This window comes from Roseibium sp. (assembly GCF_051016195.1).
Classification (GTDB): domain Bacteria; phylum Pseudomonadota; class Alphaproteobacteria; order Rhizobiales; family Stappiaceae; genus Roseibium.
This window is the reverse complement of record NZ_CP134616.1, coordinates 3,250,418-3,306,991: the sequence shown is the minus strand read 5'-3', so window position 1 is coordinate 3,306,991 and position 56,574 is coordinate 3,250,418. Positions and strand designations below refer to the sequence as shown.

The 56,574-nt window shown below is 59.4% G+C and carries 54 protein-coding genes; 34 read left to right on the top strand and 20 right to left on the bottom strand.

What is annotated here, in order from left to right:
- The first annotated feature begins 46 nt into the window (after nt 1-46).
- Complete coding sequence (locus tag RDA78_RS15065) at nt 47-988, top strand: DUF1402 family protein (protein ID WP_434056151.1); 942 nt, start codon at nt 47-49, stop codon at nt 986-988.
- 53 nt (nt 989-1,041) lie between these two features.
- Here the strand turns inward: RDA78_RS15065 and RDA78_RS15060 are convergent, their stop codons facing one another.
- A complete protein-coding gene (locus RDA78_RS15060; protein ID WP_434056150.1) occupies nt 1,042-1,689 on the bottom strand; it encodes an MBL fold metallo-hydrolase in 648 nt (215 codons plus the stop codon).
- Between the two features lie 194 nt (nt 1,690-1,883).
- On the opposite strand from RDA78_RS15060, the gene RDA78_RS15055 reads away from it, so the two are divergent.
- From RDA78_RS15055 to RDA78_RS15025, 7 genes are all read left to right on the top strand, one after another.
- Complete coding sequence (locus RDA78_RS15055) at nt 1,884-2,981, top strand: DUF1176 domain-containing protein (protein ID WP_434050643.1); 1,098 nt, start codon at nt 1,884-1,886, stop codon at nt 2,979-2,981.
- 213 nt (nt 2,982-3,194) lie between these two features.
- Entirely contained in the window at nt 3,195-4,049 is an 855-nt protein-coding gene (locus tag RDA78_RS15050) for a cold-shock protein (protein ID WP_434050642.1), read from the top strand.
- A 138-nt stretch (nt 4,050-4,187) separates the two neighbouring features.
- Nucleotides 4,188-4,697: a GNAT family N-acetyltransferase gene (locus RDA78_RS15045; protein WP_434050641.1), complete on the top strand. Its 510-nt coding sequence runs from the start codon at nt 4,188-4,190 to the stop codon at nt 4,695-4,697.
- Nucleotides 4,698-4,722: 25 nt separating this feature from the next.
- Complete coding sequence (locus RDA78_RS15040; protein WP_434050640.1) at nt 4,723-5,571, top strand: 23S rRNA (adenine(2030)-N(6))-methyltransferase RlmJ; 849 nt, start codon at nt 4,723-4,725, stop codon at nt 5,569-5,571.
- Between the two features lie 96 nt (nt 5,572-5,667).
- Nucleotides 5,668-6,114 carry a cytoplasmic protein gene (locus RDA78_RS15035; RefSeq protein WP_434050639.1) on the top strand — a complete coding sequence of 149 codons (447 nt, stop codon included), beginning with the start codon at nt 5,668-5,670 and terminating at the stop codon, nt 6,112-6,114.
- A gap of 13 nt (nt 6,115-6,127) precedes the next feature.
- Complete coding sequence (locus RDA78_RS15030; protein ID WP_434050638.1) at nt 6,128-6,778, top strand: ribonuclease T2 family protein; 651 nt, start codon at nt 6,128-6,130, stop codon at nt 6,776-6,778.
- Nucleotides 6,779-6,843: 65 nt separating this feature from the next.
- Nucleotides 6,844-7,494, top strand: a complete 651-nt coding sequence (locus tag RDA78_RS15025; RefSeq protein ID WP_434050637.1) for a glutathione S-transferase family protein — start codon at nt 6,844-6,846, stop codon at nt 7,492-7,494.
- Nucleotides 7,495-7,513: 19 nt separating this feature from the next.
- On the opposite strand, the gene RDA78_RS15020 is transcribed toward RDA78_RS15025, so the two are convergent.
- The 3 genes from RDA78_RS15020 to RDA78_RS15010 form a co-directional block, all read right to left on the bottom strand.
- Nucleotides 7,514-10,702 carry an efflux RND transporter permease subunit gene (locus RDA78_RS15020; protein ID WP_434050636.1) on the bottom strand — a complete coding sequence of 1,063 codons (3,189 nt, stop codon included), beginning with the start codon at nt 10,700-10,702 and terminating at the stop codon, nt 7,514-7,516.
- Nucleotides 10,703-10,901: 199 nt separating this feature from the next.
- Nucleotides 10,902-12,404 (bottom strand): efflux RND transporter periplasmic adaptor subunit, encoded by a 1,503-nt coding sequence (locus tag RDA78_RS15015; RefSeq protein ID WP_434050635.1) that lies wholly within the window; start codon nt 12,402-12,404, stop codon nt 10,902-10,904.
- A 184-nt stretch (nt 12,405-12,588) separates the two neighbouring features.
- Entirely contained in the window at nt 12,589-13,257 is a 669-nt protein-coding gene (locus tag RDA78_RS15010; RefSeq protein ID WP_434050634.1) for an outer membrane protein, read from the bottom strand.
- A gap of 345 nt (nt 13,258-13,602) precedes the next feature.
- Between RDA78_RS15010 and RDA78_RS15005 the strand changes: the two genes are divergently transcribed.
- The 4 genes from RDA78_RS15005 to RDA78_RS14990 all read left to right on the top strand — a co-directional run bounded on the left by RDA78_RS15005 (nt 13,603) and on the right by RDA78_RS14990 (nt 18,528).
- Nucleotides 13,603-14,616: a calcium/sodium antiporter gene (locus RDA78_RS15005; protein ID WP_434050633.1), complete on the top strand. Its 1,014-nt coding sequence runs from the start codon at nt 13,603-13,605 to the stop codon at nt 14,614-14,616.
- Between the two features lie 77 nt (nt 14,617-14,693).
- Complete coding sequence (uvrC, locus tag RDA78_RS15000; protein ID WP_434056149.1) at nt 14,694-16,670, top strand: excinuclease ABC subunit UvrC; 1,977 nt, start codon at nt 14,694-14,696, stop codon at nt 16,668-16,670.
- A 75-nt stretch (nt 16,671-16,745) separates the two neighbouring features.
- Nucleotides 16,746-17,849 (top strand): endonuclease/exonuclease/phosphatase family protein, encoded by a 1,104-nt coding sequence (locus RDA78_RS14995; RefSeq protein ID WP_434050632.1) that lies wholly within the window; start codon nt 16,746-16,748, stop codon nt 17,847-17,849.
- Nucleotides 17,850-17,949: 100 nt separating this feature from the next.
- A complete protein-coding gene (locus tag RDA78_RS14990) occupies nt 17,950-18,528 on the top strand; it encodes a thymidine kinase (protein ID WP_434050631.1) in 579 nt (192 codons plus the stop codon).
- Nucleotides 18,529-18,642: 114 nt separating this feature from the next.
- Here RDA78_RS14990 and RDA78_RS14985 read toward each other — a convergent pair whose 3' ends face one another.
- The 3 genes from RDA78_RS14985 to RDA78_RS14975 form a co-directional block, all read right to left on the bottom strand.
- Complete coding sequence (locus tag RDA78_RS14985) at nt 18,643-20,082, bottom strand: TRAP transporter large permease (RefSeq protein ID WP_434050630.1); 1,440 nt, start codon at nt 20,080-20,082, stop codon at nt 18,643-18,645.
- Nucleotides 20,083-20,184: 102 nt separating this feature from the next.
- On the bottom strand, nt 20,185-20,757 hold the full coding sequence (locus tag RDA78_RS14980) for a TRAP transporter small permease (protein ID WP_434050629.1): 573 nt from the start codon (nt 20,755-20,757) through the stop codon (nt 20,185-20,187).
- An 8-nt stretch (nt 20,758-20,765) separates the two neighbouring features.
- Nucleotides 20,766-21,743 (bottom strand): TRAP transporter substrate-binding protein, encoded by a 978-nt coding sequence (locus RDA78_RS14975; RefSeq protein ID WP_434050628.1) that lies wholly within the window; start codon nt 21,741-21,743, stop codon nt 20,766-20,768.
- Nucleotides 21,744-21,900: 157 nt separating this feature from the next.
- Between RDA78_RS14975 and RDA78_RS14970 the strand changes: the two genes are divergently transcribed.
- Nucleotides 21,901-22,857 (top strand): LysR substrate-binding domain-containing protein, encoded by a 957-nt coding sequence (locus RDA78_RS14970; protein ID WP_434050627.1) that lies wholly within the window; start codon nt 21,901-21,903, stop codon nt 22,855-22,857.
- Between the two features lie 35 nt (nt 22,858-22,892).
- Here the strand turns inward: RDA78_RS14970 and RDA78_RS14965 are convergent, their stop codons facing one another.
- From RDA78_RS14965 to RDA78_RS14950, 4 genes are read right to left on the bottom strand one after another with little or no spacing between them, the layout of a single operon-like run.
- Nucleotides 22,893-23,849 carry a D-2-hydroxyacid dehydrogenase gene (locus RDA78_RS14965; protein WP_434050626.1) on the bottom strand — a complete coding sequence of 319 codons (957 nt, stop codon included), beginning with the start codon at nt 23,847-23,849 and terminating at the stop codon, nt 22,893-22,895.
- A complete protein-coding gene (gene ltnD / locus RDA78_RS14960; RefSeq protein ID WP_434050625.1) occupies nt 23,846-24,820 on the bottom strand; it encodes an L-threonate dehydrogenase in 975 nt (324 codons plus the stop codon). The genes RDA78_RS14965 and ltnD overlap by 4 nt, the downstream gene beginning before the upstream one ends.
- Complete coding sequence (locus RDA78_RS14955) at nt 24,756-25,787, bottom strand: transketolase family protein (protein WP_434050624.1); 1,032 nt, start codon at nt 25,785-25,787, stop codon at nt 24,756-24,758. The genes ltnD and RDA78_RS14955 overlap by 65 nt, the downstream gene beginning before the upstream one ends.
- Complete coding sequence (locus RDA78_RS14950) at nt 25,784-26,629, bottom strand: transketolase (protein ID WP_434050623.1); 846 nt, start codon at nt 26,627-26,629, stop codon at nt 25,784-25,786. Before RDA78_RS14950 ends, RDA78_RS14955 begins: the two co-directional genes overlap by 4 nt.
- 458 nt (nt 26,630-27,087) lie before the next feature.
- On the opposite strand from RDA78_RS14950, the gene RDA78_RS14945 reads away from it, so the two are divergent.
- From RDA78_RS14945 to RDA78_RS14915, 7 genes are all read left to right on the top strand, one after another.
- Complete coding sequence (locus tag RDA78_RS14945; protein WP_434050622.1) at nt 27,088-28,044, top strand: TAXI family TRAP transporter solute-binding subunit; 957 nt, start codon at nt 27,088-27,090, stop codon at nt 28,042-28,044.
- 116 nt (nt 28,045-28,160) lie between these two features.
- Nucleotides 28,161-29,921: a TRAP transporter permease gene (locus tag RDA78_RS14940; RefSeq protein ID WP_434050621.1), complete on the top strand. Its 1,761-nt coding sequence runs from the start codon at nt 28,161-28,163 to the stop codon at nt 29,919-29,921.
- 155 nt (nt 29,922-30,076) lie between these two features.
- Nucleotides 30,077-30,370, top strand: coding sequence for an HlyU family transcriptional regulator (locus RDA78_RS14935; RefSeq protein ID WP_434050620.1), 294 nt, complete (start codon nt 30,077-30,079; stop codon nt 30,368-30,370).
- A gap of 126 nt (nt 30,371-30,496) precedes the next feature.
- Nucleotides 30,497-31,069, top strand: a complete 573-nt coding sequence (gene pgsA / locus RDA78_RS14930; RefSeq protein WP_434050619.1) for a CDP-diacylglycerol--glycerol-3-phosphate 3-phosphatidyltransferase — start codon at nt 30,497-30,499, stop codon at nt 31,067-31,069.
- Nucleotides 31,070-31,114: 45 nt separating this feature from the next.
- Nucleotides 31,115-31,366, top strand: a complete 252-nt coding sequence (moaD, locus tag RDA78_RS14925) for a molybdopterin converting factor subunit 1 (protein WP_434050618.1) — start codon at nt 31,115-31,117, stop codon at nt 31,364-31,366.
- Nucleotides 31,363-31,830 (top strand): molybdenum cofactor biosynthesis protein MoaE, encoded by a 468-nt coding sequence (locus RDA78_RS14920; RefSeq protein WP_434050617.1) that lies wholly within the window; start codon nt 31,363-31,365, stop codon nt 31,828-31,830. The genes moaD and RDA78_RS14920 overlap by 4 nt, the downstream gene beginning before the upstream one ends.
- 372 nt (nt 31,831-32,202) lie before the next feature.
- Nucleotides 32,203-33,498, top strand: coding sequence for a multidrug effflux MFS transporter (locus RDA78_RS14915; protein WP_434050616.1), 1,296 nt, complete (start codon nt 32,203-32,205; stop codon nt 33,496-33,498).
- Nucleotides 33,499-33,550: 52 nt separating this feature from the next.
- On the opposite strand, the gene RDA78_RS14910 is transcribed toward RDA78_RS14915, so the two are convergent.
- Together RDA78_RS14910 and RDA78_RS14905 are read right to left on the bottom strand one after the other, a co-directional pair.
- Nucleotides 33,551-34,453, bottom strand: a complete 903-nt coding sequence (locus RDA78_RS14910; RefSeq protein WP_434050615.1) for a branched-chain amino acid aminotransferase — start codon at nt 34,451-34,453, stop codon at nt 33,551-33,553.
- A complete protein-coding gene (locus tag RDA78_RS14905; RefSeq protein WP_434050614.1) occupies nt 34,434-34,649 on the bottom strand; it encodes a hypothetical protein in 216 nt (71 codons plus the stop codon). Before RDA78_RS14905 ends, RDA78_RS14910 begins: the two co-directional genes overlap by 20 nt.
- Before the next feature lie 48 nt (nt 34,650-34,697).
- Here RDA78_RS14905 and RDA78_RS14900 point away from each other — a divergent pair, with 48 nt between their 5' ends.
- The 3 genes from RDA78_RS14900 (at nt 34,698) to RDA78_RS14890 (ending at nt 37,393) form a co-directional block, all read left to right on the top strand.
- Entirely contained in the window at nt 34,698-35,255 is a 558-nt protein-coding gene (locus RDA78_RS14900; protein ID WP_434050613.1) for a MarR family winged helix-turn-helix transcriptional regulator, read from the top strand.
- Between the two features lie 34 nt (nt 35,256-35,289).
- Nucleotides 35,290-35,988 carry a response regulator gene (locus RDA78_RS14895; RefSeq protein WP_434050612.1) on the top strand — a complete coding sequence of 233 codons (699 nt, stop codon included), beginning with the start codon at nt 35,290-35,292 and terminating at the stop codon, nt 35,986-35,988.
- A gap of 112 nt (nt 35,989-36,100) precedes the next feature.
- Nucleotides 36,101-37,393 (top strand): ATP-binding protein, encoded by a 1,293-nt coding sequence (locus RDA78_RS14890; protein ID WP_434056148.1) that lies wholly within the window; start codon nt 36,101-36,103, stop codon nt 37,391-37,393.
- Between the two features lie 17 nt (nt 37,394-37,410).
- Here the strand turns inward: RDA78_RS14890 and RDA78_RS14885 are convergent, their stop codons facing one another.
- The 5 genes from RDA78_RS14885 to RDA78_RS14865 all read right to left on the bottom strand — a co-directional run bounded on the left by RDA78_RS14885 (nt 37,411) and on the right by RDA78_RS14865 (nt 40,607).
- Nucleotides 37,411-37,752, bottom strand: a complete 342-nt coding sequence (locus RDA78_RS14885; RefSeq protein WP_434050611.1) for a tRNA-binding protein — start codon at nt 37,750-37,752, stop codon at nt 37,411-37,413.
- A gap of 66 nt (nt 37,753-37,818) precedes the next feature.
- The gene (locus RDA78_RS14880; protein WP_434056076.1) at nt 37,819-38,520 is read right to left on the bottom strand and encodes a TetR/AcrR family transcriptional regulator; all 702 of its coding nucleotides are present in this window, start codon (nt 38,518-38,520) and stop codon (nt 37,819-37,821) included.
- 157 nt (nt 38,521-38,677) lie between these two features.
- Nucleotides 38,678-39,496 (bottom strand): pyrroline-5-carboxylate reductase, encoded by an 819-nt coding sequence (proC, locus tag RDA78_RS14875; RefSeq protein ID WP_434056075.1) that lies wholly within the window; start codon nt 39,494-39,496, stop codon nt 38,678-38,680.
- Nucleotides 39,493-39,993, bottom strand: a complete 501-nt coding sequence (locus tag RDA78_RS14870; protein WP_434056074.1) for a YbjN domain-containing protein — start codon at nt 39,991-39,993, stop codon at nt 39,493-39,495. Before RDA78_RS14870 ends, proC begins: the two co-directional genes overlap by 4 nt.
- Before the next feature lie 347 nt (nt 39,994-40,340).
- Complete coding sequence (locus RDA78_RS14865) at nt 40,341-40,607, bottom strand: accessory factor UbiK family protein (RefSeq protein ID WP_319383440.1); 267 nt, start codon at nt 40,605-40,607, stop codon at nt 40,341-40,343.
- Nucleotides 40,608-40,792: 185 nt separating this feature from the next.
- On the opposite strand from RDA78_RS14865, the gene lgt reads away from it, so the two are divergent.
- From lgt to RDA78_RS14810, 11 genes are all read left to right on the top strand, one after another.
- Complete coding sequence (gene lgt / locus RDA78_RS14860) at nt 40,793-41,626, top strand: prolipoprotein diacylglyceryl transferase (RefSeq protein ID WP_434056073.1); 834 nt, start codon at nt 40,793-40,795, stop codon at nt 41,624-41,626.
- A complete protein-coding gene (locus RDA78_RS14855) occupies nt 41,623-42,711 on the top strand; it encodes a class I SAM-dependent methyltransferase (RefSeq protein WP_434056072.1) in 1,089 nt (362 codons plus the stop codon). The genes lgt and RDA78_RS14855 overlap by 4 nt, the downstream gene beginning before the upstream one ends.
- A gap of 94 nt (nt 42,712-42,805) precedes the next feature.
- Complete coding sequence (pgeF, locus tag RDA78_RS14850) at nt 42,806-43,573, top strand: peptidoglycan editing factor PgeF (protein ID WP_434056071.1); 768 nt, start codon at nt 42,806-42,808, stop codon at nt 43,571-43,573.
- Nucleotides 43,574-43,602: 29 nt separating this feature from the next.
- Entirely contained in the window at nt 43,603-44,760 is a 1,158-nt protein-coding gene (locus RDA78_RS14845; RefSeq protein WP_434056070.1) for a M24 family metallopeptidase, read from the top strand.
- A 91-nt stretch (nt 44,761-44,851) separates the two neighbouring features.
- Nucleotides 44,852-45,373, top strand: a complete 522-nt coding sequence (locus tag RDA78_RS14840) for a hypothetical protein (RefSeq protein ID WP_434056069.1) — start codon at nt 44,852-44,854, stop codon at nt 45,371-45,373.
- Between the two features lie 238 nt (nt 45,374-45,611).
- Complete coding sequence (locus RDA78_RS14835) at nt 45,612-46,544, top strand: ribose-phosphate pyrophosphokinase (RefSeq protein ID WP_434056068.1); 933 nt, start codon at nt 45,612-45,614, stop codon at nt 46,542-46,544.
- 496 nt (nt 46,545-47,040) lie between these two features.
- A complete protein-coding gene (locus RDA78_RS14830; protein ID WP_434056067.1) occupies nt 47,041-48,048 on the top strand; it encodes a BMP family protein in 1,008 nt (335 codons plus the stop codon).
- An 83-nt stretch (nt 48,049-48,131) separates the two neighbouring features.
- On the top strand, nt 48,132-49,676 hold the full coding sequence (locus tag RDA78_RS14825; RefSeq protein ID WP_434056066.1) for an ABC transporter ATP-binding protein: 1,545 nt from the start codon (nt 48,132-48,134) through the stop codon (nt 49,674-49,676).
- Nucleotides 49,673-50,755 (top strand): ABC transporter permease, encoded by a 1,083-nt coding sequence (locus tag RDA78_RS14820; RefSeq protein ID WP_434056065.1) that lies wholly within the window; start codon nt 49,673-49,675, stop codon nt 50,753-50,755. The genes RDA78_RS14825 and RDA78_RS14820 overlap by 4 nt, the downstream gene beginning before the upstream one ends.
- Nucleotides 50,752-51,696, top strand: a complete 945-nt coding sequence (locus RDA78_RS14815) for an ABC transporter permease (protein ID WP_434056064.1) — start codon at nt 50,752-50,754, stop codon at nt 51,694-51,696. The genes RDA78_RS14820 and RDA78_RS14815 overlap by 4 nt, the downstream gene beginning before the upstream one ends.
- 11 nt (nt 51,697-51,707) lie before the next feature.
- Nucleotides 51,708-53,000 (top strand): amidohydrolase family protein, encoded by a 1,293-nt coding sequence (locus RDA78_RS14810; protein WP_434056063.1) that lies wholly within the window; start codon nt 51,708-51,710, stop codon nt 52,998-53,000.
- Between the two features lie 323 nt (nt 53,001-53,323).
- Here RDA78_RS14810 and RDA78_RS14805 read toward each other — a convergent pair whose 3' ends face one another.
- Complete coding sequence (locus RDA78_RS14805) at nt 53,324-55,450, bottom strand: methyl-accepting chemotaxis protein (RefSeq protein WP_434056062.1); 2,127 nt, start codon at nt 55,448-55,450, stop codon at nt 53,324-53,326.
- A 52-nt stretch (nt 55,451-55,502) separates the two neighbouring features.
- Nucleotides 55,503-56,075, bottom strand: coding sequence for a hypothetical protein (locus tag RDA78_RS14800; protein ID WP_434056061.1), 573 nt, complete (start codon nt 56,073-56,075; stop codon nt 55,503-55,505).
- Between the last annotated feature and the right edge of the window lie 499 nt (nt 56,076-56,574).

Genomic DNA, 56,574 nt, shown 5'->3' with positions numbered 1-56,574 from the left:
TGGCCCCTTGAGCGTTTTTCCGAATTTATTGACCGGCTTTCTCGCTCTGGGCCTGTTGCTCAGTCCGGTGCCGCCGACCTTGAGTTTGATACAGTCCGCCCAGGCCCAGTCCGTGCGCACGGTTCCCGAGGGTAACCGCTACAAGAACCAGCCGAAGATCCCTTATGCATCCGCGCGCCGCACTTCCTCTGCAAAATCCAGCTACGATGCCAAGTTCGACAAGGTACTGGCCGTTCTGAAACGCGACCGGCGTCTGATGGGATCGATCAAGCGCGTCGCACGCAAGTACAACATCGATCCGATACATATCATCGGCGCAATCGTCGGTGAGCACACGTACAATTACGACACGCTCGACAGCGCCCAATCCTACTATGTCAAGGCGCTCGCTTATGCCGGCATCAATTTCGACTTCGAGCTCAACGGCGAACACGTCGATACCTTCGTCGAGCGGCCCCAGTTCGAGCGTTGCAGCAAGGAACACATCCAGAAAAGCAGTGACCGTCGCTGGTCCTGTTACGAAAATGTCTGGAACAGCAAGTTCAGGGGCAAACGCGTTGACGGCGTGCGCTATCCGAAGAAGAACTTCAACGAGGCTTTTTTCCAGCCGCTCTATGCCGGCCAGAGCTTCGGGCTCGGCCAGCTCAGCCCGCTGACCGTTCTCAAGATGACCGACCGCGTGTCTCGCCAGAGCAATTTCCGCAAGCTCAAGGCATCCAATTCCGATGCCGTCTACAAGGCGACGATGGATCCGAACATCTCGCTGCACTACATGGCCGCGATCATCCAGGATTCGATCGCAGCCTACAAATCTGTCGGCAAGGTGGACATTTCCAAGAACCCGGGCCTGACAGCAACCCTCTACAATCTGGGTGACCCCTGGAGCCGCGCCGCCAAGTTCCGCCGCACCGGACGGTCCTGGCCGCGCGAGAACTACTACGGCTGGCTGGTCAACGACCGGATCGACGATCTGCGCGCACTTCTCTGAGCCCGTCAGTCTTCATCCGTCTCTGTCGAAAACAACCCGGTTAACGGACCGCTTCAGGTCAGAAACGGGTTCGTCTGCCGTTCATGGCCGAGTGTCGAGGCCTGACCGTGACCGGGCAGGAAGGAAACATCGTCGCCGAGCGGGAGCAGTTTCTCGTGGATTGACTTGATCAGGGTTGCGTGATCGGCAAGCGGCAGGTCCGTTCTGCCAATGGAGCCCGCGAACAGAACATCGCCCGAGATCGCGAAGCGCAATTCCTTGTCGAAGAAAACAAGATGACCCGGAGAATGTCCGGGACAGTGCAGCACTTCGAACATGCGGCCGGCGATCTCGACCTCCTCGCCATCTTCCATCCAGCGGTCCGGTGAGACGGGTTTGGCTTCAGGGACGCCAAAATGCGCGGCCTGATCCGCAACGCCTTCTATGAGCGGCTTGTCCGCCGCGTGCGGGCCTTCAACCGGAACACCCAGAGCCGCTGCCAGGTCGGCGGCGCCGCCGATATGATCGATATGGCCGTGTGTGAGGACGATCTTCTCCACATTCACGTCATGCTTGCGGATCGCTTCCTGGATATGTTCGACGTCACCGCCCGGATCGACAACTGTTCCGCGCATGCTCTGCGGATCCCAGATGATGGTACAGTTCTGCTGGAAGGGCGTTACCGGGACGACCATCACCTGGATCGGCGGCATGTCGTCCATGTCACTGTTATTGTTTTCTTCCGACACACCTGTCTCCTTTTGAAACAACCTTGCACGACACGGCAACAAATGCGGGACAATCGGAGCCCGTGCCGACTTAATCCACCTTATCGGCTTCACCTTGCGGCCTGCATTTCGTACAAGATGTAAAAGCCTCTGAGAAGATGGCAATCAAAATCGGGTAACCGGATAGAATGACGCGAAGATTGCAAACTTTCCTGACGATTGCGGCACTTGCCATTCTAAGTGCCGGTGCAAGCTCGGCGCAGCCCGGCCGGACCGCGCCCAGCTTCGAGGAATGGACGGTGGATTGCGGCAACACCGGAGCATGCTTTGCGTCAGCATTCACACGCAGCCAGTCCGTCTGGGTGGATGTCAGGATCGTACGGGACTGGCAGGCAGAGGCGCAGCCGCTGGTTCGGCTGACGACCAACACGGAGCTGCCGCAGGAAGGAACGCTTCTCTTCGACGTCGACGGAACGACAATCGAGGAATTGCCGATTGAGCAACTGCGCGAAATGCAGTCGGCGATCACGCCCCCGACCGGGTTTCGCCCGTTGGGCGGAGACGGCTTCTGGTATCCGGCCGGCCCTGCATCAATTACACTCCTGGACGCGATGCAGAAAGGAAAGGTCCTGACGGTGCGCATGCCGGCAGGCGACAACGCGGATCCGATATCCGTGCCGATACCGCTTCAGGGCCTGAAATCAAGCCTGCTTTGGCTCGACAACAGACAGGATCGCACCGGCACGGAAGCCGCTATTGTCTCGCCCGGCACCAATCCTGCCAAGGACGCACCGCACGCCCTGCCGATTTTGAGCGCCGATCAGCTGCCGCCCGAAGTGGCTGCGATCTGGTCGGCCAACCGGCTTTGCTCTGCCATCGATCCCGCGATTTTCGCCAGCCTGAATGCCGTTCGGGTACCGCTTGCAGAAAATGCGTCCCTTTACATTGTCCCGTGCGGCGCGCCCACGCCCTACAACAGCCCCTATGTCGCCGTCCTTTCCGGCAAGGATGGCGCGGCCCGTCAGATACATGTCGCCCGCATGTCGGAAAAAGGTCCGATCGCCTCCGACCTGATCTACAACGCACGGTGGATACCGGCCGATCAGCAGCTTGTCAGCTATTTCAAAGGGTCCGGCGTTGGAGAATGCGGTCTCTGGAACCGATGGTTCTGGAACGGCACCGGACTTGTTTTGATGGAAGAGGCGACGAGAAAGACATGTGACGGTACGGAACCTGACTTGTCCAACTGGTCAAGCACCTGGCCTCTAAAAAACGCCTCCGATTAGGCCGCCGACCAAGGAATTTCTTGCGATTTCATGCCTCACGCCCTTATGATGGTGCCGCAGCGGCTGGTGAGGGATGTGGCAAACTTGTTTCAGCCCGATCCCAGAATGTTGGAAAGACGCACTAGGTGCGTCCAGTGAAGTGACTCGACTGTGAAGGCGGGTGAAATAGGCTGGCATGTGCCGGAGGGGCACGGAAATTAAGGTGATTCAGTAATGCACGATGGCGATTCGGACCGGCGTTCGCGTGGTCGACGCGGCGGCAAGCGCGAGTTTGGCGGTCCGCAGGACTTCGGCAGCGATTTTGGCGGCGGCAACTACGGCGGCGGTTTTGGCGGTGGCCGGGATGGCGGCTACCGTGGCGGACGCGACAATGATCTTGGTGGCGGCTACGGCCGCGACGACAACAGGGACGGCGGCTATGGTGGCGGCCGGGACGGCGGCGGTGGCGGCCGCGGCGGTTATGGCGGACGTGACGGCGGTGGTTACGGCGGCGGCGGACGTGACGGCGGCGGCTACGGCGGCGGCGGACGCGACGGCGGGTACGGTGGCGGCGGCGGACGCGACGGCGGCTACGGTGGCGGCGGCGGACGTGACGGCGGCTATGGTGGCGGTGGCGGACGTGGTGGCTACGGCGGCGGCGGCGGACGTGATGGCGGCTACGGTGGCGGCGGCGGACGTGATGGCGGCTACGGTGGCGGTGGCGGCCGTGGCGGTTATGGCGGCGGAGATGGTGACGGGTTCCGTCAGGGACGCCCTCCTCGGCGCGACGGACCGCCCGTGGAACGCGGCCCACGCCAGCGCGGAACCGTGAAATTTTTCAAGACGGACAAGGGTTTCGGCTTCATCACCCCCGATGAAGGCGAAGCGGATGTATTCGTGCATATCTCGGCTGTAGAACGCTCGGGGCTTGCTTCACTGGACAGCGGTCAGCGCATCTCGTTCGAGACCGAACCGGATCGCCGCGGCAAAGGTCCGAAAGCGGTCAATCTGCAGGTGATCGAAGAAGGCGCAGAAGCAGGAGATGCCGAAGACGCTGCGCCCGAGGCAGGACCGCACGAAGAAGAATAGGCCCGCAGGTGGCAACGGTATAACCGACATGATCGAGCGCAGCTTGGCTGCGCTCGTTCTTTTTTCCGCACTAACACCTCTCCTTTCAGCGCCGAACCGCGATTCCAGCGGATCACCACCACCTTGGCTGCGTTTGCGATGACCCAATCTACCTCTCCCGCAAAGATCCGTTCATTCGAGCCTGGCGATCTCAGCACCTTGCTTTCGCTCAACAACGCGGCCGTTCCGGCAGTTAATGAACTTGGTGCCGAAGAGATGCTCGATCTGGTGGACCAGTCACTTCTGTGTCTCGTCGCACTCATGGACGACACGCCTGTCGGCATGCTTTTGTGTTTCGGTGAAGGGGCCGGTTACACCAGTCCGAACTACCGGTGGCTAAGCGACAGGTTTGAACAATTCGCCTATACCGACCGGATATTCGTTGACGATACCCAGCGCGGAAAGAAGATCGGCGAAGCGCTTTATGCTGCACTCTTTGAGCATCAGGCCGGAACCGGCCGCTGTTTCGCCTGCGAGGTCAACGAACGTCCACCGAACCCCGGCTCATTGCGGTTTCACAGCAGATTGGGGTTCCAGGAAATTGGCCGGGCGGATAACGGTGCGACATCCGTCATTTACATGCAGCGCGATCCGGAACCTGCGCGGTGACCGGTTTCACGCCCCGAAAGAAAACATGAACTACAGACACGCCTACCACGCGGGCAACATTGGCGACGTGCTCAAGCACGCCGTGCTGGCGCGCCTTATCGTGTATTTCCAGCGGAAGGAAAAGCCGTTCCGGATATTGGACACGCATGCCGGCATCGGCCAATACGATCTGACGTCGGAGGAAACCCGGAAAACAGGTGAATGGCAGCAGGGCATCGCCAAGGTGCTGGACGCTGACATACCGAATGCGGTCGCTGCGTTGCTTCAGCCCTGGCTGGAGGTTGTCCGGGATCTGAACCCCGATGGTGCGCTGGAAACCTACCCCGGGTCGCCCGTGTTGGCGCGTCGTCTGATGCGCAGGTCCGACAGGCTGACACTCACGGAACTTCACCCGGTAGACTTCAAATCCCTGTCGGATCTCTTTGCCGGGGATTTCCAGGTCAAGACCATTCATCTAGACGGATGGCTGGCCATGGGCAGTTTCCTTCCCCCCAAGGAAAAGCGAGGCTTTGTGCTGATCGACCCGGCTTTCGAAGTCGCCGACGAGTTCGACAGGATGACCGTTTCGGTTCTGAAGGCCTGGAAGAGGTGGGCCGGTGGAACCTATGCGATCTGGTACCCCTTGAAGGACACAAGATCGATCGGGCGCATGCACGACGCATTCGCCGCGGCGGGTATCAGGGACCTTCTGTCACTTGAACTGAAGGCCGGCAAGAGCGGGCCCGATACGAGAATGCTGGGATCCGGAATGACGCTCATCAATCCACCCTTTACGCTTGCCGACGAGATGCGGACACTCCTGCCCTGGTTCAACTCCATTTTGCACCAGGGTCCGGGCTCTGGCTGGGATGTGACCCAACTGATTGGCGAATAACTGCATATTCTGGCTGTTTTGGGACACCAAGTCCTTGACCTTCGGGCTTCCCTCCCCCATCGTCTGTCACATTATTTGCCTCTCGGAGACCATGCCGTGCACATCGCCCGTTTCGCCCGATTGATCCTCTCAACCCTTGCCGTTTGGGCTTTTCTTGTCATTCCGTCCGGAGCAGAAGAAAACCGAGCCTACCTTTCCTTGAGCGGCAAAAACCGTTTGCCGGAGTGCACGGCGAACACGGTTCAGAGAGCGGTCCGCAGATCTGTGGCGCGCGCCTATGCGGACTATTACGCGGGTAGGAAAATCGTCGGTATCGAGGAAATTACCGAAATCGCCTTCAAGGTGAACGAGGTCAGTCCGCTTGCACGGCGTCACTGCACCGGCACTGCGAACATGTCCGACGGCTCCCATCAGCATCTGCATTATCTGATTGAGGAACATGCCGGCTTCGTGGGTGTCAGTTGGAACGTTGAAACCTGCCTGTCTGAACTCGACAAGTGGCGCGTCTACGGCTCTCATTGCCGAACCACAAAGCCGCAGTGAACCAGGTCTTGCCATGGCCCCTCTGAGCCGTGCGTGCAGCCTGACAGCTTTTCTGGTTTGCGTTCTGATATCGGCGGCAAGTCTTGCAGACGAGCCCGGCGACTTCGATTTCTATGTGCTTTCCCTGTCGTGGTCGCCGAGCTACTGCAAACAGGAAGGCGCAGACGCAAACCCTCACCAATGCAACGTGCGTGACCCCTTTCGCTTCGTGGTACACGGTCTGTGGCCCCAATACGAACGCGGCTATCCGGAGTCATGCCGGGGCCCCAGGAGGATCGATCGGCAGATAGCGGTCGGCATGGAAGACATCATGCCCAGCCACGGGCTTGTCTTTCATCAGTGGCGCAAACACGGAACCTGCTCGGGATTGGATCCGGAGGAGTATTTCGACCTGACCCGTCGCGCCTTTGAGCAGATCTCCATCCCCGGTGCGTTCACGAAACTGCAGAAACGGGGCAAGGCATCACCGCAGACCGTGGAGAAAGCGTTTCGTCTGGCAAACCCGGGGCTTGACGAAAGCGCCATGGCGGTCACCTGTTCCCGCGGGGAGTTCGACGAAATACGGATTTGCCTGACCAAGGACCTGGAATTCAGATCCTGCCCCAATGTCGACCGCCGCGGCTGCCGGACCGATAGCCTGTCTGTTCCGCCGCCGGGCCGTTAGGAAGTACCTTCAAAGGGCGTCAGACCCATCCGGCGTCGGCCTGTCTCAGCTTCAGGAGAAACCTCATGATGAAACTTCGCTCATCGCCGCCGTCCCCGTTCGGGCGCAAGGTGAAGGTGGCCGCGGCGATGCTTGGCCTCAAGGACCGGATCGAGGTCGTGGACGCAAACACCGCTGATCCGGCTGACAATCTTCGCGGACAGAACCCGCTCGGGAAGATCCCGGCCCTTGTTCTCGAAAGCGGCGATGTTCTCTACGACAGCGCCGTCATCCTTGAGTATCTGGATTTTCTCGCGGGCGGCAACCGGCTGTTTCCCGTTGGAGAAGCCCGGTTTGCCGTCCTGCGCGATCAGGCCCTCGCCGACGGTATCATGGATGCAGCATTGCTGCGTGTTTACGAAAAGCGCTTCAAGCAGCCCAACTATCGTGACCCCGCCTGGGATGCCTACCAGGGTTCAAAGGTGGAACGCGGTCTTGCACATTTCGAAAAGAACACCCCGCCGGCACCGGCAACCGCCGAAGATGTCGACGCCGCCACTCTGACGCTTGCCTGCGCGCTCGGCTATCTTGACATGCGGTTCGGCGACGGTTGGCGGGAGGGCCATCCCGAACTGGTCGCCTGGCTGAACGCATTTGAAGCCGCCGTGCCGGCCTTTGCCGACACCCGCCAGCCGGCCGCGCCTGTTCCGGACAACGCGGCGGTCGAACTCAAGTAGCACCTGCCCAAGACACCTGTCAGGACGTCTTGGACGGATTGCCCTGCAGCGGGCGACGCCCTCTGGCTTTGAGCAGCCGGCGCCCGCTTGCGACGGACTGGCCGAAGTCTCTTTGCACCGCAAGCAGCGCCGGGACGAGCAGGATCACCAGGAACAGACCGACCCCCAACCCGTAGGAAAGCGTGATCACGGTCGGCTTCAGGAATTGTGCCTGGCGGCTGGTTTCGAAAAGCAATGGCGCCAGGCCGAAAACCGTCGTCGCGGTCGTCAGGACGACGGCGCGCAGCCGGTCGCAGACCCCGTTGATGAGCGCCTGCCGGAACGGATGATTGCGCGCGTATTCATCGATTGTGGTCACAAGCACGATGCTGTCGTTGATAATGATCCCGGACATCCCGATAAAACCGACGACCGAAAACATCGATAACGGCACACCGTGGATGTAATGCCCCCAGAGCATGCCGATCGATCCGAACGGAATGATGATCATGATCATCAGCGGCCGTGTCCAGGATTCAAAAATCCAGCACAGAACGAGGTAGATCCCGGCAAGACAAAGTGCGAAACCCACCATCGCATCCGACAGGAACGATCTTTCCTGCTCTGCAAGGCCCGCCATTTCACTTTCGACATCGAATTCGGCTGCCAGCTGCGGCAACAGTTCGTTTTCCAGGAGGGCGGTCACTCTGGCCGCCGCTTCCGGGTCGTCTTCTGAAACATCACCGCTGACCGTGAGTGTCCGCAGGCCATCGCTGCGCCTGATGGACGCAAATCCGTAGCTGCTGTCGGCCTGCACGATCTCACTCAAGGAAACATAGGTGCCTGCCTCGGTCCGAACGCGCGTGGAGTAGAGGAACGAGGCATCGGTCTCCTCGTCCGGCATCAGAACCTTCACCTTGGCGGTGCGGCGGCCGACCGGAAACTCGGCAACCTCGATCCCCTCGAGGCGGTTGCGCAGGATGCGCGCGACATCGTCCGTGCTGAATCCGAGAGCTTCACCCTTGGGCGTCAGGCTCAGGCTGAGTTCCGGCTTGTCATAGGCCAGCGTGTCTTCCAGTGCACTCACTCCCTGCAGCGGGGCGAGTGCCTGCTTCAGGCTTTCAGCCGCCGCCTTCAGGTTCTCTGTCGAGGTGCCGTAAAGCCGGACATCAATCGCATCGCCACCCGGACCCGAGCGTTCGCCGCGCAAGGCAAGGGTTTCAAGCAAGGGCGGCCGTTTGATTTCCTTGCGCCATTCGCCAATGAACTTGAATGCGGAATAGGGGCGCAGATCCGGATCGATCAGTTCTATCGAGATCCCTCCGAGTTGATCGACATCCTTGCTGTCTGCGCCGCTCAGGCCCCGTCCGGCGGTCCCGCCGACCGTCGACAGGGCAAACAGGACGGGCGCATCGCCGTATTCCTCGCCGTAGCGCTGATTGACGACATCAAGCGCCCGTTCCATTTCAGCGATCATCGCCTTGGTGTCGTCCCGGTCCGCGCCCGGCATCATGGCGATGCTTGCCGACACCACCGACCGTTCGGGCGCGTTGAAAAATCGCCAGCGAACACTGCCATCGACAAAAAGCGATACGGAGAGCAGCAGCACCATGACGGCGAATCCGAGTGCCGGGTAGCGGACCTTCAGGATCCAGTCGATAAACCGCCGGAAGACGCGTTCCCTGAACCAGACGAAACCGCGATTGAAAACCCTGTTCGGCATGTCGTACCAGCGCTGTTTCTTGCTGGCTGACAGGGCATGGTTCATGTGTGCCGGCAGGATCAGGAAACACTCCACGAGGCTTGCGATCAGCACAACGGCCACTGTGAACGGTATGTCTGCAATGAGCGTTCCGAAACGACCGCCGATCGCGATCAGGCCGACAAACGCGATCAGTGTCGTGATCGACGCCGTAAAGACTGGCGCCGTCATCCGCCTTGCCGCAAGGCTTGCGGCCTCCGCAGGTGGGTAGCCCTTGCGATGAAGCGAGTCTGCATGCTCGCCGACCACAATGGCATCATCGACGACAATGCCGAGGCAGATGATCAGCGCGAAAACCGAAACCATGTTGAGGGTCAGACCAAAGGCATACATCAGGCCAATGGTCGCAAACATCGCGACGGGAATGCCCGCTGCGACCCAGAAGGCGGTGCGCGCGGACAGGAACAGAAACAGGAAGGCCAGAACCAGCCCGAGCCCGAACAGGCCGTTTTCGATCAGGATGTTCATCCGGTCGATGATGTTCTGCGAACGCGTGCGCGTCAGCTGAACCACCACACCTTCCGGCAGCGTCTTCTGGAACTCGGCGGTAATGCGCTCCACGGCGCGCTGGATTGAAATCGTGTCGCCCTGGGCACTTCGGTCCACACGCAGCACAACGGCGGGCATGCCCTTGTGGTAATAGGCCCTGCCGCTCTCGACGCCTTCGGTCATGATGTCGGCAACAGAGCGCAGTTGCAGCTTTTCACCCTGACTTGGCGCCTTCAGAACGATTTCACCCAATTCCTGTTCGCTGCGGCGCGTCTGCCCGGTTCGCAGGCGCGCGCCGCTGCCACTGACATCTCCTGCGGGCGTTGTTTCCATCTCGGCGGCAACGACATCGGCAACTTCGCTCAGGGTCAGGTCATGCCGCACCAGCATCCCCTCGCCCACGTTGATCCGGATAATCGGATTTGCCAGCCCCTGAATGGAGACGCGGGTAACACCGTCCCGGAACAGCACCGTTTGCAGATCTTCGGCAAACCGCGCCAGTTGATCGATATCCACCGGTCCGTAGATCACGACGTCGGTGACTCGGTCCCTGTAGACACCCCGGCTGACCACCGGTTCTTCAATCCCTTCAGGCAGGCTTGAACGCGCCTGGTCAACGGCTGCCTTGACCTCGTCCGTCGCCTGGCCCATGTCCCAGCCGTCTTCGAATTCGAGATTGATCGAAGCCCGTCCCTCGCGCGAAACCGAAGTTGCCTCGTCTACACCATTGATCGCCAGAAGCTGCGCTCCAAGTATCTCGACCACGGACCGGTCGAGATCGTCGGGGCCGGCACCCGGCCAGGAAACGTCGACATCGACTTCCTCGCGCACGAAATCGGGAAAGAACTGCGTCCTGATCTGCGATCCGGCTGCAACGCCAGCCAGAAGCATCAAGGCCAGAAGCAGGTTCGCCGCCGTCCGATGGCGCACCATGTAGTCCAGAAATGATGCAAACCGGGGTCCGCCGGGAGAACGCATTCAATTACTCCAGTCTCGGCACAAAAGGGGAGCCCGCTGGGCCTGCCCTAGGTGATGGATCCTTTAATGAGGCTGTAACGGTTTGAGGCGGCATGCTTCTCGTCAAGAAGCGGAAGTGCAGGAAGCCCGCTCCGTACACCCGTCCTGACGGGATTTCGCCATTTCGCATGCCATTTCAGTCTCCTTTATGAGCCATCACCTATCCCTTGCGCCCTTGCCTCTGCTCCAGCCGGTCGACAAGATCCTTCGGCACCATGGGCTCGTTTAACAAGGCGAGCAGCCGCGCCTTGCGGTTTTCGGGCATGTTGGAATTTGTCAGCTGCGCGATCAGCGCCGCGCGTCTTTCCGGTTCCAGGGCGACGAGGTCGCCAGCAGGTTGCCCGGCCCCATCCGTCGCGCTCGCTGTCACGGGTGTGTCGGCTTGAGGCTCTTCTCCCGGCCCGCGGCGTGGCGACACCTTCAAGCCCTTGCCGAGCTGCGGAAGACGTTCACGCACGTAATCGGTGCCGAACGGAACGTCTGCAAGCAGCACTTCATTTCCCATGCGGCGCAGGACGCGGGCCCTTATCTCGTCGATGCGCTCGTCCTCCGTGACAACGAGAAGACGTCCGTCCTCCGTCACAGCGGCGGCCGGTACGGCAACGACATTGGCAAGCTCCGGCTCCTCGACTGCCACCTTGACGAAGTCTCCGGGACGCAAGACGGTTCCGGCCTCGATCTCCAGCGTGGCAAACAGTGTCCTGCCGGCCTCGCCTTCGGACACGATCGCAGCCGCCCTGTCGATGCGTCCGGGCACTTCAACAGATCTGCCGCCGAGTTGAAGCGTGACAATGATCGGAGCCTTGACCAGCCTTCCGCTTTGGTCGAGAAGGCGCGAGAATTCCGCTGTTGAAAGCGAAAATTTCACTTCCAGCGCAGTGGGATCGATCAGCATCGCCAGGGTTTCGGACGGACTGACACGGCGGCCAAGCGTGGCATCGACCTCCGCAAGATACCCGTAGAACGGGGCAGTCAGTGTTGTCTCTTCTAGGACCCGCTCCGCGTCCTCGAGGGCCAGCTGAGCCCGTTGAACCGTGAGATCCATGCGCTCCACGCGCCTGCGCGCAGCGATCACCGATTGCAGCCGGTTATTGAGGGACTGCTCCAGTGAAGCGACGGCCAGTTCCTCGGTTTCAACCTGTACGGCGGTCGAATAGCCCTTGTCCTTGAGTTGCGATTGACGTTCCAGCGCCTGTTTGCGAAGGTCAAGCTGACGGCGCGCCGCTTCCAGTTCCTGTTCCGCGACGACGATCGCTTCTTCCGCTTCGGACTTCTGGGCTTCCGCATCTGCAAGAGCAGCTTCCGCATCGAGGAACTGGAATTCCGCGTTCGCCGGATCGATCCTCAGGAGGAGTTCACCCTCGGCCACCGCGGCCCCATCGCGAAACTTGCTTGCAACATCCACAAGGCGCCCTTCGGAACTTGCTCTCAGTTGGAGGGTCCGCCAGCTTTCGATTTCGCCATAGGCAATCGTGACCGGGCTGATCGACTGCGGCGTAAGCTGCGCGACGTTGACGGTGTAGCTGCGCTCACGCGCTGGCCGCTCGCGCGCGGTCTCCTCGACCGTCATGGCGCCATACAACCTGTAGGCTCCGAAACCTGCGAAGCCGACCATAATCGCCATCAATGCCAGACCGACCAGTCCGCGCATCAAAAACCGCATGCACCTCTCCACTCAAACCGCCACGCTTCCCTGCCCGGAGCGTCGACCTGACATCCAATATGGCGCCGAGCCCGTGTTTTACCATGGACTTGGGGCAAATTTCGTAAAAGCTTGTATCCACTTGTAACAAAAAAACCGGCTCCTTCCGGAACCGGTCTTTTTTTGAAATCAGGTGCTGCGGAGATCAGAATTTGTATCCGACACCAAACCGCACGAGCTGATTGCTGAAGTCAGACGTGACACCAGTCCCGTTGAGGTTGAAATCCTGGTCGCCAAAATCCTGGTAGGCATACTCGAGACGCGCAGTGACGTTGTTGGTGACGGCCGCTTCACCGCCGACACCAAGGGTCCAGCCGACAGCGGTCTTGCTGTCCTTGTCTCCATTGCCGGACACTTCAAGATCCGCCAGGGCAAGACCACCTGCCCCGTAGACCAGATACCGGTCGAAGGCGTAACCGATACGGGCACGGATATTCGAGTTCCAGTCAGACTTGGACTTGAGCGACACACCACCTGCGGATTTCGTGTCTTCCAGATCGGACAGGGTGAAGTCCGCTTCCGCACCGACGACGACGTTGGGCGTTACCTGATAGTTATAGCCGGTGTAAAGACCACCCGCGACACCGTTTGCGTCGGTATCAAGATTGATGCCGCCAAACCGGTTGTCGAAACTGCCGAATGACCAGCCGAGATTGCCGCCAACATAAATGCCGGTCCAGTCGATGCTCTGCTGCTGAGCCGGAACCGCCTCATAGGCCGGAGCCGGTGCCTGGGGAAGGTCCGCAGCCAGAACCGGGGCGGTTCCCACTGTTGCGGCAGTCACTGCCAGGCCTGCAAGCGCAAGACGTTTCATGAATGATACTCCAGATCCAAACTATCCATACTGAGCTGGCCAAGTTCTTTGACCAGGCAAAAGGGACGGTTATGCCGCGCCCTCACTCCCCCGGTAACGACATATGGGGAGCGTTTGTGGCGGATCAGGATTTAGATTTGGGAGTTTTGATGACAAATCAGGGCAACATTCTGTCACGGTGAACGCAGCGTTAAGCGATTTGCAAATTGCGACGAAACCGGAACAAAGATGCTTGTCCCCGGGTTTCCCCGTACCAATCTATTGCGTATAAGGCGCCCAACTGATTTGCGCGCTCCTTCCGAAACTGTGCGCGCAGACCGCAAAAACCCGAACCGGAATTCGTAGATGCTGTTTGACTATATTAGCCTCGCAGGCGGATTGGTTGTGCTGATTATTGCCGGCGATGTCTTGGTCAGGGGCTCTGTGGGTATCGCTCAGCGGCTCGGAATCCCAAATCTGGTCATCGGGTTGACCATCGTGGCCTTCGGAACGTCCGCACCGGAACTCGTCATTTCCCTCAAAGCGGCCATGGAAGACGCCGGCGGCATCGCGATCGGCAACGTGGTCGGCTCCAACATTGCCAATGTTCTGCTCGTTCTCGGGATGCCCGCGCTCATTGCCGCGACACCTTGCGGGGAAGACGGCGCAACACGGAATGCCATGTTCATGGTTGCCGTCACCGTCGTGTTCATCGGTCTCTGCTTCTTCACACCGATAGGGCTGCTTGCCGGGATCGTGCTTCTGGTTCTGCTCGCGATGTTCCTGACCGCGTCCACGATCACCGCCCGCCGCCACCGGAAGAAACAGAAATCGATCTCCGCTGCGTCGGCAGGAGCCGCCGTCGCAGATGCGGAGGTCCTCGAAGACGATACGCTGGACGACGTCGAGGACGTGCCGGACTCAGTCTGGATTGCACTGGTCTACATCGTTCTCGGTCTTGTTGGGCTGCCTCTGGGCGCGCATTTCACCATTACCGGCGCCACCGATATCGCGTCCCAATGGGGTGTCAGCGAAGCTGTGATCGGCCTCACGGTCATCGCGCTCGGAACATCGCTTCCGGAACTCGCAACAACCGTCATGGCCGCGATCCGGCAACACGGCGCCGTCGCGATCGGCAACGTCATCGGCTCGAACATCTTCAATCTGCTTGCGATCATCGGCATTACGGCTGTCGTCGTTCCGATCGACGTCCCGCCCGAAGTTCTCAAGCTCGATGTCTGGGTCATGCTCGCCTGTGCGGTGCTGCTGGCGGTTCTCGCCGCCTTTCGCATTTGTCTGGGCAAGATTTCCGGCCTTGCCATGACGGCAGCCTACGGGCTCTACATCACCACGGTGTACATGTTCGGCCATGCCAGCTGACAAATCAGGCAGCAACCGCTAGGGACCCGATGGGAATACCTCTTTCCCAATGAGCCGATGGCGCTTAAATGTCTGGTATGCAGGACAGATCCGATTCTTCAGAAACTGACGGCGACGGTGCCACGGATGAACCCGCCCCGGCGAAAAAGGGCGTGGAGGTCATCGCGGGCGAAGTGAAGCGTTTGCCGAACGGTCCCGGCGTCTATCGGATGCTGGACGAAAACGGCGAAGTTCTCTACGTCGGAAAGGCCAGAAGCCTGAAGAAACGGGTGACCAGCTACACCCGCCTGCAGGGACAGTCCAACCGGATCATGCGCATGATCCTGTCGACGGCGGCAATGGAGTTCGTCGTCACGAAGACCGAACCCGAAGCGCTGCTGCTGGAAGCCAACCTGATCAAGCGGCTCCGGCCGAGGTTCAATGTCCTCCTCAGGGACGACAAGTCGTTTCCCTATATTCTGGTGACCGGTGACCACGAGGCCGCCGCGATCGTCAAGCACCGGGGCGCGCGCAAGCGCAAGGGCGACTATTTCGGTCCGTTTGCATCCGCCGGGGCGGTGGACAGGACGATCAACGCGCTTCAGAAGGCCTTCCTCATCCGCACCTGCTCAGACAGCTATTACGAAAACCGGTCCCGTCCCTGCCTGCAGTATCAGATCAAGCGCTGTGCCGGACCCTGCACCGGGGAGATCGATCCCGAGGACTATGCGGGCCTCGTCTCCGAAGCAAAGGCCTTCCTCTCCGGACGCAGCCAGCTGATCAAGAAACAGCTTGCCGAGCAGATGGAAGCCGCCTCCGCCGGTCTGGAGTTCGAGCGCGCGGCGATTTACCGGGACCGGCTGTCCGCCTTGTCCCATGTCCAGGCACACCAGGGCATCAACCCGCAGTCTGTTCAGGAAGCCGACGTTTTTGCCATTCACCACGAAGGCGGACAGTCCTGCGTGCAGGTCTTCTTCTTCAGGACCGGTCAGAACTGGGGCAACCGGGCCTATTTCCCGAAGGCTGACAAGACCCTCGGCGAAGCGGAAGTGCTTGAGAGTTTTCTCGCCCAATTCTATGACGACAAACCCGCGCCGAAACAGATCCTCCTGTCACACGAGCTTGCCGAGCAGGAGCTTTTGGCCGAAGCGCTGAGCGAGCGGACAGCCCGAAAGGTGGATGTCGCCGTCCCGAAACGCGGTGAAAAGAAAGAACTCGTCGATCATGCGCTCACGAACGCGCGCGAGGCACTTGGACGGCGTCTTGCGGAAACGTCCAGCCAGGCCCGCCTGCTGAAAGGCGTCTCGGAAGCCTTCGGGCTGAGCCACCCTCCGCGCCGCATCGAGGTCTACGACAACTCCCACATCATGGGCACCAACGCGGTTGGCGGCATGATCGTCGCGGGCGCGGAAGGGTTCGCAAAGGGTCAGTACCGCAAGTTCAACATCAAGTCTGAGGACCTCGTCCCCGGGGACGACTACGGCATGATGCGCGAGGTGCTGACGCGCCGTTTCTCGCGCCTGTTGAAAGAAAGCGCCCGAACGGAGCCCCAACGCTCCGAAGAAGATCACGCAACTGACGGAACCGGGGCGGAGGCGAGCGCTCAGGAAAGCATGACCGACATGCCGGACTGGCCCGATCTGGTTTTGATCGACGGCGGACTGGGTCAGTTGAACGCCGCCCGGGAGACGCTTGAGGAACTCGGTATCACCGACGTTCCTCTTGTCGGCATCGCAAAGGGCCCGGACCGCGATGCCGGGCGTGAGAAGTTTTTCATTCCCGGCAAACAGTCCTTCATGCTGCCGGAACGCGATCCCGTCCTCTACTTCGTGCAGCGCCTGCGCGACGAAGCCCACCGGTTTGCCATCGGCAGCCACCGCGCCCGGAGGAAAAAGGACATTGCCAAGAACCCGCTCGATGAGATTGCCGGGATCGGGCCCACCCGCAAGAAGGCCCTTCTCCAGCATTTCGGCACGGCCAAGGCCGTTTCAAAGGCAGGTGTCGACGATCTTGCGGCCGTCCCTGGAATCTCGGAAGCGATCGCCAAACTCGTCTACGATCATTTTCATGAGTGAATACAGGTTTCCGGTCCTGACCAAGGGGCCGGGCTTCGATTTGCAGGCCGCGCGCGCCAAGGACCCGACCGCATAATGTCTTCCACCAAATCCAAACGACCGTGGCGCATTCTTCCTTCGCTGGCGTCTTTCATATGCTGGTGCGGATCATTTGGGGCACTGGTCTTCTGTACACTCGGCATCTCTGCCTTTGTTGCCCCGGATTTCTGGTTCGCGGACAACATGAGCTTCTTTTTGAGACAGTTTCTTGCCGCCGGGCTACTGGGATGCGCTGCAGGAGCACTCGGTCTCTTGTTGCCGCACCGCTTATCCCGTTTGTACAAGGCAACATTCGCACTGGCCCTGGCCGCGTTCTTGGGCTTGGCCGCTGCATCCGTAGCCCGGACACTGGAAAACACGGCAGAGACCCGGGCGGCGGCTCCAAACGGACACAGCCTGAAAATCATTTCCATCAACGTTGAACGTCTGTTTCTGGGTGACCGGAGGCTGACACGATTTCTGGAGCGGGAAAAGCCTGACATCGTCGTGCTTCAGGAGGTGATGTGGTGGCTCCAGGAGCGGCGCTGGGAGCGGCTTGAGCTGCCGGTCGGGAGCAAGGGGGAAAATGGTTTCCCGGAATTCCTTTCCGTCGGGTCGGGCGAAAGCCTGGTCATCTATTCCAGTTTTCCAATTCTTCAGACCAGGTCGGAAATCGTTCTGGGTGATCTGCATGAGGGTGCAAGCGTCACCCACGAGGCCGATCGCGAAATTCTCAAGGCAACCTTGGACACGGGAGACCGGCGGCTGAACCTGATTTTGGTCCACCCCGACAGTCCCCGCAATCACGTCAGATGGCAGAATAAGAGACGGTATTTTGAAGAGACCGACAAGACAATTCACGGTCTTCAGGAAGGGGATGCGGGTCCTCTGCTGGTGGTTGGCGACTGGAACAGTGCGCCCTGGTCCGCGCGCTTCCAGAAAACGCTCACCGAAAACAACCTCAAGACCGCATATCCCGGAGGATGGCCACGAACCACTCGGTTCTTTTTCGACCATCGTCTTCACTGGATCCTTGGAGCCCCCGTGGACCAGTTTGCCGTATCGCAAGACATCAATGTTCTGAGCGTATCGACCGGACCGCATATCGGCTCCGATCACCTGCCCCTCATTGTTGAAATCGAACTGCCTGCAAAAAACTGATCCAGCTCATTCCCTGTGACTTCAGGGCAAAAGTGTTTGAGCCGGCCACACGGATTGGGAACACTGCGAAGATCTTCAAACCGATTCTCAGACGATCTGAATGGCCAAGCTTTATTTCAACTACTCTTCCATGAATGCCGGCAAATCCACCGTGTTGCTGCAGGCTGCCTACAACTACCGGGAACGCGGCATGAATGCGCTGCTCATGATCGCCTCGTTTGATGACCGGGGCGGCAAGGGACGGATCGCATCCCGGATCGGTCTGGCCGCGGATGCTGACATCTTCACCGCGGATGAGAATGTCTTCAGGCACGTGGAACAAACGCGTGAAAAGACCCCGGTCGACGCCGTGCTCGTCGATGAGGCACAGTTCCTGACCGAAGAGCAGGTCTGGCAGCTTGCAAATGTTGCCGACCAGTTGCGCATACCGGTGATGTGTTTCGGACTTCGCACCGACTTTCAGGGAAAACTTTTTCCGGGCAGCGCCACATTGCTGGCCGTCGCGGACAATCTCAAGGAAATCAAGACGATCTGCTGGTGCGGACGCAAGGCAACCATGGTGGCCCGTCTGGACGGCAATGGCCGTATTGTCGAGGAAGGCGAACAGGTCGTGATCGGCGGCAACGAGACCTATGTCTCCCTCTGCCGCAAGCATTGGAGCCGCCGGGAACTGGCATAGGGCGTCCTGTATTCAACACGTTGCCAAATGCTCCGGACCGTTCCTGCAAGCCGCTGTCTGCATCCAGCGGACAGATGGTGTAGCCTGCCATGACAAGCCTTTGAAGAACCTTGCCTACAGGAAAATGGTCGTCAGTTCCGGCACGAAACTGACCAGAGCAAGCACTGTCAGGGCAACGAGGTAGAACGGCAGAAGCTGCAGAACGACCTTGCCCATTGGCACGCGTTCAATTGCCACAGATACGAAGAGAGTCGTGCCAACTGGCGGCGTATAAAGGCCGATCGCAAGATTCACCACCATCATCACGCCGAGCTGAACCGGTTCCAGACCAATCTGCGCCGCCACTCCGATAAAGGTAGGCGCCAGGAGCAGTATGGCCGCAGGAAGATCTAGAAACGTACCGATCACGATCATGAGCAGGTTCATACCGAGAATGACAGCCCATGGCGACTTCAGGGTTTCAAGCATCAAGTTTGCCAGATTCTCCGGAACGCTTTCAAATGACAATATCCATTGCAGCACGCTCGATCCCATGATCACCAGCATGATCACACCCGTCATCATGCCGGTCGTCAGGACGCAGCGCAGGATTGTGGCCGTGCTCAGGTCGCGGTAGATGAACACGCCGACGATCAGCGCATAGACAACGGCAAAGACGCTGATTTCCGTCGGCGTGACGACACCGCCCCGCGCCAGGACGACAACCATCACCGGCATCAGCAGGGCGGGAATAGCCTTGACCAGATCGGCCGGCATCTTGCGCCAGGAAAAGCGCCGCGACAGGAAGCTGGTATGCAACAAGGCGATGGCCGCACCCGTGACGAACGCAGCCCAGACCGGCACGATGCCGGTAACCGCGAGTGCAATCAACGCACCGGAGGCGCCGACAATCATGAGAGCGTCGCGCAGATCGAACAATGCCCGCAAAGATAGACGATTGCGGGCTTCCACGGGTGAACGCGGCAGGTTCCGGATCTGTGCGATACCGTAACAGACGACGAAGATCATCACCGTCAGCATGACACCCGGCACGATACCGGCAAGGAACAGTTTCGGTATGGACGTCTCCGTGACCAGACCGTAGAGGATCATCGGAATGGAAGGCGGAATCAGCACAGAGATGGTTGAGGACGACGCGTTTACGGCAGCGGAAAAGCCTTCCGGATAGCCTTGTTTTTTCTGGACCGGGATCAGGGTCGTGCCCATGGCCGTCGCATCGGCCACCGCCGAACCCGAGACACCGCCGAAGAAAAGCGATCCGACCACGCTGACCTGGGCAAGGCCGCCCTTCAGGTGGCCGACTAGAATTTTCGAGAATGTGATCAGATATTCCCCGAACCGGCCGGACATCATCAGATCTCCCGCCAAAATGAAGAACGGGATCGCGAGCATCGGGAAGCTGGATGTCGGCTGGTAGAGATTGAGGATCGCCTCAAACAGGAAGATCGGGTCTTCTGACACCATTGCCAGGCCACTTGCCAAGAGAAGTGAATGGGCTACCGGCATGGCAAGCAGCAACAGGGCCACAAAGACGATCGCCGCGATTGAAGACATCACTTCCTCCCTGGTCAGTCTCAGGAAAAATGGGCCCCGGTTTTCCGTTTGAGATTGCGATGGAACCGGGCTGGTTATCGGCCAGTGTTTGCGCGAACGCGTTCAACTTATGGACCGCGTTCCGATGTGCGTGAGACCCGGATCGCCGGTAACTTGCCGATAGATGCGTGTCAGGGCGGTCACTCCCAGCAGCGCATAGCCAGCGAAAATGGCCAGGTAGCTCCACAACTGCGGTATGCCCAGCGATGTAAAGCTGACATCGCCTGCCGCGAAATTCATTCCTCCCTCGAACATTCCCAGGCCCAGATAGACGTAAAGCACGGCACCGCAGGTCACGACAATCAGGATCTGGACCGGGATCGTGATCAAAAGTCTCCACCTGTCGGGCAGCATGTTCAGGAACAATTCCACGCTGATGTGACGACAGTGTTGGGCAGCCAGGACCGCACCGGCCATGATGAACCACGGGAACGTCAGCTGAACGACTTCAACGGACCAGACCAGGCTCTCGTTGGTCGCGTAGCGCAGCACGGCATTCGCAAAAGTTGGAAGCAGCATGGCCAGAAAGCAAAGCCACAAGGTCGCGGCACAAATCCACCGAACGCTCGTGTCCAGTAGGGCGACGAGGGGGCCGAGAGGCCCCTTCACCGGCGATGCTGTGAGCAGCTGTCGCATGACTGATCTCACTGTGCTGCGTTGGAGGCGGCTTCCTGAATGCGGGGCACGATATCTCCCAGCTCTTCTTCCCATTTCGCGTAGACGCCAGCAGTGGCATCCTTGAAGGCCTGCGTGTCAACCTCGCTAAACTGGGCGCCTTCGTCTTTGAGCTTTTGTTCAAGCTCGGCATCGGAGATCAGGAAGACGCCGCGATTGTACCAGGTCGCAGCGTCCATGGCCTGCTGGATCAAGTCCTGGTCTTCCTTGCTGAGCTTGTCCCACCAGCGTTTGGAAGCAAGGATCGGCGCCATTTCGTACTTGTGGTTGGACTTGGCGATATATGGTGTCAGCTCGTGAAGCTTCGACGAGTAGATGTTGGCCAGCGGATTTTCCTGTCCTTCGAACACACCGGACTGCAAAGCGGCCGGAAGTTCGGAGAACGCAAGCGGTGCCGGGTTCGCGCCAAGTGCCTGAAAGGCATCGATGGTCACCTGGCTCTGCGGCGTGCGGATTTTCATTCCCTCGATATCCGCAGGCGACGTGATCGGCTTGGAGACGTGGGTAATCTTGCGCAGGCCATTGTCCCACCAGGCAAGCAATACATAACCCTTGCCGTCCAGCTGTGCGGCGATGCTCTTCCCGATTTCACCGTCCAGCACCTGCCAGGCCTGCGGCAGGCTGGTGAAAAGATAAGGCAGACCGAACGCATTGAGATCGGCAACGATTTCGGCGACCGGACCGTCCGAGTTGACCGTCATTTCCATTGTCCCTAGGCGAACCGACTTCAACATCTGGCGGTCATCACCCAGGGTCGCCGAGTGCGCAACCTTGACCGTGTATTTGCCACCTGACCATTGCTCGACGAGCGATCCGAAAAGCTGTGCCGCGGTCACACGCGGATTGCCGGGTTTGCCATTGGTGCCGATCACCAGTTCCTCGGCCATGGCCGATGCTGCGAACGCTACTGTGGCGGCCAGCGCAAGGCAAAGCGGTAGTCGTTTCATGAGATTTCCTCCCTGTTCACATCATGAAGCATGAGTGAATTAGAACCGCTTGAACGCTCCCTTTCAAACGCGAAAACAAGACAGAAAGTGAAGCTGAACTTAACAACTTAGGGAAATCGTGCCAAATTCATTCCAGCCTGAATCAGGAGAAACTGCTATGGCAAGACTTCCGAACCTGAACGCCATTTTGTACTTCGAGACTGCGGCCCGGTTGTCACGGGTGAACCTGGCGGCGGAAGAATTGACGGTTTCCCCTTCTGCGGTCAGCCAGCAGATCAAAAGCTTGGAAGAGTCCGTCGGCATCGCATTGTTTCGACGCGTCAAGCGTCGTCTGGTTCTGACGGAGGAAGGGGAACGGTTTTATGCTGCGGCAACCGAGGCATTGGGGCTGTTGCGAAATGCCCAGTCACGTGTGTCGCGAAAACGTGAGTACTATTCGCTCGTGATCAGGGTTGCACCCAGTTTCGGGGTACGCTGGCTATCGCCGCGAATTGGCAGTTTCGTCGAAGCCCATCCGGATCTGGACCTGCGGATAGATGCGACGACCGAATTGACCGATTTTGACAAGGAAAATGTCGACCTGGAACTGCGCTACGGCCTGGAGCCACCGCCTGGACTGGCCGCCAAACCGCTGATAACCGACCGGGTTTTGCCGATTTGCCATCCACGCATGGCTCAGGAAGCCAACCAGATCGGTTTGAAGGACGCCCTGCGCGACATGCGATTGCTTCACACCGTGAAGGCCCAGATTACGTGGCGCGAATGGCTTTTGCGGAATGGTGTCGATGCCTTGGACGATGGGCACGGCCTGAAGTTTGACCGTTCCTCCATGTCCATCCGGGCAGCCCAGGACAAGCTTGGAGTTCTTCTGGAGACGGCGACCCTGACAATGAAGGAACTGCAGTCGGGCGATCTTGTACCGCTTGCCCCGGATCTCGGGACACTCTGTTTTCCGACTTACTGGCTATGCTGCCCGCCGCGCCATTTGAACAGGCGCGCGGTCAAGAATTTCGCCGATTGGATCGAGGACCAGGCCGCCGCTCACGAGAAGGAGAAACTTCGGCTGCTCGCATCGCTCGGCTGCGTGCAGCACAACGCTTATGCCACGGATTGAGGTTCCGGCTGATACCGGACACCGCCGGAAGTGGATCAGGTCAGTGTGTTGGTGGGAACACCGGCAAGGAAATTATCCACGTGGCCAACACACTGATCCCATAGGGTCTGCTGTGTCTCTTCGGACGCCCACGCGACATGGGGTGTCACGATCACATTGGGCCGGTCCAAGACCGACAACAACGGATTACACACCTTCGGCGGTTCACTAGTCAGAACGTCAAATCCGGCGCCGGCGATCTGACCGCGCTCGAGCGCTGTCACCAGCGCCGCTTCATCGACGAGACCGCCGCGCGATGTGTTCACCAGGATCGGGCGTTTCTTCATCAGTTCGAATTCTCGTGTCGAGATCATGTTGCGAGTGGACGGGAACAGCGGGGCATGAAGGGACAGGACGTCACTGGTCTCGATGACTTCATCGAAGGGCGTGTAGAGCGGGCCCAATCCTTGGACGCCCTTGTGAGCTGCAAAGACGACCTCCATGCTGAGCGCCCGCCCGATGCTTGCAACCGCCTGGCCGATGATACCTTCACCGATGATCCCGAGCCGTGATCCAGCAAGATCCCGGATCTCATGTGTGAAGAAGCAGAATTGGCCGCTATCGTGCCACTTGCCGTCAATCACGTCCTGGCGGTAGCCGACGATGTTCCGGCGGAGTGCAAAAATCAGGGCAAACGCATGTTCTGGAACGGTATTGATTGCGTAACCGCGTACGTTTGAAACTGCGATCTCGATCTCCCGGCATGCGGCAATGTCGATAACATCGTATCCGGTCGCCGCGACCGATATCATCTTGAGATCAGGCAACCGGTCCAGCATGTCGCTGCGCAACGGAACCTTGTTTGTGATTACAACGTTGGCACTCTGACAACGCTGGACAACCTCATGTTCGTCCGTCTGTTCAAATTCCACCCATTCGTGCTTGGCTTTCGGCCGCGTGATGGAAACGGCAGGCCCAATCGTGCCCCGATCCAGAAAGACGATCCTGGTCAAGACGCATCTCCCGGAACCACCGGCTCGCCGGTCAGGGCTTCATAGGCCTTCACGACGGCTGAATCGTCCAGCTTGCCGTAGCCCATTCCCGACGCAGCCAGAAACATCTGATGTGCGACCGCCGAAAGCGGCAGTGGCACGCCGTTTTCGGTGCCGGTCTGCAGGACAAGGCCCAGATCCTTGATGAAGATGTCCACCATCGAACGCGGTGTGTAGTCATTGTTCAGGATATGCGGTACCCGGTCCGACATCATCCAGCTTGAACCGGCCGATTGGGTGACGATCTCGTAGAGCTTGTGCGCGTCGCACCCGGCCCTGGCCCCCAAAGCCATCAGTTCTGCTGCCACCACCAGATGAACACCGGCGGCCAGTTGGTGCACGACCTTGTAGGTCGCACCAAGACCCGGTTCCTTTCCAAGCCGATGCACGACTTTTGAAATCGCCTTCAAGACAGCTTCCGCTGTTTCGAACGCGGTGTCGGAGCCTGAACACATCAGCGTCAGGGATCCGGCATCAGCGCCGGTCTTGCCGCCGGAGACAGGCGCATCGAGATATTCGAAACCCGCAGCAATTACCCGCTCGCCCAACGCCTTGGACTCGGACGGTGCGACTGTGGAACACAGCATGACAACTGCACCCGGCTTCAAACTGGCGATCGCATTGCCGGCGCCGAAAATCACATCCTCGGCCTGTGCTGCAGTCACGACCATCAGCATGAAAACGTCAACGCCTTCGGCGGTCGCACCGACGCTCTCCGCAACATTCCCACCCGACTGGGCAAGCGCAGCACGGGAACCTTCGAAAATGTCATAGCCCTTCAGCGAAATCCCGGCACCGAGGATGTTCCTGGCCATCCCCAATCCCATAGACCCGAGGCCGACTATACCAACCGCATGCTGACCCATCTCATTCCCCCAGCCAGTCTTTGACCTGGCGCAGCACCGCTTTGACCGATAGGCCGTAGCGGTCATGCAGCGTCGGCAATGCGCCGGCATCAAGAAACGCGTCCGGAAGCGCTATCTGGCGGAAGCGCGGGAAGATCCCGTTGCGCATGAGTTCCCCGGCCACCGCCTCACCAAGGCCGCCGACTGTGGTGTGGTTTTCGGCGACGACGACAAGGCGCCCTTCCCGCGCGGCTTCGCGGCGGATGGTTTCAACATCAAGAGGCTTGATGGTCGGCACGTGCAAAACACCGCAATCGATCCTGTCCGAAGCAAGTTTCTTCGAAGCTTCAAGCACGCGCATCGTCATCAGACCGGTCGAGATAAAGAGGACATCCGCTCCGTCTCGCACGATCTTGGCCTTGCCAAGCTCGAACTCGTAACCGTATTCGCCGAGCACATCCGGCACGTTGCCGCGCAGGAGCCGCATGTAAACCGGCCCTTTATAGTCAGCGATGGCGCGGGTCGCCTGCATGATATCCGTTGCGCAACACGGATCCACGATGGTCATGTTCGGCAAACCGCGGAAAATTGCGATGTCCTCGGTCGCCTGGTGGCTCGGGCCATAGCCGGTTGTCAGCCCGGGCAGCGCACAAACGATCTTCACGTCGAGCGATTCCTCGGCGATCGCCATGCAGATGAAATCATAGGCACGGCGGGAGGCAAAAACTGCGTAAGTGGTGGCGAATGGCGTAAACCCTTCCCGTGCCAGTCCGGCAGCGGCGGATATCATCACCTGTTCGGCCATGCCCATCTGGTAGAACCGGTCCGGATACTTGTCCCGGAAGACGTGAATGTCGGTGTATTTCGCAAGGTCTGCCGTAATCCCGACGATCTTGTCGTTGGATTCAGCCAGTTTGTTCAGCGCCTGCCCGAACGGGGCAGCGAGGGTTCTCATTCCTTCATCCGCAAGGGACGCGATCATCGCGGATGTTTTGAGACTTTGGCCTTTCGGGACCGGCGGACGGGGGTCGTATTTGGAAAGTCTTGCGGTCATTTTGCTTGCGCCCCGTCAAGGATTTCGATGGCTTTCTCCCACTCATCGGCTTCGACTCTCAGGAAGTGATTGCGGTCGCGTTGTTCCAGAAAAGGTACGCCCTTTGCCATTTTGGTGTCGCAGATAATCACGCGGGGCTTGTCGTCTTCACAGTTGCGCGCCCTGTCGAAAGCCTCGGCGAGCGCGGCGATGCTGTTACCGTCGACGCGCTGGGTGTGCCAGCCGAAGGCCTCCCATTTGCTGGTGAGCGGCTCGGAGCAGAGCATTTCCTGGCTCGGCCCGTCCGCCTGCTGATTGTTGAAATCAACAACGGCTATCAGGTTCGACAACTTGTGATGGGCTGCGGACATGGCCGCTTCCCATGTTGAACCCTCTCCAAGTTCACCGTCGGACAGGAGATTGTAAACAAACTGCTGCGAGTCCTTGCGGCGCAGGCCCAGCGCAGTCCCGACCGCAATTCCGAGGCCTTGCCCCAGCGACCCGCCGGTGATTTCCATTCCGGGCGTATAGGCAGCCATGCCGGACATGGGCATCCGGCTGCCGTCGCCACCATATGTTTCCAGCTCGTTTTCCGGCAGGATACCGGCTTCAATCATTGCGGCATAAAGTGCGATCGCATAGTGGCCGATCGACAGATAGATACGGTCCCGGCCTTCCCATTCGGGATCCTCGGGCTTGTAGGTCGCCGCATGAAAATAGAGTACGGCAAGCACGTCGGCGAAACCAAGGGCCTGGGCGATATAGCCCTGTCCCTGGACCTCTCCCATGCGAAGCGCGTACCGGCGGATACGGTATGCGCGTTCCTCCAGGCTGACATTGGATAACTGCTGATGACCCGGCATGTTGCCTCCTGTTCCTGTAATCCGCCCAGGACTGCACAGAGCCCAGAAATTTAGACAGACTTACGATCTTTGACCAACCACAGTTGTAGGTCGCACGACATCGACGATTCAAACAGCAAACGCTGAACACTTGTTAAGTTGAACTAAACTGAATGTTTCAATACCTCCCATGCCGCCTTGACCTGGAACAGATGAGTGGGGTTTCAGCGCAAAGCGGCACACAGGATTTTGGAGCTTGAAAACGTGCGGCGGCAACAGCCGGATACGAGCGTGCGCGCGACCGGCATCGGACAGCGGCAGAAGTTTTGACCCTCTCACACCCACTCAGCCTCTTGATGCGACCTAAGGGGAGGCATAAAACGATCGGGACGCGATTCAATCACGCGATCCTTATTTTCAATAGAGCGGCCGCCTGCCGGCCGGCAACATAAAAGACAATCTTTTAAGGGAGGGAACCCATGAAAAAGACCTTATTGTCACTCGCGCTCACAGCCTCGATGGGACTGGCATCCGGCTTGGCGTCAGCCGAGACGCGCATCACTTACAAATCCGCCAAGTCGACGTCTTCCTACTATCAGATGGCCGTGCAGATCGCCGAGGCGATGAAGGCCGGAACCGATGGCGACATCATCGTCACGGTGGAGGAAAGCCAGGGATCCGTTCAGAACGTGATGGAAGTGAGAGCCCGCGGCGGCGATTACGTGTTCACGACACCGCCCGTGCTCGTGAAGCTGGCCCAGGGTGGCAAGGCCATGTTCGAGGGCAAGTCGGATCCCAAGTTTGATGAGATCCGGGCGTTGTTCCCGATACCCTCGCTTACCATGCATTTCGTTATGTCCGAGGGCAGCGGCGTGAGCGATTTCGCCGGCATGGAAGGCAAGACCATCCTTCTCGGCAAGGGCTCGTTCGGCGCACGCGAAGGAGAGAAATATCTCAAGCTCTTCGGCCTTGAAGGCAAGGTAGAGCTTGCCGAAGTTGAACTTTCCAATGCCGTTGCCGCGCTGAAAAACGGCCAGATCGACGGGTTCGTTACCGCCGGGTCTTTCCCTGCGCCGAACGTGATCGAGGCAGCGGCATCGACAGGCGTGAAGGTAATGTCGCTGAACGACGACCAGATTGCGCAAACCAAGCGCACGCGGCTTGTCATTCCAGCCGGCACCTATGCCGGTCAGACGGAGGACATCGTCACAACGTCGCTTCCGGTCGTGGCCTACACCACCACCGCGATGGATGACGACGCGGCCTACGAACTGACCAAGACCTTCTGGGAACAGAAAGGCGACATGGGCAATGCCGCCCCGTGGTGGAACGGCGTCGACCAGGGCCTGATGGGCAACATCACCGGCAAAATTCACCCGGGTGCCCTGCGTTACTATCAGGAAGCGGGCTTTGAACTGACGCCCGACCAGCAGTAACCGGCCTCATACGCTCATGGCTTCTGCGCGCCCGCGCGCAGAAGTCTTTTCTTTCCAGCCTTCCGAACCGCGCCCGATCACTGCGCGTACGCGTTGCCTCTACCGGGAACACTGTCTTGAGACCATTGATCATCGCAGCAGCGCTCGGTCTTGTTGCGTTTCACCTTGCCTTGATCTTTTCAGGCCTTGTTCCCAACCTCGTAAGCCGCCCGCTCCACCTTGCCTTTGCGCTTCCCTGGATCCTGATCGCAGCCAGTCAAGGCATGTTTTCAAGGGTCAGCGGCATCGTCCTGAGCGTGCTGGGGGTCGGCGCGTGTCTCTGGGTAGCGGTGTCTCATGACAGGCTCTCCGATCAATACGGGTTCCTGGAAGGAGACTTCCAGTTCGCAATTGCCGCTCTCCTGCTTGTTGTCGTTCTTGAGGCCGCACGGCGGGCGATCGGGTGGCCGCTGCCGCTCGTGGCGCTGCTCGCCCTGCTCTACGGCCTGTTTGGACAGCATATACCCGGAGAGTTCGGCCATTCCGGCACCCCGATTGCAAGTTTTCTTGGAACGCTCACCATCGCTGAAGGTGGCATCTGGGGCAGTCTGACCGGTGTTTCGGTCAATGTAGTCGCGATCTTCGTGATCTTCGGCGCGGTGCTGAACGCGGGCGAAGCCGGTCAGGGTTTCATGAACATTGCCTCCGCAGCTGCGGGAAGACTGAAAGGCGGGGCCGCCAAGGTCTCGGTCCTGTCTTCAGCGCTGTTCGGTTCGATATCCGGATCGGCCTCCGCGAATGTCGCCTCCACAGGCGCGATCACCCTGCCGGCAATGACGCGGCTGGGCTATCCCAAGCGCCTTGCCGCCGCCGTTGAGGCCGTCGCCTCTTCCGGCGGCCAGATCATGCCGCCCTTGATGGGGGCCGGTGCCTTTGTGATGGTCGAGCTGACGGGCGTGCCCTATACGTCCATCATGGCCGCGGCGCTCCTGCCCGCCATCTTGTACTTTCTCGCAGTTTGGATCGGCGTCAACGCCTACGCAAATCATCACGATCTCGCCGGGCTGGACGAAAAGGATCGGCCGTCGGGCCGCGATGTGGTCATCACCTCCTGCTTCTTCCTGATCCCGTTCACGGTCCTGCTCGTGGGCATGTTCTGGATCCGGTTCACGCCTCAATACTCCGCATCGATGGCGATCCTTGCGAGCTTCCTGCTCCTGTTCTTCAACGCGCGAGGTCTCGGAACCCTCAAGGAAGGCCTGGCCAGGGTTGAACGCGCCCTCGTTAACTCGGCGCGCCAGGTGTCGATGATCGCCGCCATCATCGTCTGTGCATCAATCATCATCGGCGTTCTTTCGATCACCGGCCTCGGCGTGAAGATAACGTCACTGATCCTGTCGGGTTCCGGCGGGCTGCTTTGGCCGTCCCTGTTCCTGACAGCGCTTGCCTGCATGGTTCTCGGCATGGAAGTGCCGACCACCGCCGCCTACGTGATCTGCGTATCCGTCGCCGGCCCTGCCCTCATTCAACTGGGTCTGGAACCCCTGCAGGCGCACCTGTTCGTTTTCTGGTTCGCCCTGCTTTCGACAATCACGCCACCCGTTTGCGGCGCGGTCTTCATCGCCGCAGGCATGATCAACGAAAACTGGCTGAAAGTTGCGCTCACCGCGATGGCGCTCGGAATCGGCCTCTACATCATTCCACTTGCCATGATTGCCAACCCGGCCCTTATCCGGCTTGAAGGCAATCCTCTTGGCGCACTTCTGGCTGCATGCCAGATCGGTTTCGGACTGGCGCTGATTTCTTACGCGATCATCGGGCTCCGGAATCCCGTTTATCGATTACTCTCGGGCGGAACCGGTCTGGCAATAATCTTCGGATCTTTGCACCTGTCGTGAACCGTCTGCCGCTGAACACGCACCACGGCTCGATCTCTGTCCTTGACGAATAGCGGACCTCCCACGATCTGCGCATGACGAAATCGTAAAGCAGTCCCCCTTGATGCCCTTTGCCGCTCCCCCTAAAAGGGAACAAACAGTAAGGAGTGGGCGTCATGCTCGGCAAAATGTTCAAATCCCTTTTCGGGTCATCCGGAGAAGGGCAGGCCAAGAGCTCTACAAAGGCAACGGTGGTTGATCACGAAGGCTTTCAGATCATCGCTGAGCCACAGTCCTCGGGCGGCCAATGGCAGGTCTCCGGCCGGATCGAAAAGCAGATCGGCGAAGAGACGAAGTCGCACCGGTTCATACGCGCCGACGTATTGCCGGGCGAAGCAGACGCGGCCAACGAGATGATCCGCAAGGCGAAAATGATGATCGATCAGCAAGGTGACCGAATATTCGATTGAGGCGCACCGCCCACAAATGCTAATCGAAGGTAATGTGCGATCCGGTTCTGACTAAAGTGGCCGACCGGCACCTCAACAGACATGTGCCTCCCGGTGGACCGGACTGTCCCCGAATTGAAAGCCGACATGAAACGTAACGTAGCCCTAAGTTTGCCCAACCTTTTGACCTATGGGCGCATTCTGGCTGTGCCGGCGGTCGCGTTCTGTTTCTATTTCGAAGGAACGACCCCACGCTGGATCGCGCTCGGGATATTCATCGTGGCGGCAATCACGGATTTCTTCGACGGCTATCTCGCCCGCGCATGGCAACAGCAATCCGCTCTCGGGCGCATGCTCGATCCGATCGCCGACAAGCTGCTCGTATCCGTCTCGCTTCTGATGCTGGCCGCGGACGGCACGATCGGCGGCTGGTCTCTTGTCGCGGCGATCATCATCTTGTGCCGCGAAATCCTGGTCTCGGGCCTGAGAGAATTCCTGGCCGAGCTGCAGGTCAGCGTTCCGGTCACAAAACTCGCGAAGTGGAAGACGACGGTCCAGCTCATTGCCATTGCGGTTCTTCTCGCCGGACCTGCCGGCGACACCATTTTTCAGTATACGACGCTGACGGGACTGACCGCACTTTGGATCGCCGCCATTCTTACGCTATATACCGGATACGACTATTTCCGTGCCGGCATCGGTCATCTCATCACGGAATAGGCCGGTGATTTCGTTTGCCGTGGTGGCAATGCATCAAGAGGTCTCATGAACATTCGCTATTTTGCCTGGGTGCGGGAACGTGTCGGCAAGGAAGAAGAAAACCTGGAACTTCCCGCTGACGTGAAAACGGTTGCCGACCTGATTTCGCATCTCAAGGGGATCGATGAGTACCACGCGGCCGCCTTCGAAGAGGAAGACGCGATCCGCGTCGCGCTCGACCAGGAACATGTAGAGACGGATGCCGATCTCGGAAATGCCCGCGAAGTCGCGTTCTTCCCTCCGATGACAGGTGGATGAGCATGCAGGTCAAGCCCAGGATTGTGGTACAGGCGGAAGATTTCAGCGCCCAGGACGAAGCCCGGCGTCTCACGGAAGGCCGCAAGGACGTCGGAGCCCTTGTAACCTTCACCGGGCTTTGCCGCGACGAGGCCGGAACCCTGAGCGCCCTGGAGCTTGAGCACTATCCCGGCATGGCGGAAGCCGAACTTACGCGCATTGCGGAACAGGCCGTTGAACGCTGGCCCCTGACCGGCCTGACGGTCATTCACCGCTTCGGCAAGATACCGCCCGGCGAAAACATCGTCCTCGTGATTGCCGCCTCGTCGCATCGCCGCGCGGCCTTCGAGGCGGCCGACTTCCTCATGGATTACCTCAAGACTCGTGCCCCATTCTGGAAAAAGGAACACCTCGTCACCGGCAGTTCGAGCAACTGGGTTGAAGCCAGGGATTGTGACGACCAGGACGCTGCACGCTGGACCTGAGCCTTCCGACGGCTTAAACTAGGGTACGGATTCAGAACTGAAGTCAATTTGGTTTGGACCGTATTGACCAACTGCGAGAAGCGAAAGCGCAGGAAATGTGGTTCATTTTCAAGCCTTTCGCGACGTGGCAGGTGGCCAAAACGGCCAAATCCGAAGGACGGCAAAATGGCTGTACCTCGCAGCGTCACAGCGCTTGACCGGGCAAAAAGCCCGCTCTGCACACGCTTCCTCCCGAGATCTTGCCATTTCTGCCGCCAAATCGGCTTCATTTATGTGTCCGTACCCTAAGTGCCTCTCAGCCCGACAGCCGCTCCGTTTCGATTTTCCGCGGCGGCCTGTCAGCGGCCAATTCTTTGAACTGGTTCCGACAAAGTGAAACACCACATCGAGCATTCCGATGCTGCCGTTGCCGACTCGTCCGCTGGCATTGCGCGGACATCCAGTGAGGTCTTGCGGGAACCCGGCATTCCCTTTGCCGAATTCGTCGCGATCATCGCCATGATCATGGCGCTGAACGCCATGGCGATTGATGTCATGCTGCCGGCGCTTCCGGCAATCGGAGACGCACTCGACATCATCGAGGAAAACAATCGCCAGCTGATACTGACCACCTACCTGGCCGGTTTTGGCGGCGCGCAGCTCTTCTTCGGACCGCTGACCGACGCGTTTGGCCGCCGCAAAGTCCTCATTGGCGGTCTCACCCTCTACAGCCTTGCAAGCGTCGCGGCCATTTTCGCATCAAGCCTTGATACTCTGCTGATCGCCCGAGTGCTCCAGGGAGTCGGTTGTGCGGGGGCCCGCGTGGCTGCGCTTTCCGTGGTTCGGGACTGCTACACCGGCCGCAGCATGGGCAAGGTCATGTCACTGGTCATGATGGTCTTCATGGCCGTTCCGGTGATTGCGCCCTCCGTTGGCCAGGTGGTCCTCCTTCTGGCAGGCTGGCACTGGATTTTCGCGTTTCTGTTGTTTTCCGGCCTCGCGGTTCTGGTCTGGTCGATGCTGCGGATGCCCGAGACGCTGGCACCCGATCGCCGCCGCCCCATCGAGATGTCTGAAATCGGCAATGCATATGGGACGGCGATCACGACACGCGTCTGTGTCGGGTACGCAGCGGCAACTGCGTTCGTCTTCGCCGGTCTCTTCGCATTCCTTGCCATGTCACAGCAGATCTTTGTGGACATATTCGGGCTTGGAAACTTGTTTCCCGTCGTCTTCGCATCGATCGCAATCGCGATGGCCATCTCCTCGTTCACCAATGCGCAGTTGGTGGAGGCCATGGGAATGCGGCGCCTCTCGCACGCGGCCCTTATTGTCTACACGCTGTTCGGTTTCTCGATCTTCGCCGTGTCGGCACTCGGCCTTGAAAGCCTTGCCTCGTTTTTCATCCTGACGACAATCGTCATGATGTGCTTCGGTTTTGTCGGCGCCAATTTCAATGCAATGGCGATGGAGCCGCTCGGCAAGATTGCCGGCACCGCCGCATCCGTGATCGGTTTCATCACGACGCTCGGCGGCGCGCTCCTGGGACATGTCATGGGGCAATTGTTCGACGGAACGACCGAGCCTCTCGGGCTGGCGTTCGCTGTCTATGGGCTGGCGGCCATCGCCTGTGTGCTGTTTGCGGAAAAGGGCCGCATGTTCCACGCCCTTCACGACAGCAGAAAATGAACAAGGCGGGCTGAACAACCCGCCTCGCTGTTTGCTGCAATGTCTGTTTCGCTTAGCCGGTCGCGGCCTGGAGCGCCGGAGCATCGGGTCTCACGGCCGCATCGTAGTCCTTCATCAGCGTCTCGATGATTTCGCCAACTTCGAACGTTGTGCCGGCAATTTCGGAAACCGGTGTGACTTCCGCAGCTGTTCCGGTCACAAAACACTGTTCAAACCCTGGAATTTCCTCCGGCATGATCACGCGTTCGATCACTTCGATGCCGCGGTCCCGTGCCAGATCGATAACGGTGCGGCGCGTGATCCCGTCCAAGAAACAGTCAGGGATCGGCGTATGGATCTTGCTGTCCTTTATGAAGAACACGTTCGCACCGGTGCACTCCGCAACCTGTCCGCGCCAGTCCAGCATCAGGGCGTCGGTATAGCCCTTTGCCTCGGCAGCATGTTTTGAAACCGTGCAGATCATGTAAAGCCCCGCGGCCTTCGCCTTGAACGGTGCCGTTGCCGGATCGGGGCGCCGGTATTGAGCCATATCGAGCCGGATACCCTTGAGCCGCTCTTCAGGTTTGAAATAGCTGGGCCATTCCCAGGCCGCGATTGCAAGATGGATCGTGTTGTTCTGCGCGGAGATGCCCATCATTTCGCTGCCGCGCCAGGCAACCGGACGGATATAGGCGTCGGTCAGCTTCATGCGCGCCAGCGTCTCTTCCTTGGCAGCGTTGATCTGGTCGGCTGTCCACGGGATTTCGAAACCCAGCGTACGGGCGGACTCAAGCAGGCGTTCGGTGTGCTCTTCGGATTTGAAGATCCGCCCGCCATAGGCTCTCTCGCCTTCGAAGACGCTGCTGCCGTAGTGCAGGCCGTGACTGAGAATATGGAGTTTCGCATCCGACCAGGGTACGAACTCTCCATCATACCAGATGTCACCACTGAGCTGATCAAAAGGCGCTCCCGCCATGTTTCTTCTCCCGGCCGCTCAAAGAGCGATTATTGATTTCTTTCAACAGACGCGAATAACGCCAAAGACTTGCGCCCGTTTTGCTGCTGTATCTTTTGCACAGCACGCGAACTATCGGTATCCTGATGACCGCAGCGGCGTTGAATGGATTCGTTTGTCGACGGATGCCCAAAAATGCATCTTTGAGACCGATCATTTCGCGCGCGGCTGCTGACAAGTAACAATCGACCAGAATTATGTCAATATGACTGACGTAAATTTCAAATCTGCCGTTTCCCCTGCGCAGCGCGACACGGGTGGAGCCATGTCGGATCCGGACCGCAGACCGGAAGAAGGCACGTTGCCCTACGACCTGATTGAACTGCTGTTCTTTGCGTATAAGGATTTCACGGGCGATCCGGACGACGTGCTGGCGAAGTTCGAATTTGGCCGTGCCCATCACCGCGTGCTTCACTTCGTCGAACGCAATCCCGGCATCATGGTCACCGATCTGCTGGGGATCCTGCGCATCACGAAGCAAAGTCTCGGCCGCGTTCTGAAGCAGCTTGTCGATGCGGGGATCATCGAACAGCGCGAAGGCTTGAACGATCGCCGTCAGCGCCTGCTTTATACGACCGAGCGTGGCCATGTTCTTGCGGAAAAACTCGCCCGGTTGCAGCAGGAGCGCCTTGAACGCGCCCTAATTGGATTGCCTGATGGCAGTGAGGAAGTCGTGCGGCGGTTTCTGTTGCAGATGATCGATCCCGACGCCCATGCAGACATTTTGAAACTCGTCAGAAGCCCTTTTCATCTCAAGGACTGAAAGCCGCCGATAGCAGAAGGAACCAGCTGCCGACATGAAAGTCCAGGTGCCCGATGACAACGCCAACCACATCCTGCTTGTAGACGATGACAAGCGCATCCGGGATCTGCTTTCCAGGCTGCTGAAAGAGAACGGCTATCGCGTCTCCACGGCCGCCAATTCCGCCGATGCCAGAAGGTGCCTGTCCGGACTGGAGTTCGACCTGATCATTCTTGATGTGATGATGCCAGGGGAAACCGGGCTTGAGCTTGCAGCATCTCTTCGCGAAGAGTCGGAGGTGCCGATCCTGATGCTGACCGCCAGGTCCGAGGCAACAGACCGCATCGCAGGGCTGGAAGCGGGCGTTGACGACTATCTCCCGAAACCCTTCGAACCACGTGAACTCATGCTGCGCATGGCCGCAATCCTGCGGCGCGGCAACAGCCAGCCTGTTGTCGTGAGCGAGGAGATCCGCTTCGGGCCGTTCTGTTTCAACAGTTCACGCGGCGAACTCAAGAATGGCGATGCAATCGTCCGGCTGACGGACCGCGAAAAGCAGATCCTCTCGATCTTTGCCGAACAGCCGGGAGCCACCGTTCCGCGCCACAAGATCGTCGGCGGGGAGAGCGGCCTCGGCGAGCGCACGGTGGACGTTCAGATAAACAGGCTGCGGCGCAAGATAGAGGCGGACCCCGGCAACCCGATCTACCTGCAGACCGTTCGCGGCATCGGCTACCGTCTGGCCTGCGATTGAACAGGTCCCAATGGCCAACACAGAAATCCTGTTCCGCAAACTTTCCAAATCGTCACTTTTCAAGCCGTTTCTGCATGCCTACAGGTCGGTGTCCCGTCTCCTTTACCGGCTTATGCCGAAGGGTCTTTACACACGTACCTTTCTGATCATCGTCGCGCCCATCGTCATTTTGCAGTCGGTGCTGGTCTTCGTCTTCATGGAACGGCATTACCAGCTCGTTTCCAGACGCATGTCGGAAGCCGTCGTCCGGGAAATCGCGGCAATCGTCTATGTCCTGGAGAACTATCCGCAGGACCCCGATCACGCCAAGATCGAACAGCTCGCTTCGAGTGCGCTTGGCATGTCAACGACGATCCTGCCGCTCGAACCGTTGCCGCCCCCCGCGCCCAAACCGTTCTTCGACGTCATCGACAAGGAACTCAGTCTCGCGATCAGCCAGAAAATAAGAAAACCGTTCTGGATCGACACGGTCGGCCGGTCGCGTTTCGTTGAAATTCGCATCCAGTTGAAGGATTCGATCCTGCGTGTCTTTACACGGCGCAGCCAGACCTTTGCGTCGAACTCGCACATCTTTCTGGTCTGGATGTTTTCAACCTCGCTCGTTCTTCTGATCATCGCGCTGCTGTTCCTCCGGAACCAGATCAGGCCGATCATCCGGCTGGCCGACGCGTCTGAAGCCTTCGGCAAAGGCCGCCCGGTAGAGAATTTCCGGGCGAGCGGTGCGCGCGAGGTTCGCCGCGCAAGCGTCGCCTTCATCGACATGCGCAGACGCATCGAGCGACAGATAGAACAGCGCACGACCATGCTGGCCGGTGTCAGTCACGACCTGAGAACCATCCTCACGCGCCTGAGGCTGCAACTCGCCTTCCTATCGGAATCGCCGGAAAGCGAAGCGATGCGCAAGGACGTCGACGAGATGAGCCACATGCTCGAAGACTATCTCGCTTTCGCGAGTGGCGACGCAGACGAAGAAGCACAGACGACGGATATCAGCCTCCTGCTCGAGGAGCTTGAGGAAGAAGCTGAAATCTCCGGGCTTCTGGTCGCCACCCGTTTCGAAGGACCGACAGATGCACAGGTCAAACGGCTTTCCCTCAAACGCTGTCTGTCGAATCTGGTGACCAATGGCTGCAAATACGGAAACCGGGTCGAAGTGTCAGGCTCGATCGAAAGGGATTGGCTCACGATCACGGTCGATGACGACGGACCGGGCATACCGGAGGGAGACCGGGAACTCGCGTTTCGTGCGTTCCACCGTCTCGACCTTGCAAGAAACCAGGATGAATCAGGGAGCGGTCTTGGTCTTGCCATCGCCAGGGACGTCGCCCGGTCGCACGGGGGAGACCTTTATCTTGAAGACAGCCCGCTCGGCGGCCTGAGAGCAAGGCTCAGGGTTCCGGCCTGAGGCCTGCTGCCCTTCCCTCAGTAAAGCCGTCCGCCGATCGGAACATCCTTGTCCGGCGCCAGAAGAACGACCTCGCCATCGGCGTCCGGAACGCCGAGCGTCAGCACTTCCGACATGACCGGCCCGATCTGGCGTGGTGGAAAATTGACCACCGCCATGACAAGCTTTCCGACCAGCGTTTCCGGTGAGTAGTGCTTGGTGATCTGGGCCGACGTTTTCTTGATGCCGATGTCCGGTCCGAAGTCGATCCGCATCTTGTAGGCAGGCTTGCGGGCCTCCGGAAACTCTTCGGCTTCGACGACCCGGCCAACCCGGACATCCACCTTCAGAAAGTCGTCGAAACTGATCTCATCACTCATGGTCTACCCCTTGATTCCACGGGCGACCATGACCGCTGTCAGGCGGAGCCGCAAGCACAAAACGCTTTAGGCGCCCGCCGCTTCCTCTCCGGAGTAGTCCGGCTCGTGATCGGTCTCGTCCTGCTTGTGTCTGTGCCGCCCGCGCCGTCCGGCGGATGCTTTCCTGAGGAATGAACGCATGCCCTTGGCAATGCCCTCGATCCCGTTCAGACGCTTCATGAACGATGAGCCGCTGTCGAGTTCCTTGTCCAGCCGCGCCATGGTCCGCGGTATGCCCTCATCGTCTTCATCCAGCCAGACCCTGACGACCCGCGCGAAAGCGACCGAGAGCCCCTGCGCAACGATACCGGCCTTCAATCCGGAGACGTCGATCCCCGCAGCGATCAGCATCCATTTCTGGGACCGGACCTCCAGACGATTGAAATCCAGCGCAAGCGCCGGATCCTTGCGCGCTGCCCTGTGAAGGGCTCTCACCGCGTCCTTGTGTCCGTCCAGCGCGTCGATGCGCGACATGAGAATGTCGAACAGCCGGTCCCGGGGAGGCTGGTCATGCATATCCTCATCACGTTCATCCAGAACCGTTTTGTCGACACTCTCGGCAAAGGCTGCAACGAGATCCAGTTTCGATCCGTACGCGCCCCGCATGTCGGAAAGCTTGACCTTCGCCTTTTCCGCAACCAGCGGCAGGGAGACGTCCTCGTAAGGATGATCTGAGAGAAGATCCAGAAATGTCTGGAGGATCTTTTGCTTGGTCTTGGCGGTCGTCATGGAGCAAACTCCCTTGGTTCCTGGTTCAGAACATAGGAGATCGAACTTGCGCCGAAAAGGGTGGCGCACTGCCGCAGTTCAGGAATTTGCGTGCAGACGGCGCTTGACTGACATGCAAGTGTGCCACTTGCAGAGACGGGCAACGTTGAATGTTGCCTCAGCCAGCCAGTTCCTGCGCCCTCTTCACGGCGGCTGCGACGGCTTCGGTCAGAACGGGCTGAAGCCCATTGTCATGCATCAGAACCTCAAGCGCTGCCGCAGTCGTTCCGTTCGGACTGGTCACGTTCTGGCGCAACACCGAAGGATGTTCGCCCGACCGGTGCATGAGTTCCCCCGCGCCGCTCACGGTCGCGACGGCCAGTTGATGGGCGATCTCTTCTGGCAGTCCCGCATCCTGTCCGGCCCTGCTGATCGCTTCCGCGAGATAAAAGACATAGGCCGGACCCGACCCGCTGACGCCCGTCACGAGGTCGATCTGGTCTTCCGCATCGAGCCAGACGACTTTGCCGACAGCTGACAGCAGGTCTGCGACCGCTTGTTTCTGGCTTTCGCTGACCAGCCCGGTCGGATAGACGGCCGTGATGCCGCGTTTGACCATCGCCGGTGTGTTCGGCATGCACCTGCAGACCGGGATGTCCCCGAAAACCGACAAAAACTTTGAAACCGGTGTCCCTGCGGCGACCGACATGAGCAGCGTGTCCGGAAGGACCGCCGGCTTGATGCCCGGAAGCACCGTGTCCATCATCTGCGGTTTGACCGCGACGAGGACGATACCTGCCTTGAGATCGTCCGGAACCGCTGAGACGTGGCGGATACCGTGCCGCGTCAGCAAGGCATCCATCTCGTCGGACAGGCCAGGGTCGCAAACGACGATGGCAGAAGGATCGATCCCTTCCGCCATCCATCCGGATAACATGGCCCCCCCCATCTTGCCGGCGCCGACAAGAAGAAAGGGGCGCTCTTTTGAAAAACTCATGCTTCTCCTGCGGTCTCGAACAAGGCCGAGCTCATTGCCTCGGTTGCGGAGTGTCCGGCCCAGACAACAAACTGGAATGCCTGATAAAAGCGCTCGCAATTCTCCAGCGCGTTGGTCAGCATCCCCTCGATCTGTGCGGACGAGGCCTCAGCGCCACCGCTCAGCAGCAGCGATTGCCTGAACATGATCACGTTCTCTTTGTGCCAGAGATCGAAATGACCCATCCAGAGTTGTTCATTGACCAGTGCAAGCAGTCGCAAGACTTCCATCTTGCGCGGTTCGGTCACCTTGAGGTCGAACGCGCAGGCCAGATGCAGTGCTTCAACTTCCTCCATCCATGAAAAGGAGACATGGTAGTCGCACCAACTACCTCCAAGGGAGATTGTGATTTCATCATCGTCCGAGCGCTCGAACGCCCAGTCGTTCAGCGCGGCAACGGTTTCGATGGTATCAACGGGATTGCCAGGTCGCTCGAATTCGATCTCGATGAGGCTCATGATGCCTACTCCCCTTCCGAGCCGGAGGCCGGGAACCCGATCAGGATAACCGGGCGGGCCGCCGGGAAAAGTCCCATGCCGAAGGAGCAAAACGCGTCCTGTTGTGGCCCGTTACGATCGAACCGGTTCCGTCTTGCTCCGACGAATCCCTGTTACATCGAGTATAGGATCAGGAATGATTTAATGGATACACACCAAATTGGACGAAAAAGCCGAAACTTGTGGAAGAATCTGGCGAAATTCTGATCAGACTGCCCAAAATCTCTGCATTCCCGCCAACTTTTCCGGTCGCAATTCTGTCATGGGAAATTAACAGAAACCGCTCAATTCGACGTCATCCGGCCTGCTCAGGCGTCTCCACTTCCCGTTGCGTCGCCACCTTCCAGCTTGGCCAGCCGCGATTCGAGCTCCTCGATCCGGTCGAGCGCGCGCACCGCCATGTCCTTGACGGCCTCGTGCTCTTCGCGCGAAACCATGTCCATATCCGACAGGAAACGCTCGGCCTGGGCCCGAAAAGCGGTCTCCACCTCGCGCCGGGCGCCTTGGGCGACACCGGCGGCGTCTGTCATCAGTTTGGCAAAATCATCGAGAAGGCGGTTTGGACCCTGGGTCATCAGACCCTCCTTGTACAAGAAATGTTGACTGTCAAAGAGGTATGGGTGAAACGCGGCGAGTTCAAGAACCATTTGCGTCGCACCACGTATCGACCTGCGGTCTGCATGCTTGACGGAGAGGGAAAGATAGCGCAAGCGTTTGCCCGAATTGCGCCAATGTGACGACCTGCCAGGAAGGACCCCACGTGCCAGCTGTTTTCGTCCTGCCGTTTCCGGCAATCGACCCGGTGATTATCGAGATCGGCCCCTTCGCACTGCGCTGGTATGCATTGGCCTATATTGTCGGCATCATTCTCGCCTGGCGTTACATGCGCAGCCTCGTCCTGAACGACCGGCTGTGGAACGGCGGGAGGAGACCCACCCCCGTGGAACTCGACGATTTCGTGCTTTGGGGAACGCTTGGCATCATCCTTGGCGGGCGCCTCGGCTACGTGCTGTTCTATAATCCGGGCTACTATCTTTCCAACCCGGGCGAAGCCCTGGCGATCTGGTCCGGCGGCATGTCCTTCCACGGCGGATTTGCAGGCACCGTCATTGCAATGGTCCTGTTCGCCTGGCGCAGGGGGCTGCCGGTCTGGACGCTGTTCGACCTTGCCGGCTGCGCCGCGCCGATAGGCCTCTTCTTTGGCCGTGCTGCCAATTTCATAAATGCCGAATTGTGGGGACGGCCAGCCGATGTGCCCTGGGCAATGGTGTTTCCCGGCGCGGGTCCGGAACCAAGACATCCCAGCCAGCTCTACGAGGCCGCTCTTGAGGGCGTTCTCCTGTTTTTTGTTCTGCGCCTTCTGAGCCATCGGTTTCAGTTGCTGAAAAAGCCCGGTTTTCTTGCCGGTGCGTTTGCCTGCGGATATGGCATCGGCCGCTCGATCGCCGAACTGTACCGGGTTCCGGACGCCCATATCGGCTACTTGTCCGGTTTCCTGACTATGGGGATCTTGCTGTCGTTGCCGATGATCCTCGCCGGGCTGGCACTCATGATCTGGGCCGCGAGACGCCCTGACGGGGATGCAGCGGCTTGACGGATCTCAAGGAAAAGATCAAGGCCGGCATCGCCAATGAAGGCCCGGTTCCAGTCGCGCGATACATGGCGCAATGCCTCGGCGACCCTGCGTTTGGCTACTACCAGACGCGCGAGCCGTTTGGCAGAGAAGGAGACTTCATAACAGCTCCCGAAGTCAGCCAGATGTTCGGCGAACTCCTCGGCGCAGCCTGTGTCGCCGCATTCAAACATCTCGGCGAGCCGGCAGCATTCAGTCTGGTGGAATTGGGTCCGGGACGTGGAACGCTGATGGCCGATCTCCTGCGCGCCGCATCACTTCGTCCTGGCTTTGTTGCCGCCGCGAACCTGCATCTCGTCGAGACGAGCCGGCGCCTCAGGAAAATCCAGAAAGAGACACTCGCCGGTGCTCCGCTGAGCCCCGCCTTCCACGACACGGTTGAAGACATGCCGGACGGACCGGTCATTCTCGTTGCAAACGAGTTTTTCGACGCACTGCCGATCCACCAGTTTGTCAGAACCCCGGAGGGCTGGCATGAACGTGCCGTCGGGCTGGATGCCGGCGGTGAACTGGCATTCGGCGCTGGAACGGCGCGCATCCCTGACGGCGACATACCGGAGGATTTCCGGAACGCTCCACCCGGAACAATCCTTGAGACGCAGCCTGCCGCCAATGCCATTGCCGAGGCACTGGGGCGCAGGATGGGGCGTGCAGGCGGTGCTGCGATCATCGTCGACTACGGTTATCTGAAATCCGCGACAGGCGACACATTGCAGGCGCTTTATCGTCATGCCTATGACGATGTTCTGGCTCACCCTGGCGAGGCCGACCTGACGGCCCATGTGAACTTCGAGGCACTGGCAGGCGCGGCGCGGCGCGGCGGAGCGGCATCGTCCGCTGTCCTGACGCAGGGCGATTTCCTGTTGCGTTCAGGCCTTCTGGAACGGGCCGGCTCTCTTGGCGCCGGAAAGACGCACGAGGAACAGGAAGCCATTCGCGACGCGGTCGAGCGCCTTGCGGCACCGGATCAGATGGGTGATCTTTTCAAGGTTCTGGCGCTCGCAAGCACTCCGGTTCCCTTTCCTCCATTTGACAGCGCCTCATGAAGCAACCAAGGATCAGAGGTCGGGTACGAATCGAAACACAACAGGGGCCCAATGCTTGGGCGGTGCAGCCGCACGCGTCTTTTCAGGGCAGTTCATGAAGATCGAAGCAGAAGCACTGACCCTTGATGGGATCCGCCACGGCTTTTTCACGCGCGAGGGCGGCGTTTCGAAAGGGATTTACGGGAGCCTCAATGTCGGCCTTGGCTCTGAAGACGCGAGGGACATGGTGCTCCAAAACCGGGGCCGTGTCGCCGATGCGCTGAGCGTATCAACGGATCGGCTCATGTCGCCTTACCAGATCCACTCGCCTGATGTCCTGACTGTCGACGGACCCTGGGAAGATGGCAATCACAAGAAGGCGGATGCGCTCGTCACCGACAGACCGGGATTGGCGATCGGCATTTTGACCGCTGACTGCGGGCCGATCCTCTTTGCGGACCCGGGCGCAGGCGTTGTCGGCGCGGCCCATTCGGGCTGGAAAGGCGCGCTGACCGGTGTTCTTGAAAACACGGTTGCGGCCATGGAGGCGCGCGGGGCAGAGCGCGAAAGCACGGTGGCGGTTCTTGGCCCGACGATTTCGCGCCACTCTTATGAAGTCGGACCGGAATTCCACGACCGCTTCGTCAACGATGCGGCAGGCAACGAAATTTACTTCGCTCCGTCCGAACGCGATGGCCACTACATGTTTGATCTGCCGGCATTCATCACCGATCGTCTTCGGAAGACAGGTGTGGGCACCGTCGCGGATCTCGCATTGTGCACTTACCGCGACGAAGACCGCTTCTTTTCCTACAGACGGACAACCCATCGCGGCGAGCCCGACTACGGCCGCCAGATCAGCGCGATTTCCCTGGAGTCTTGACGACCAATCGAGTGAATGTGAGGACGAGCATGGCACTGCACTTTTCAGACGCCGAATTTGAGCGCCGCTTTACCGAACTGAAAGCCGTCATGGACGCCGAGAAACTCGACGCCATGCTCCTTTTCGCCCAGGAAAGCATGTATTGGCTGACCGGTTACGACACGTTCGGCTTCTGTTTCTTCCAGTGCCTCGTCGTGACCAAGGACGGCGAAAAGGTCCTGCTGACCCGCTCGGCCGATCAGCGTCAGGCGCGCCATACCTCCAACATATCAGACATACGGATCTGGATTGACCGCGGTTCCGCGAGCCCCGTGCTGCAGCTGAAGGAAATGCTGTTCGACATGGATCTTCTCGGCAGCAGAATCGGGATCGAATACGACACTCACGGCATGACGGGCAAGATTGCGCTGCAGATCAACGCCGAGCTGACGAGTTTCGCCGATCTGCGCGACGCGTCGACGCTGATACCGGATCTGCGTTCGGTCAAGAGCCCGGAGGAGATCGTCTATGTCCGCAAGGCGGCGGAACTGGCGGACCACGCATTTCATGCCGCCATGGATGAGATTCGCCCCGGTGCGGACGAAGGCAGGATCCTCGCGGCCATGCAGGGCGCGATTTTCGAAGGCGGCGGCGATTACCCCGGCAACGAGTTCATCATAGGCTCCGGTCACGACGCACTTTTGTGCCGCTACAAATCCGGCCGCCGAGTATTGGCCGAGCGTGATCAGATTACACTCGAATGGGCCGGCAGTTACCGGCACTATCATGCAGCCGCCATGCGAACGATCATTGTCGGCACCCCTTCCGACCGGCATCAGGAGATGTATCTTGCAACCCGTGAAGCCCTGGCGGCCGTCGAAACGCAGATGGTGCCCGGAAAGACCTTTGGCGACATATTCGACGCCCATGCAGAACGCGTGGACGCTCACGGCATGATGCAGCATCGATTGAATGCGTGCGGCTACTCTCTTGGCGCCCGCTTTACACCAAGTTGGATGGACACGCCCATGGCCTACAGATCCAACCCTGCCGAGGTCAAGCCGAACATGGTGATCTTCATGCACATGATTTTGATGGATTCCATCACCGATACCGCCATGACGCTCGGCCGGACCTACCTCACCACCGAAGGCGCGCCGGAGTGCTTATCCACTCTGCCTCTCGACCTGCCGGTAAAGTCAGGATAAACCAAGTGCGACACGAAGACCGGCCTGGCAGCACCCCTGTTCGGACGGTCCCGCATCGGATTGACGCAGACACCAAGAGCCGGACCATTTCATGCTCTCATTTTCCAGCCTGAACTCCCATTCCGTATTGCGAGCGGCGGCGGGTCTGCTGCTTCTCGGGTTCCTCGCCGCGTGCCAGTCGTCCCCTCAGCCGCCGACCCCGATCTCGGGGCCGGTTACTGCCCCGTCCATCGCCGGACAGTCCGATGAAGAAAACGGCGTAACCTTTGCTTTCGAACCGTTCACGGGCGCTCCCGGGAATATCGCCGATGAGCTTTCAGAATATATCGGGAGGGAAGCACGCCGGCAGGGAATTACGCTCGTCAGGCGCGTGGGAGCTGCCGCGACCTATCGTGTGAACGGTTTCCTCGCCGCCACGGGCCAGCCCTCCAACGGGACCGTGTTTTATGTCTTCGACATCGTGGACGCCAACGGCAGCCGATTGAAGCGAATCTCGGGAACCGAGTCGACAGGCGGTGCTTCCGGCGACCCCTGGCAGGCCGTCAGCTCGTCGACTTTATCGCGAATCGCAACGCGCTCGATGGTGGAAATCGAGGCCTGGCTCAACCGATAATGATCGCTTAGCCGGGTAAGTATGGCATTGCGTCGCAAAATTTCAAAAAAAGAGCGAATGAAGGCCTATCTCCTGTTGTGGTCCCGTTGCTTGGTTGTTACAACGCCGCCGCCTGCCGGGGGTCGCCTGAACACAGGCCTGCGGCACCCGGCACTCGACACGACATAGGCCTTTTCAGCGTGCTTGCACGGTTTAGTCGCCCGCAATCGCGCCGTCGCACCAGAAGGACTTGCGGCTCATGAAGATCGTCGCGGGCAATTCGAACCGAGCCCTGGCTGAGGAAATCTCCAAATATTTGGATGTTCCGCTGGCCAAATGCCAGGTCAGGCGCTTCGCCGACCAGGAAATCTTCGTAGAAATCCAGGAAAATGTGCGCGGCGAAGATGTTTTCGTCGTGCAGCCGACAAGCTACCCGGCAAACGACCACCTGATGGAGTTGCTCATCATCATCGATGCGCTCCGCCGCTCCTCTGCCAGGCGCATCACTGCCGTGATCCCGTATTTTGGCTATGCACGCCAGGATCGGCGCGCGTCGGGCCGGACACCGATTTCGGCGAAGCTGGTGGCCAATCTGATCACAAACGCCGGTGCCGACCGCGTTTTGACCCTGGATCTCCACGCCGGACAGATCCAGGGTTTTTTCGATATCCCGACGGACAATCTGTTCGCGGCCCCCGTGATGACGCGCGACATCAAGGAGCGCTACGCGACCGACAACGTGATGGTCGTATCTCCGGATGTCGGCGGCGTGGTGCGCGCCCGCGCGCTCGCCAAACGGATCGACGCCCCGCTCTCCATCGTGGACAAGCGCCGCGACAAGCCCGGGGAGTCGGAAGTCATGAACATCATCGGGGAAGTGAAGGGATACGACTGCATTCTCGTCGATGACATTGTCGACAGTGGCGGGACCCTGTGCAATGCCGCCGAGGCACTGCTGTCACAGGGCGCGGAATCGGTAACGGCCTACATCACGCACGGTGTGCTTTCGGGCGGCGCGGTGGCGCGGGTGACATCCTCGAAGCTGAAAGAGCTTGTCATCACCAACTCGATCGAACCGACAGCCGCAATAACCGCGGCGGCCAATATCCGCACGATTTCAATCGCGCCGCTCATCGGCGAGGCGATCAATCGCACGGCCCTGGAAAAATCGGTCTCCAGCCTCTTCGGCTAGGATCTAGGAGATGGACCCATAAATGAGGCCGTAATGGCTTGAGGCGGCTTGCTTCTCATCAAGGCGCGGAAGAGCAGGAAATGTGTTTCATTTTCAAGCCTTTCGCAACGCCGGGGAGAAGCAAGCCGGTCAAATCCGAAGGACACGGAAATGGCGTCACCCCGTGGCGTCAGCGTGCTTGACCGGGCAAAAAGCCCGCTCCGCACACCCTTCCAAACGGGATTTGGCCATTTCGCATGCCATTTCAGTCTCATTTATGGGTCCGTCACCTGGAGCAGTTCAAACCTAGCAAACAAAACTCGAAACGCCGGTCTCTCACCGGCGTTTTTCATTCTGTGCCTGCCACGCAAAGGAATGCAGTTCGCGTCTACCGGGCACGAGCTCAAAAATTTTCCCAAATGATCAAAAAATTCACATCGAGATCGCGTGCACAGCTTGTGAGCACGCATATTTTGTGATCAACTTTTCAGGCTAATAATACTTCCAGGGGATTCCGATGCTCGTATCAAAACAATTTTCCAGGGTCCGCAGGGCCCTGTTGTCGGCTGCGTTGGCCGTCACAGCCACCGTCGCCTTGCCATCCGCCGATGCGTTGGCCACCGATCCGATCAAGGTGGCGGCGATTTACACGGTTCCGGTCGAACAGCAGTGGGTCAGCCGTATCGACAAGGCGCTGAAGGCAGCGCAGGAACGGGGTGAAATCACCTACACCTTCTCCGAAAACGTGGCCAACACCGATTATGAACGTGTGATGCGCGAATATGCCGAACAGGGCATGGACCTCGTGGTCGGGGAGGCCTTTGCCGTGGAGCGCGCCGCGCGCAAGGTTGCCGCGGAGTATCCGAACACAGCCTTCCTGATGGGCTCTTCTTTCGGACCGGCCAAGCCGAATTTTGCCGTCTTCGACAACTGGATCCATGAACCGAGCTACCTGTCGGGCATGATTGCAGGCGCCAGCACCAAATCGAATGTGATCGGCATGGTCGGTGGCTATGCCATTCCGGAAGTCAACCGGTTGATGCACGCCTTCATGGATGGCGCGACCTCGGTCAACCCGGATGTGAAGTTTCTCGTGACCTTCATCAACTCCTGGTACGACCCGCCCAAGGCCAAGGAAGCGGCCTTCGCCATGATCGACAAGGGTGCCGACATTCTCTATGCCGAGCGCTTCGGTGTATCTGACGCGGCCAAGGAAAAAGAGATCCTGGCAATCGGCAACGTGATCGACACCTCCGCAGACTATCCCGGAACGATCCTGTCTTCTGCGCTCTGGCACATGGAACCGACGATCGATCGCGCCGTGACGGCGGTCGTCGACGGCAGCTTTGAACCGGCTGACTACGGCCCCTTCAGCTTCATGTCCTACGGTGGCGGCAGCTTCATCGTGGATGAGAGCCTGGCAGATCCGGACGCCGTTGCGGCCGCGAAGGAGAAGGAACAGGAAATCCTGGACGGCCTCTTCCGCGTCAACGTCAACGACAGCGAACCCAAATCGACGATGTAACGTCCTCGGCCGGCGGCTCCAAGCCGCCGGCATCTCCTGCCCAAGCCGCACGGACGGCCGAAAACCAATTTCCGGAGCTCCGCATGACGGAACCTACGCAAGCGGCGGAGACCGTCCTCAGGCTGGACGGCATCACCAAGCGCTTTGGCGACCTGACGGCGAACGGCGACGTTTCGCTCGATCTCAGAAGAGGCGAAATCCTGGCTCTGCTGGGCGAAAACGGTGCCGGCAAGACGACCCTGATGAATATCCTGTTCGGGCACTATGTAGCTGACGAGGGTCGGGTCTATGTCGCCACGCAAGGCGCCGGGCTCAGCGAACTGGAAGCCGGGTCGCCCCACGCCGCACTTGAAGCCGGCGTCGGCATGGTACACCAGCATTTTACACTCGCGGAGAACCTGAGCGCGCTCGACAATATTGTTCTGGGAACAGAAAGCCTGTCCGCCCCGACCTCCGCGCGCAAAACCGCCCGCCAAAAACTTATGGACCTGATTGAACGGTCCGGTTTGAGCGTCCCGCTGGATGCCCGGATTTCACAGCTTTCCGTTGGCGAGAAACAACGCGTCGAAATCCTGAAGGCCCTTTACCGCGATGCCCGGGTCCTTGTTCTCGACGAACCCACTGCCGTGCTGACGCCGCAGGAATCAGACACCCTGTTCGCAACGCTGAAAAAGCTCGCGGCGGACGGGCTTGCGATCATATTCATCTCCCACAAGCTTGCGGAGGTGATCGCCTCGTCCCATCGCGTCGCCGTGTTGCGCGGCGGACGCAAGGTCGCCGATCTTGCAACTGCCGAGTGCGATCTCAGGAAACTGGCCGAACTGATGGTCGGACACGAGATCGTGGAGACGATACGCAGCAAGGGATCGCCGGGAGCCCCCCTGCTCGTTTTGAACAGCATCTCGGCCGGCGGCGGGCGTGATGCTCTTCGTGAAGTTGATCTCGCGCTCCATTCCGGCGAGATCCTCGGGATCGCTGGTGTCTCGGGCAACGGTCAAACCATGCTTGCACGCGTGATCTCCGGCCTGCAGGTCCCGGCATCGGGGACGATGACCCTTGCGGGATCCGACGAAACCGGCGCAAGCGCCCGCAGGATGATCGACCAAGGCCTTGCCCGCATCCCTGAAGACCGCCATCACGACGGCATCGTCGGCGCCATGAGCGTTTCTGAGAACCTGGCAATCGAAGCCATTCGCAAACCGCAGAACCAGCGCTTCGGTCTGCTGCGCTTCTCGGCCATGCGGGAAACCGCGAGGCGGTTGATCGAGGCCTATGACATCCGCTGCCAGGGAGAAGACAGCCAGGCACGGCTCCTGTCAGGTGGCAACATCCAGAAAATCGTGCTCGCGCGAACACTTGACCCCGAACCGCAGGTGGTGCTCGCAGCGCAGCCCTCCCGAGGCCTGGATGTCGGCGCAACCTCTGACGTCCACAAGCGGCTTCTGGCCGCGCGCGACCGGGGCGCAGGCGTGATCCTCATCTCCGAGGATCTCGACGAACTGATGCGCCTGTCTGACCGGATCGCGGTCATACACCGGGGCCGGCTGTCGGCGGCAGACCCGACCGAATACCTGGACCGCGGAACGCTCGGCCTGCGCATGGCCGGCCAGAGTGGAGAAGCAGCATGATCCGGTTTGAACCCCGCCCGCCGGCATCCGTATCCCGCATGCTTGGCGTCTCCCTGGCTGCAGCTGTGGCCGCGCTTGTCCTGGCCGCCATACCCATGCTTTTTGCGGGTTTGTCGGTTTTCGGAGCCTATGGCCTCATGGTCAAGGGTGCCTTCGGTTCCCTCTTCGCCTTCACTGAAATGCTGACACGCGCAACACCGCTGATCCTGACCGGGCTTGCCGCGGCCGTCGCCTTCCGGGCCAAGCTCTGGAACATCGGTGCCGAAGGTCAACTCTACATTGGAGCACTGGCTGCCGTTGCCGTCGGCACCGGTGCCATTTCCGCGCCGGCCTTCGTCCTCATTCCGATGGTGGTTCTCGCAGGCGCGCTTGCCGGCGGTCTGCTCATGCTGGGCCCGACCTTTTTGAAGACCCGTCTGGGTGTGGACGAGGTCGTCACGACCCTCCTGTTGAATTTCATTGTCCTTCTTTTCGTCCAGATGATGCTGGAAGGCCCCATGCAGGATCCGATGGGAATGGGTTGGCCACAATCGGAGCCGATCCTTGATGAAGCCGCCCTGCCCAAGCTGCTTGACCGCATGCGCATACACTGGGGCCTTGTTCTCGCACTGGCAGCCTCGCTCGGTGTCTATTTCCTGCTCAAGCGAACCGTTTGGGGTTTCGAAATCCGTGCCGTCGGCGAAAATGCCGCCGCGGCCCGCCACGCTGGCATTCCCGTTACTGCGACGTTCATTCGCGTCGGCCTCCTGTCGGGCGCGCTTGCCGGCATTGCCGGCGTCGGGGAGGTGGCCGGGCTGAAAGGCTATCTCACCGCGGACCTATCGCCGGGTTTCGGCTATTCCGGCATCGTTGTCGCCATGCTTGCAGGCCTGTCGCCCATCGGCGTCGTCTTTGCGGCGCTTTTCATCGCCAGCATCTTTGTCGGAGCGGATTCCATGTCCCGCGCCACCGGCGTTTCCAACTATCTGGCAGACCTGATCGTCGCCATGGCGCTTTTGTGCGTCCTCGTCTCCGGCCTGTTCCTGCGCTTCAGGGTGAAATTCATCACGGCTCCGACGGCAAAGGAGGCTGGCCGATGATCGAAATCGTTGAGATTCTCTTTTCCGCAAACTTCTGGGCCGCGGCCCTGCGCATTGCCACACCGCTGATCTTCGGCGTAATCGGCGCCCTGATCTGTGAGCGCGCGGGCGTGCTCAACCTGGGGATCGAGGGGATCTTCACGGCCGGCGCCATGGCCGGATGGATGGCGGTCTGGCTCGGAGCCGGCCTCTGGGGCGGTGTGCTGGTGGCTGCATGCGCCGGTGCGGTCTTCGGGCTGCTCCACGCGATCCTGACCGTTCCGCTCGGGCTGTCCCAGCATGTCTCGGGCATCGGCGTGACGCTCTTTGCAACGTCATTGAGCTATTTCATCTACCGGACGGCACTCCCGGATGTCTCCTCCCCTCCCCGGATCGACGCCTTCCAGCCGCTCGACATTCCGGTCCTGAGCGAGTTGCCCTTCATCGGTCCGGCCCTGTTTCAGCAGACGCCCCTGACCTTCCTGGCGTTGTTCCTCGTGCTTGCAACCGCCTACGTGCTCTACCGGACCCCGCTTGGTCTCGCGATCCAGGCGGTTGGTGACAACCCGGCGGCGGTCGAATCCCAGGGGCTTTCCGTCTATGCCATTCGCATGGGCACCGTGGTTGCCGGCTCGGCGATCATGGCGCTTGGCGGCGCGTTCCTGACGATGTCGGCATTCGATGCGTTTTTCTTCGGCATGGTCAATGGCCGCGGCTGGATCTGCATCGCGCTCACGGTCTTTGCGTCATGGCGTCCCGGCAAGGCGTTGATCGGCGCCCTGCTGTTCGGTGCATTCGATGCCTTCCAGGTGCGGCTGCAGACCGAAGTCGGCAGTTTCATTCCCGGCCAGATCTTCCTGATGATGCCCTATATCCTGTCGATTGCGGCCCTCATTGTGGTAGCGAGGCGGGCCGACTATCCGCGCGCGCTGCTCGTTCCGTATTTCAGGGGCCAACGCTGAGGTAAGAGCCGATGACACTTGATTTTCTGGTAAAGAACGCAAACCTGCCCGACGGTCGATCCGGCGTCGACATCGCCTGCAGCAATGGCTTCATCGAGGCTGTCGAGGCCGGGATAGACACCGATGCCCGCGAGACCATCGACGCCGCCGGAAAACTGGTGTCGCCACCCTTCATCGACAGTCACTTTCACATGGACGCAACGTTGTCGCTCGGTCTGCCGCGCATGAACCGCAGCGGCACGCTGCTGGAAGGGATCGCGCTCTGGGGGGAACTGAAAGAGATCCTCACAGTCGAGGCCGTTGTTGAACGGGCCCTGAAATACTGCGATCTCGCCGTGTCGCAGGGACTGCTGGCCATCCGCACCCATGTGGATGTCTGCGACGACCGCCTGACCGGCGTCAAAGGCCTCCTGGAGGTCAGGGAGCAGGTCAGGGACTATATCGATCTGCAGCTCGTCGCCTTTCCGCAGGATGGGCTCTACAGGTCACCGAACGCGGAAAAGAACCTGCTCACAGCACTCGACATGGGTGTCGACATCGTCGGCGGCATTCCGCATTTCGAACGCACCATGGACGACGGCGCCAGATCGGTCGCCAGACTGTTCGAAATCGCCGCCGAACGCGGGCTGATGGTCGACATGCATTGCGACGAGACGGACGACCCGATGTCGCGCCACATCGAAACGCTCGCATACGAGACACAGCGGCTGGGACTTCAGGGGCGCGTTGCCGGATCTCACCTGACCTCCATGCACTCCATGGACAATTACTACGTTTCCAAGTTGCTTCCTTTAATTGCCGAGGCCGAGGTGCACGCAATCGCCAATCCGCTGATCAACATCACGCTGCAGGGCCGGCACGACACCTATCCCAAGCGGCGCGGCCAGACCCGTGTCCCGGAACTGCGGTCCTACGGCGTCAATGTGTCCTTCGGCCATGACTGCGTGATGGATCCCTGGTACTCCATGGGATCGGGAGACATGCTCGAAGTCGCCTCCATGGGTCTTCACGTCGCCCAGATGACCAGCCGCGACGACATCCGCTACGCCTATGACTGCGTCACCACGCACCCGGCAAAGGCGATGGGACTCGACGGATATGGTCTTGAGAAGGGCTGCAAGGCCGACTTCGTTGTTCTTCAGGCCCGCGACACGATCGAGGCGATCCGCCTCAAGGCGACAAGGCTGAAAGTGATCAAGGGCGGCAGGGTCATTGCCGCGACACCGGAACGCTCGGCCGACCTCTTCCTCACCGGCCGACCCTCGACGGTCGACCCGAGTAGCTACGCACCGAATGAGGACTAACTCGGAAATCAGAACATCGATCTGAGAAGCCGCGCCGGAAAAAGGGGGCGCACGCCGGAGGCACCACGTAACCGGCCGATTGTTCCCTTCCCCCTGCAGTCAAGCGCCCTGCAACTGGAGGCACATCGGCATGGATGCCATGGTCAAGCCATGGCATGACGCCGAAAGGAAGCATTGTCGAACTTATGCCGCTCTGAAGGCGGCCTGACTCCGTCCGTCACCAATTCGGCATGCGGATCTCATGCCGGATTTATCGTCCCGGTTTGCCGCAAAGCGGCCAACCGGGACAACACGTCGAGGCAAGAAGCTTCAACCAGGTGTGGCTAAGCAGCCGCCACCGCCTTGAGGAAACGGTCGACGGTCCCGCGCAGATCCGTGGTCCTTGCGTTGACATCGGTTGATGCGTTCAGCACCTGACCTGCAGATGAACTGGTCACCTGGGCCTTTTCGGAGATCGTGATGATGGTCTGCGCAACATCCTGCGTTCCCTTGGCAGCATCCTGGACATTGCCGGAGATCTCGTTGGTCGCAGCGCCCTGCTGTTCGACCGCCGCTGCGATCGTGCCGGTGTATTCGTCCACCTGGCTCATTGTTTCGGTGATCCCCGCGATCGCGGAAACGGCTTCCTTGGTGGCCGCCTGGACTTCCGTGATCTGTCCTTCGATCTCCTCGGTGGCCTTGGCCGTCTGAGTGGCAAGCTCCTTCACCTCGGAGGCGACAACTGCAAACCCGCGCCCGGCTTCACCGGCACGCGCGGCCTCGATCGTGGCGTTGAGCGCAAGCAGGTTGGTCTGTTCCGCAATCGCCGAAATCAGGTTGACCACATCACCGATCCGCTGCGCGGACTCCGCAAGGCCTTCGATCTTGGTGTTTGTCTGCACCGCGGCCTGTGTTGCGCTCTGCACGATATCGGTCGTCGACTGGACCTGGCGGCGAATTTCCTGGATGGATGCCGAAAGCTCTTCCGAAGCCGACGCGACAGTCTGCACGTTGGTTGAGGCGGCTTCCGAGGCGCTGGAAGCATTGGAGGCTTCACCGGCCGTTTCGTCGGCAACCCCGTTAAGCTCTTCGGCTGCCGTCCGCATCTGCTCGCTGTTGCTGTAGACGGCGTCGAGCATCTGCGTGACTTCAGATCTGAAATCGGAAATCAGGCTGGCGACTGCGTCGGACTGCCTTGCCTGCTCGAAGGATGTCTCCTTCTGCTCCTGTTCCAACCGCTCACGCTCGAAGGCGTTTTCGCGGAAAATGCGGACAGAAGCAGCCATCTCGGCGATTTCATCACGTGTGGATTGCGCCGGAACGTCGACGCTCGTGTCCCCGCCGGCAAGCTTGTTCATGATGTCGCTGAGACCGGAAATACGCCCGGACAGTCCCCGGGCCATGATCAGACCGAAAATGCCGGCAATAAGCGCACAGACGATCGCGCTTGCGAAAATCCAGATCTGCAGCGTTGTCAGGGGCGCCAGAACCTCACTGGCGGCCTGCACGACAACAACGGCGTAGTTCTGTCCGAATGCGGTGACCGGAACGATCGCTGCAAAAACGTCCTTGCCATCGAAGTTCGCGATGCGCGTGAAGGTGTTCCCGCCGCTCATCGATGCAGCGATTTCCGTTGCGTTGAACTGATCGCTGAGCAGTTCCGAAACGTCGGCGGTCCGCAGGCTGTCGTTCATCGCCAGACCGTCCCCGTTGAGAAGAAGGGTTTCGCCGGTGTCCCCAAGGCCCGCGAACTTTCCGAGCAATGCTGTAACTTCGTTCGTCGGCGCTTCGTAGATCACCATGCCGATGGTCTTGCTACCGACCGAAATCGGGGCCGCGAGAAATCCGGCAGGCGCGTTGTCGCGTCCCGGATAGCTCTCGGGGTCATAGGCAACCACTGACGGATTGCCATCGACGACGATCGTCTTGTAGGCGCCGGCCAGAGGCGTATTCTTCCACGTGTCCGCCTGAACATTGACACCGAAGTCAGCAAGCTTCCGTGCGCTGTAGATGACGTCGCCGTTCAGGTTGACGAGCATAAGGTCGGGAAAATTGTTCGCGTCCGCGAAGTCGCGAAGCGGTGTGTGATGCTTGGCATGCGCCTTGTCATAGGGCTTGCGGCCGGCCTTGACCAACTGGTCCCGCTCGTCGATCGGGTGCGGATTGTCCGTCACGTAGATCTTCGTGAGCGTTGCGGATGCCTTGTCCTTGTATTTGGCCCAGGCGGCATCAAACGCACTGTAGGCCGCCCTGAGCGTCTTGCCCTGGACATGGCCTTCAATCGTTCTCTGTTTCCCGTGATAGAGTTCCAGCAGGCTGTCTCGGCGGCTTTCCGCCAAGGCCATCAGTCTTTGTTCTGCCTGTCCTTTGACGGTGTTCGCACTCGAAACGTAACTTGCAATGCCCACGCCCGCAGAACACAGAAGCGCTATCCCTAGGACAAGCGCTGGTAGTTTTGCCGCAACCTTCACGGAATTCTCCAAAGTCTCGCGGGAAGGCAGTGCCTTCCCGCATATTTCAGGATCAGAGGTTTTCTACGTTCACACCGAACGTCACGGCGCCGATTGCTTCACCGCTGTCCGGATCGACGACGGTGACGCTGACCTGGCTCTGAAGGGTCTGTGTGCTATCATCTTCTTCCAATTCACTGATGTGAACGGCACCCTTGCCGTTGGAATAGGTGTCCTGCCACTTCGCTTCGTCACCCTGCCAGTAGTCGGAGGTTACGTCGCTCTGGCCCACATTCAGGCCTTTGCCATCCATGACAAAGATTTCAGTGAAGAGACCGTCGCTGCTTTCCTGGACGTCAGCCAGGAAGGTCGACAGCGGGCGTTCCAGCACGGTATCGATCATGGGCTGGTCGACAGCCTCTGCTTCCGCACGCCAGGTCTTGTCGAGTTCATCGATCTTGGTCTGATCGAATGCACCCGTTTCGCCGTTCTGGGCGCGGACTGCGTCAATGACTTCACTGGAGGCGGCGATCTCAGCGATCTTTCCGGCGGCAAGCGTTTTCAGTTCGCTTTCGAATTCGTTTGCAGTCGCCGTTCCGGCGAACAAGAAGCAAAGTGCGGTTGTAGTGTAGACGAGGTGTTTCATTTTGCTCTCCCAAGGTTTTCAACCCGGTAAAAGGATGACCTCAGCAGATTAAAATTCAGTATATGAAGAACTTAATGCTTAAAATAACAAAATATTAAGTCGAGGCCCGAGAAAAATACTAATATACCAAACGAATATATTTTTCACTTTACTCTATTTTTGATTGAAAATTACAATCTTAGAACGAACTTGAAAGCTAAGCATGGCGAAGAAAAGGCCTATTTCCGATGCAAAAGCAGGCCACTACGCGTTTACGAGGCGAAAGTCGCCACAGCCAATACCCGCATGACGCGAAGCCGCACCGCTCTAAGTGAATGTACGAAGCTGGCCAAATCGGACATCATCGGAGAATCGGTCACCGCCGGCACTGATTTCGTGCGAACTGTTGCATCGCGAATGCTTTTCCGCTATACGCGCGCTCGCGCCTGCACCCCTGGAGGAGGCGCATCTGGACCGATCCCGAACAACTCATATCATGTCGATACGGTGGTTCGCCGGT

What these genes read in the sequence shown, in the direction of transcription:
- RDA78_RS15060 (WP_434056150.1), bottom strand. Translation starts at nt 1,689, where the DNA reads ATGGACGACATGCCGCCGATCCAGGTGATGGTCGTCCCGGTAACGCCC.
- RDA78_RS15055 (WP_434050643.1), top strand. Translation starts at nt 1,884, where the DNA reads ATGACGCGAAGATTGCAAACTTTCCTGACGATTGCGGCACTTGCCATT.
- RDA78_RS15050 (WP_434050642.1), top strand. Translation starts at nt 3,195, where the DNA reads ATGCACGATGGCGATTCGGACCGGCGTTCGCGTGGTCGACGCGGCGGC.
- RDA78_RS15045 (WP_434050641.1), top strand. Translation starts at nt 4,188, where the DNA reads ATGACCCAATCTACCTCTCCCGCAAAGATCCGTTCATTCGAGCCTGGC.
- RDA78_RS15040 (WP_434050640.1), top strand. Translation starts at nt 4,723, where the DNA reads ATGAACTACAGACACGCCTACCACGCGGGCAACATTGGCGACGTGCTC.
- RDA78_RS15030 (WP_434050638.1), top strand. Translation starts at nt 6,128, where the DNA reads ATGGCCCCTCTGAGCCGTGCGTGCAGCCTGACAGCTTTTCTGGTTTGC.
- RDA78_RS15025 (WP_434050637.1), top strand. Translation starts at nt 6,844, where the DNA reads ATGATGAAACTTCGCTCATCGCCGCCGTCCCCGTTCGGGCGCAAGGTG.
- RDA78_RS15020 (WP_434050636.1), bottom strand. Translation starts at nt 10,702, where the DNA reads ATGCGTTCTCCCGGCGGACCCCGGTTTGCATCATTTCTGGACTACATG.
- RDA78_RS15015 (WP_434050635.1), bottom strand. Translation starts at nt 12,404, where the DNA reads ATGCGGTTTTTGATGCGCGGACTGGTCGGTCTGGCATTGATGGCGATT.
- RDA78_RS15010 (WP_434050634.1), bottom strand. Translation starts at nt 13,257, where the DNA reads ATGAAACGTCTTGCGCTTGCAGGCCTGGCAGTGACTGCCGCAACAGTG.
- RDA78_RS15005 (WP_434050633.1), top strand. Translation starts at nt 13,603, where the DNA reads ATGCTGTTTGACTATATTAGCCTCGCAGGCGGATTGGTTGTGCTGATT.
- uvrC (WP_434056149.1), top strand. Translation starts at nt 14,694, where the DNA reads ATGCAGGACAGATCCGATTCTTCAGAAACTGACGGCGACGGTGCCACG.
- RDA78_RS14995 (WP_434050632.1), top strand. Translation starts at nt 16,746, where the DNA reads ATGTCTTCCACCAAATCCAAACGACCGTGGCGCATTCTTCCTTCGCTG.
- RDA78_RS14990 (WP_434050631.1), top strand. Translation starts at nt 17,950, where the DNA reads ATGGCCAAGCTTTATTTCAACTACTCTTCCATGAATGCCGGCAAATCC.
- RDA78_RS14985 (WP_434050630.1), bottom strand. Translation starts at nt 20,082, where the DNA reads ATGTCTTCAATCGCGGCGATCGTCTTTGTGGCCCTGTTGCTGCTTGCC.
- RDA78_RS14980 (WP_434050629.1), bottom strand. Translation starts at nt 20,757, where the DNA reads ATGCGACAGCTGCTCACAGCATCGCCGGTGAAGGGGCCTCTCGGCCCC.
- RDA78_RS14975 (WP_434050628.1), bottom strand. Translation starts at nt 21,743, where the DNA reads ATGAAACGACTACCGCTTTGCCTTGCGCTGGCCGCCACAGTAGCGTTC.
- RDA78_RS14970 (WP_434050627.1), top strand. Translation starts at nt 21,901, where the DNA reads ATGGCAAGACTTCCGAACCTGAACGCCATTTTGTACTTCGAGACTGCG.
- ltnD (WP_434050625.1), bottom strand. Translation starts at nt 24,820, where the DNA reads ATGACCGCTACGGCCTATCGGTCAAAGCGGTGCTGCGCCAGGTCAAAG.
- RDA78_RS14955 (WP_434050624.1), bottom strand. Translation starts at nt 25,787, where the DNA reads ATGACCGCAAGACTTTCCAAATACGACCCCCGTCCGCCGGTCCCGAAA.
- RDA78_RS14950 (WP_434050623.1), bottom strand. Translation starts at nt 26,629, where the DNA reads ATGCCGGGTCATCAGCAGTTATCCAATGTCAGCCTGGAGGAACGCGCA.
- RDA78_RS14945 (WP_434050622.1), top strand. Translation starts at nt 27,088, where the DNA reads ATGAAAAAGACCTTATTGTCACTCGCGCTCACAGCCTCGATGGGACTG.
- RDA78_RS14935 (WP_434050620.1), top strand. Translation starts at nt 30,077, where the DNA reads ATGCTCGGCAAAATGTTCAAATCCCTTTTCGGGTCATCCGGAGAAGGG.
- pgsA (WP_434050619.1), top strand. Translation starts at nt 30,497, where the DNA reads ATGAAACGTAACGTAGCCCTAAGTTTGCCCAACCTTTTGACCTATGGG.
- moaD (WP_434050618.1), top strand. Translation starts at nt 31,115, where the DNA reads ATGAACATTCGCTATTTTGCCTGGGTGCGGGAACGTGTCGGCAAGGAA.
- RDA78_RS14920 (WP_434050617.1), top strand. Translation starts at nt 31,363, where the DNA reads ATGAGCATGCAGGTCAAGCCCAGGATTGTGGTACAGGCGGAAGATTTC.
- RDA78_RS14910 (WP_434050615.1), bottom strand. Translation starts at nt 34,453, where the DNA reads ATGGCGGGAGCGCCTTTTGATCAGCTCAGTGGTGACATCTGGTATGAT.
- RDA78_RS14905 (WP_434050614.1), bottom strand. Translation starts at nt 34,649, where the DNA reads ATGATCGGTCTCAAAGATGCATTTTTGGGCATCCGTCGACAAACGAAT.
- RDA78_RS14900 (WP_434050613.1), top strand. Translation starts at nt 34,698, where the DNA reads ATGACTGACGTAAATTTCAAATCTGCCGTTTCCCCTGCGCAGCGCGAC.
- RDA78_RS14895 (WP_434050612.1), top strand. Translation starts at nt 35,290, where the DNA reads ATGAAAGTCCAGGTGCCCGATGACAACGCCAACCACATCCTGCTTGTA.
- RDA78_RS14890 (WP_434056148.1), top strand. Translation starts at nt 36,101, where the DNA reads ATGCCGAAGGGTCTTTACACACGTACCTTTCTGATCATCGTCGCGCCC.
- RDA78_RS14885 (WP_434050611.1), bottom strand. Translation starts at nt 37,752, where the DNA reads ATGAGTGATGAGATCAGTTTCGACGACTTTCTGAAGGTGGATGTCCGG.
- RDA78_RS14880 (WP_434056076.1), bottom strand. Translation starts at nt 38,520, where the DNA reads ATGACGACCGCCAAGACCAAGCAAAAGATCCTCCAGACATTTCTGGAT.
- proC (WP_434056075.1), bottom strand. Translation starts at nt 39,496, where the DNA reads ATGAGTTTTTCAAAAGAGCGCCCCTTTCTTCTTGTCGGCGCCGGCAAG.
- RDA78_RS14870 (WP_434056074.1), bottom strand. Translation starts at nt 39,993, where the DNA reads ATGAGCCTCATCGAGATCGAATTCGAGCGACCTGGCAATCCCGTTGAT.
- RDA78_RS14865 (WP_319383440.1), bottom strand. Translation starts at nt 40,607, where the DNA reads ATGACCCAGGGTCCAAACCGCCTTCTCGATGATTTTGCCAAACTGATG.
- pgeF (WP_434056071.1), top strand. Translation starts at nt 42,806, where the DNA reads ATGAAGATCGAAGCAGAAGCACTGACCCTTGATGGGATCCGCCACGGC.
- RDA78_RS14845 (WP_434056070.1), top strand. Translation starts at nt 43,603, where the DNA reads ATGGCACTGCACTTTTCAGACGCCGAATTTGAGCGCCGCTTTACCGAA.
- RDA78_RS14840 (WP_434056069.1), top strand. Translation starts at nt 44,852, where the DNA reads ATGCTCTCATTTTCCAGCCTGAACTCCCATTCCGTATTGCGAGCGGCG.
- RDA78_RS14835 (WP_434056068.1), top strand. Translation starts at nt 45,612, where the DNA reads ATGAAGATCGTCGCGGGCAATTCGAACCGAGCCCTGGCTGAGGAAATC.
- RDA78_RS14830 (WP_434056067.1), top strand. Translation starts at nt 47,041, where the DNA reads ATGCTCGTATCAAAACAATTTTCCAGGGTCCGCAGGGCCCTGTTGTCG.
- RDA78_RS14825 (WP_434056066.1), top strand. Translation starts at nt 48,132, where the DNA reads ATGACGGAACCTACGCAAGCGGCGGAGACCGTCCTCAGGCTGGACGGC.
- RDA78_RS14820 (WP_434056065.1), top strand. Translation starts at nt 49,673, where the DNA reads ATGATCCGGTTTGAACCCCGCCCGCCGGCATCCGTATCCCGCATGCTT.
- RDA78_RS14815 (WP_434056064.1), top strand. Translation starts at nt 50,752, where the DNA reads ATGATCGAAATCGTTGAGATTCTCTTTTCCGCAAACTTCTGGGCCGCG.
- RDA78_RS14810 (WP_434056063.1), top strand. Translation starts at nt 51,708, where the DNA reads ATGACACTTGATTTTCTGGTAAAGAACGCAAACCTGCCCGACGGTCGA.
- RDA78_RS14800 (WP_434056061.1), bottom strand. Translation starts at nt 56,075, where the DNA reads ATGAAACACCTCGTCTACACTACAACCGCACTTTGCTTCTTGTTCGCC.